This window comes from Epilithonimonas sp. KH_059 (assembly GCF_057838485.1).
In genome coordinates this window covers 288,358-346,028 of the sequence record NZ_CM174468.1, presented here as the reverse complement: position 1 = coordinate 346,028, position 57,671 = coordinate 288,358, and the positions used below count along the sequence as shown (strand labels likewise).

General features: G+C 35.4%; 47 protein-coding genes and 3 pseudogenes (2 of these 50 only partly in view). 24 read left to right on the top strand and 26 right to left on the bottom strand.

Translation table 11 applies throughout. The features are described from left to right. From AC3IRX_RS01585 to AC3IRX_RS01540, 10 genes are all read left to right on the top strand, one after another. Window positions 1-52, top strand: partial view of a nucleoside-diphosphate kinase gene (locus AC3IRX_RS01585; RefSeq protein ID WP_489210756.1) — the end only. Its footprint begins 365 nt before the window's first position; the window shows 52 of its 417 coding nt (coding positions 366-417); its start codon lies beyond the left edge, outside the window; the stop codon is at window positions 50-52. A gap of 287 nt (window positions 53-339) precedes the next feature. Next, a complete protein-coding gene (gene mnmE, locus AC3IRX_RS01580) occupies window positions 340-1,728 on the top strand; it encodes a tRNA uridine-5-carboxymethylaminomethyl(34) synthesis GTPase MnmE (protein WP_489210755.1) in 1,389 nt (462 codons plus the stop codon). A 286-nt stretch (window positions 1,729-2,014) separates the two neighbouring features. After that, window positions 2,015-2,413 (top strand): hypothetical protein, encoded by a 399-nt coding sequence (locus AC3IRX_RS01575; protein ID WP_489210754.1) that lies wholly within the window; start codon window positions 2,015-2,017, stop codon window positions 2,411-2,413. A gap of 51 nt (window positions 2,414-2,464) precedes the next feature. Then, a complete protein-coding gene (locus tag AC3IRX_RS01570; protein WP_489210753.1) occupies window positions 2,465-3,187 on the top strand; it encodes a hypothetical protein in 723 nt (240 codons plus the stop codon). 253 nt (window positions 3,188-3,440) lie between these two features. Further along, window positions 3,441-5,249, top strand: a complete 1,809-nt coding sequence (locus tag AC3IRX_RS01565; protein WP_489210752.1) for a type I restriction-modification system subunit M — start codon at window positions 3,441-3,443, stop codon at window positions 5,247-5,249. Beyond that, window positions 5,246-6,607 (top strand): restriction endonuclease subunit S, encoded by a 1,362-nt coding sequence (locus AC3IRX_RS01560; RefSeq protein ID WP_489210751.1) that lies wholly within the window; start codon window positions 5,246-5,248, stop codon window positions 6,605-6,607. The genes AC3IRX_RS01565 and AC3IRX_RS01560 overlap by 4 nt, the downstream gene beginning before the upstream one ends. A gap of 2 nt (window positions 6,608-6,609) precedes the next feature. Continuing rightward, window positions 6,610-6,963, top strand: coding sequence for a hypothetical protein (locus AC3IRX_RS01555; protein WP_489210750.1), 354 nt, complete (start codon window positions 6,610-6,612; stop codon window positions 6,961-6,963). Next, complete coding sequence (locus AC3IRX_RS01550) at window positions 6,963-9,962, top strand: type I restriction endonuclease subunit R (RefSeq protein WP_489210749.1); 3,000 nt, start codon at window positions 6,963-6,965, stop codon at window positions 9,960-9,962. The genes AC3IRX_RS01555 and AC3IRX_RS01550 overlap by 1 nt, the downstream gene beginning before the upstream one ends. Before the next feature lie 34 nt (window positions 9,963-9,996). After that, window positions 9,997-11,175, top strand: coding sequence for a hypothetical protein (locus AC3IRX_RS01545; RefSeq protein WP_489210748.1), 1,179 nt, complete (start codon window positions 9,997-9,999; stop codon window positions 11,173-11,175). Then, on the top strand, window positions 11,175-13,436 hold the full coding sequence (locus AC3IRX_RS01540) for a hypothetical protein (RefSeq protein WP_489210747.1): 2,262 nt from the start codon (window positions 11,175-11,177) through the stop codon (window positions 13,434-13,436). The genes AC3IRX_RS01545 and AC3IRX_RS01540 overlap by 1 nt, the downstream gene beginning before the upstream one ends. Window positions 13,437-13,449: 13 nt before the next feature. Here AC3IRX_RS01540 and AC3IRX_RS01535 read toward each other — a convergent pair. Then, a pseudogene (locus AC3IRX_RS01535) lies at window positions 13,450-13,650 on the bottom strand (DUF4134 family protein); the annotation flags it as partial. Window positions 13,651-13,937: 287 nt separating this feature from the next. Here AC3IRX_RS01535 and AC3IRX_RS01530 point away from each other — a divergent pair. Next, window positions 13,938-17,096, top strand: coding sequence for an SIR2 family protein (locus AC3IRX_RS01530; RefSeq protein ID WP_489210746.1), 3,159 nt, complete (start codon window positions 13,938-13,940; stop codon window positions 17,094-17,096). A gap of 35 nt (window positions 17,097-17,131) precedes the next feature. Here AC3IRX_RS01530 and AC3IRX_RS01525 read toward each other — a convergent pair whose 3' ends face one another. Both AC3IRX_RS01525 and AC3IRX_RS01520 read right to left on the bottom strand, forming a co-directional pair. After that, entirely contained in the window at window positions 17,132-17,257 is a 126-nt protein-coding gene (locus AC3IRX_RS01525) for a hypothetical protein (protein WP_489210745.1), read from the bottom strand. 190 nt (window positions 17,258-17,447) lie between these two features. After that, window positions 17,448-17,722, bottom strand: a pseudogene (locus AC3IRX_RS01520) (transposase domain-containing protein); the annotation flags it as partial. 582 nt (window positions 17,723-18,304) lie between these two features. Here AC3IRX_RS01520 and AC3IRX_RS01515 point away from each other — a divergent pair. The 6 genes from AC3IRX_RS01515 (at window position 18,305) to AC3IRX_RS01490 (ending at window position 25,463) form a co-directional block, all read left to right on the top strand. Continuing rightward, entirely contained in the window at window positions 18,305-18,808 is a 504-nt protein-coding gene (locus tag AC3IRX_RS01515; protein ID WP_489210744.1) for a hypothetical protein, read from the top strand. Between the two features lie 49 nt (window positions 18,809-18,857). Continuing rightward, window positions 18,858-20,087, top strand: a complete 1,230-nt coding sequence (locus tag AC3IRX_RS01510) for a DNA cytosine methyltransferase (protein ID WP_489210743.1) — start codon at window positions 18,858-18,860, stop codon at window positions 20,085-20,087. Further along, window positions 20,084-22,594, top strand: coding sequence for a sensor histidine kinase (locus AC3IRX_RS01505; protein ID WP_489210742.1), 2,511 nt, complete (start codon window positions 20,084-20,086; stop codon window positions 22,592-22,594). Before AC3IRX_RS01510 ends, AC3IRX_RS01505 begins: the two co-directional genes overlap by 4 nt. Then, a complete protein-coding gene (locus AC3IRX_RS01500) occupies window positions 22,594-23,292 on the top strand; it encodes a hypothetical protein (protein ID WP_489210741.1) in 699 nt (232 codons plus the stop codon). Before AC3IRX_RS01505 ends, AC3IRX_RS01500 begins: the two co-directional genes overlap by 1 nt. Window positions 23,293-23,529: 237 nt before the next feature. After that, window positions 23,530-24,732: an IS256 family transposase gene (locus tag AC3IRX_RS01495; protein WP_489208805.1), complete on the top strand. Its 1,203-nt coding sequence runs from the start codon at window positions 23,530-23,532 to the stop codon at window positions 24,730-24,732. Window positions 24,733-24,827: 95 nt separating this feature from the next. Further along, a complete protein-coding gene (locus tag AC3IRX_RS01490) occupies window positions 24,828-25,463 on the top strand; it encodes a hypothetical protein (RefSeq protein ID WP_489210740.1) in 636 nt (211 codons plus the stop codon). A 312-nt stretch (window positions 25,464-25,775) separates the two neighbouring features. On the opposite strand, the gene istB is transcribed toward AC3IRX_RS01490, so the two are convergent. The 6 genes from istB to AC3IRX_RS01460 form a co-directional block, all read right to left on the bottom strand. Beyond that, entirely contained in the window at window positions 25,776-26,522 is a 747-nt protein-coding gene (gene istB, locus AC3IRX_RS01485) for an IS21-like element helper ATPase IstB (RefSeq protein WP_489210739.1), read from the bottom strand. 18 nt (window positions 26,523-26,540) lie between these two features. Next, window positions 26,541-28,094: an IS21 family transposase gene (istA, locus tag AC3IRX_RS01480; protein ID WP_489210738.1), complete on the bottom strand. Its 1,554-nt coding sequence runs from the start codon at window positions 28,092-28,094 to the stop codon at window positions 26,541-26,543. A 192-nt stretch (window positions 28,095-28,286) separates the two neighbouring features. After that, complete coding sequence (locus tag AC3IRX_RS01475; protein ID WP_489211497.1) at window positions 28,287-28,604, bottom strand: restriction endonuclease subunit S; 318 nt, start codon at window positions 28,602-28,604, stop codon at window positions 28,287-28,289. A gap of 954 nt (window positions 28,605-29,558) precedes the next feature. Continuing rightward, window positions 29,559-30,008, bottom strand: a complete 450-nt coding sequence (locus tag AC3IRX_RS01470) for a hypothetical protein (protein ID WP_489210737.1) — start codon at window positions 30,006-30,008, stop codon at window positions 29,559-29,561. Between the two features lie 315 nt (window positions 30,009-30,323). Then, the gene (locus AC3IRX_RS01465; protein ID WP_489210736.1) at window positions 30,324-30,713 is read right to left on the bottom strand and encodes a hypothetical protein; all 390 of its coding nucleotides are present in this window, start codon (window positions 30,711-30,713) and stop codon (window positions 30,324-30,326) included. Window positions 30,714-30,892: 179 nt separating this feature from the next. Continuing rightward, entirely contained in the window at window positions 30,893-31,042 is a 150-nt protein-coding gene (locus AC3IRX_RS01460) for a hypothetical protein (protein WP_489210735.1), read from the bottom strand. Window positions 31,043-31,781: 739 nt separating this feature from the next. Here AC3IRX_RS01460 and AC3IRX_RS01455 point away from each other — a divergent pair. The 3 genes from AC3IRX_RS01455 to AC3IRX_RS01445 are packed head-to-tail and all read left to right on the top strand — an operon-like array spanning window position 31,782 to window position 37,609. Continuing rightward, a complete protein-coding gene (locus AC3IRX_RS01455) occupies window positions 31,782-33,050 on the top strand; it encodes a TlpA family protein disulfide reductase (RefSeq protein WP_489210734.1) in 1,269 nt (422 codons plus the stop codon). A 21-nt stretch (window positions 33,051-33,071) separates the two neighbouring features. Continuing rightward, on the top strand, window positions 33,072-36,269 hold the full coding sequence (locus AC3IRX_RS01450) for a SusC/RagA family TonB-linked outer membrane protein (RefSeq protein WP_489210733.1): 3,198 nt from the start codon (window positions 33,072-33,074) through the stop codon (window positions 36,267-36,269). 5 nt (window positions 36,270-36,274) lie between these two features. Then, window positions 36,275-37,609 (top strand): RagB/SusD family nutrient uptake outer membrane protein, encoded by a 1,335-nt coding sequence (locus AC3IRX_RS01445; RefSeq protein ID WP_489210732.1) that lies wholly within the window; start codon window positions 36,275-36,277, stop codon window positions 37,607-37,609. A 42-nt stretch (window positions 37,610-37,651) separates the two neighbouring features. Here the strand turns inward: AC3IRX_RS01445 and AC3IRX_RS01440 are convergent, their stop codons facing one another. From AC3IRX_RS01440 to AC3IRX_RS01430, 3 genes are all read right to left on the bottom strand, one after another. After that, the gene (locus AC3IRX_RS01440; RefSeq protein ID WP_489210731.1) at window positions 37,652-37,975 is read right to left on the bottom strand and encodes a hypothetical protein; all 324 of its coding nucleotides are present in this window, start codon (window positions 37,973-37,975) and stop codon (window positions 37,652-37,654) included. Window positions 37,976-38,369: 394 nt separating this feature from the next. After that, complete coding sequence (locus tag AC3IRX_RS01435) at window positions 38,370-38,582, bottom strand: hypothetical protein (RefSeq protein ID WP_489210730.1); 213 nt, start codon at window positions 38,580-38,582, stop codon at window positions 38,370-38,372. 16 nt (window positions 38,583-38,598) lie between these two features. Then, window positions 38,599-38,898 carry a hypothetical protein gene (locus AC3IRX_RS01430; protein WP_489210729.1) on the bottom strand — a complete coding sequence of 100 codons (300 nt, stop codon included), beginning with the start codon at window positions 38,896-38,898 and terminating at the stop codon, window positions 38,599-38,601. Between the two features lie 294 nt (window positions 38,899-39,192). Between AC3IRX_RS01430 and AC3IRX_RS01425 the strand changes: the two genes are divergently transcribed. Beyond that, window positions 39,193-40,860: a helix-turn-helix domain-containing protein gene (locus AC3IRX_RS01425; RefSeq protein ID WP_489210728.1), complete on the top strand. Its 1,668-nt coding sequence runs from the start codon at window positions 39,193-39,195 to the stop codon at window positions 40,858-40,860. A gap of 33 nt (window positions 40,861-40,893) precedes the next feature. Here the strand turns inward: AC3IRX_RS01425 and AC3IRX_RS01420 are convergent, their stop codons facing one another. From AC3IRX_RS01420 to AC3IRX_RS01385, 8 genes and pseudogenes are all read right to left on the bottom strand, one after another. Then, on the bottom strand, window positions 40,894-41,466 hold the full coding sequence (locus AC3IRX_RS01420) for a Crp/Fnr family transcriptional regulator (protein ID WP_489210727.1): 573 nt from the start codon (window positions 41,464-41,466) through the stop codon (window positions 40,894-40,896). Window positions 41,467-41,512: 46 nt separating this feature from the next. After that, the gene (locus AC3IRX_RS01415; RefSeq protein ID WP_489210726.1) at window positions 41,513-42,187 is read right to left on the bottom strand and encodes a type 1 glutamine amidotransferase domain-containing protein; all 675 of its coding nucleotides are present in this window, start codon (window positions 42,185-42,187) and stop codon (window positions 41,513-41,515) included. Between the two features lie 97 nt (window positions 42,188-42,284). Beyond that, window positions 42,285-42,908 carry an NAD(P)H-dependent oxidoreductase gene (locus AC3IRX_RS01410; protein ID WP_489210725.1) on the bottom strand — a complete coding sequence of 208 codons (624 nt, stop codon included), beginning with the start codon at window positions 42,906-42,908 and terminating at the stop codon, window positions 42,285-42,287. Between the two features lie 235 nt (window positions 42,909-43,143). Then, a complete protein-coding gene (locus tag AC3IRX_RS01405) occupies window positions 43,144-43,983 on the bottom strand; it encodes a retropepsin-like aspartic protease (protein ID WP_489210724.1) in 840 nt (279 codons plus the stop codon). Window positions 43,984-44,760: 777 nt separating this feature from the next. Next, a complete protein-coding gene (locus AC3IRX_RS01400) occupies window positions 44,761-45,300 on the bottom strand; it encodes a hypothetical protein (RefSeq protein WP_489210723.1) in 540 nt (179 codons plus the stop codon). Window positions 45,301-45,323: 23 nt separating this feature from the next. Continuing rightward, complete coding sequence (locus AC3IRX_RS01395) at window positions 45,324-45,947, bottom strand: DUF998 domain-containing protein (RefSeq protein WP_489210722.1); 624 nt, start codon at window positions 45,945-45,947, stop codon at window positions 45,324-45,326. A gap of 67 nt (window positions 45,948-46,014) precedes the next feature. Then, a complete protein-coding gene (locus tag AC3IRX_RS01390) occupies window positions 46,015-46,233 on the bottom strand; it encodes a hypothetical protein (protein ID WP_489210721.1) in 219 nt (72 codons plus the stop codon). Between the two features lie 24 nt (window positions 46,234-46,257). Beyond that, window positions 46,258-46,497: pseudogene (locus AC3IRX_RS01385) on the bottom strand (Crp/Fnr family transcriptional regulator); the annotation flags it as partial. Window positions 46,498-46,909: 412 nt separating this feature from the next. On the opposite strand from AC3IRX_RS01385, the gene AC3IRX_RS01380 reads away from it, so the two are divergent. After that, entirely contained in the window at window positions 46,910-47,881 is a 972-nt protein-coding gene (locus AC3IRX_RS01380) for an alpha/beta hydrolase (RefSeq protein WP_489210720.1), read from the top strand. A 38-nt stretch (window positions 47,882-47,919) separates the two neighbouring features. On the opposite strand, the gene AC3IRX_RS01375 is transcribed toward AC3IRX_RS01380, so the two are convergent. From AC3IRX_RS01375 to AC3IRX_RS01360, 4 genes are all read right to left on the bottom strand, one after another. Further along, window positions 47,920-48,987 (bottom strand): metallophosphoesterase, encoded by a 1,068-nt coding sequence (locus AC3IRX_RS01375; RefSeq protein WP_489210719.1) that lies wholly within the window; start codon window positions 48,985-48,987, stop codon window positions 47,920-47,922. 115 nt (window positions 48,988-49,102) lie between these two features. Then, complete coding sequence (locus tag AC3IRX_RS01370) at window positions 49,103-50,932, bottom strand: Xaa-Pro dipeptidyl-peptidase (RefSeq protein WP_489210718.1); 1,830 nt, start codon at window positions 50,930-50,932, stop codon at window positions 49,103-49,105. A gap of 284 nt (window positions 50,933-51,216) precedes the next feature. Then, window positions 51,217-53,256, bottom strand: coding sequence for a dipeptidyl-peptidase 3 family protein (locus AC3IRX_RS01365; protein ID WP_489210717.1), 2,040 nt, complete (start codon window positions 53,254-53,256; stop codon window positions 51,217-51,219). A 193-nt stretch (window positions 53,257-53,449) separates the two neighbouring features. After that, window positions 53,450-53,908, bottom strand: a complete 459-nt coding sequence (locus tag AC3IRX_RS01360; protein WP_489210716.1) for an Lrp/AsnC family transcriptional regulator — start codon at window positions 53,906-53,908, stop codon at window positions 53,450-53,452. A gap of 153 nt (window positions 53,909-54,061) precedes the next feature. Here AC3IRX_RS01360 and AC3IRX_RS01355 point away from each other — a divergent pair, with 153 nt between their 5' ends. Then, on the top strand, window positions 54,062-55,267 hold the full coding sequence (locus AC3IRX_RS01355) for an aminotransferase class I/II-fold pyridoxal phosphate-dependent enzyme (protein WP_489210715.1): 1,206 nt from the start codon (window positions 54,062-54,064) through the stop codon (window positions 55,265-55,267). A gap of 153 nt (window positions 55,268-55,420) precedes the next feature. Here AC3IRX_RS01355 and AC3IRX_RS01350 read toward each other — a convergent pair whose 3' ends face one another. Both AC3IRX_RS01350 and AC3IRX_RS01345 read right to left on the bottom strand, forming a co-directional pair. Further along, window positions 55,421-55,822 (bottom strand): helix-turn-helix domain-containing protein, encoded by a 402-nt coding sequence (locus tag AC3IRX_RS01350; protein WP_489210714.1) that lies wholly within the window; start codon window positions 55,820-55,822, stop codon window positions 55,421-55,423. 156 nt (window positions 55,823-55,978) lie between these two features. Further along, window positions 55,979-56,533, bottom strand: coding sequence for a hypothetical protein (locus tag AC3IRX_RS01345; RefSeq protein ID WP_489210713.1), 555 nt, complete (start codon window positions 56,531-56,533; stop codon window positions 55,979-55,981). 250 nt (window positions 56,534-56,783) lie between these two features. On the opposite strand from AC3IRX_RS01345, the gene cls reads away from it, so the two are divergent. Beyond that, on the top strand, window positions 56,784-57,671 hold the 5' portion of the coding sequence (gene cls, locus AC3IRX_RS01340; protein WP_489210712.1) for a cardiolipin synthase. The gene runs 570 nt beyond the window's last position; the window shows 888 of its 1,458 coding nt (coding positions 1-888); it begins with the start codon at window positions 56,784-56,786; its stop codon lies off the right edge, out of view.

Genomic DNA, 57,671 nt, shown 5'->3' with positions numbered 1-57,671 from the left:
GAATGCTTTAATCGAAGGACAATTCCATTTTTCTGGAAGAGAGATTTTCTAAGGAAGCTTGTATTTCAAAGTATAGAAAAGAATCAGAAGTTCACTTCTGGTTCTTTTTTTTTGGGGTGTATGAAACCGATTAAAATTAAAGTTTAGCATTTTATTACGACGCAGTGAAGGTTTCCCAACGAGAAGGCATGACAACTCGAACTGCAACCAGTGGCTAGGGCGATCTTTCCGATTTATCAATTGTGGCGCCACTGGCTACACAATTACCCTTTCTTGCTGCTAAAAATGGGATATAGTTGAATGGCTATAAATCCAACCTTTATTTCGTATTTTTGTTTTATGAATCAAGATACGATCTGTGCACTAGCCACGGCCAATGGAATTGGCGCTTTAGGAATTATAAGAATCTCAGGACCCCAGGCTTTCGAAAATGTTAATCGATGCTTTGAGGGGAAGGATTTAACAAAGGTGGATTCCCATACAGTGCATTATGGCTTTATTATGGAAAATACAGAATCAATTGACGAAGTAATGGTCTCTGTATTTAAAGCTCCTAAAACATTTACCACAGAAGATTCTGTGGAAATATCATTTCACGGATCTCCCTTTATCGCCAAACGAATTTTAGATGTTTTGATTAGCAGCGGATGTAGAATGGCTAAGGCAGGGGAGTTTACCATGCGCGCCTTTATGAACGGACGTATTGATTTATCGCAGGCTGAAGCCATCGCAGATGTAATCGCGAGTGAGAACGAAACCTCCAGAAAAGTAGCCCTTACTCAATTAAAAGGAGGCGTCTCAAATGAAATCTCCCTTCTTCGTGGAGATTTACTCAACTTTACCTCCCTTGTCGAATTAGAACTAGACTTTGCTGAAGAGGATGTAGAGTTTGCAGATCGTACTGCTTTAAATGGACTTCTTAATCGCATTGAAGATAAATTACGCACCCTTATAGAAAGTTTCCAGTACGGGAATGCCATCAAAAATGGAGTAGACGTAGCCATTGTAGGAAAACCTAACGCTGGGAAATCAACCCTTCTAAATGCACTCTTAAAAGAGGAGAGAGCGATTGTTAGTGATATTGCAGGGACTACCAGAGATACCATTGAAGAAGTCTTTCATATTAAAGGAACTGCCTTTCGGTTTATTGATACAGCGGGGCTAAGAGAAACCACCGATACAATAGAAAAAATTGGAGTTCAAAAAGCGAAAGAAAAAATATCAACAGCCAGTATCTTGCTTTATCTTTATGATGAATTTGATAACACGCCAGAGGAAATTATTCAGTCTGTTAAATCGTTTGCCAGACAAGACTTAATGATTTTATTGCTGCACAATAAAATTGACCTCGCTTCAGAAGAGAAACATGAATTTGATTCAAGGTTAACTGAGGCGTTAATTCCAGAACTAGTTAGCAAAATAATTCCAATTTCTGCTAAAGATCAAGTCGGGTTAGAAACTTTGAAAACAGAACTTTCTTCCTATGTGGAGTCTTTAAAATCAGACGAAAACAATGTTGTGATCACAAACCAGCGTCACTTTGAATCCCTCAATAAGTCCCTAGACTCTGTCTTACGAGTTAAAAAAGCTGTAAGTCAAAGTTTCCACACTGAACTACTTGCTTATGAGCTAAAGTATGCTCTAGAGTATCTAGGAGAGATTTCAGGAGAATTCACTAATGATGAGGTGCTAGGGAGTATTTTCTCAAAGTTTTGTATCGGGAAGTAAATCACTATTATTTCCAAAATTTCAGAATCGATAGATTCATATATGATTGAAAAGCAATACAATTAAAATTAAGTGAATTGAAAAGGACACTGAAGTTTCTAGGTTGATATTAGAAAAAGGCGATTGATTGTATGCGATTTAATTTACCTTTAGATAAAAAGATATTTCTACACATGCATGTGGAAAATCTACTTTCGCTGAGTGAACAAATGACCTACAATTAAAATAGTTTGAAACTAGAATTGTAAGTCCAAATATTTAGTAAATAACAGGAGACACTATACTCATGAAAAAATTAATTATTCTTACATTTCTGCTTCTTAACGTAGCATCATTTGCCCAATCGACTCTTCAAGCACCACTTCAAAATATATCTGTAGATAATAACGTGGTATATAGGCTTTTCTCGACTCAAAATATGTACAATTTTATCAAATTGAATACAAGAAATGGTCAAATGTGGCAAGTGCAATGGGATACAAAAACCAATCAATTAGAAACGCCTATTTCTCTTATCGGTCTCATTTCAATTGAAGATGAGCAAAATGGAAGATTTTTTCTATATCCTACGAAAAACATGTTTAATTTCATACTTGTTGACCAAATTGATGGACGAATCTGGCAAGTACAATGGTCTTTTAATATTGACGAAAGAATGGTACTACCCATAAAAAGCATTTATTAGTGCACTTGTAGTGCACCAGAAATACTGAATTTTGCATCACAATATAAGAATATGGATAATATTCAATTTGATTTACCAATTAGATACGAGAATTGGTTCGATTCTTTGGAAGAAGCTAGAAGTTTTATTTATGAAAAAACTATTGGTATGGATTCGGCTACAGTCGAATATATCTTTACTTACCTAAATGATTACAGTACTCAGGTTGACTCTATGGCCTTTATTGATTTAAATAGCCTGAAAAAATATGATTTCAATATACTTGTTAATAATGGGGTCTATGAAGTCCATGAACGTACTCGTGAAATAATACCCTTTTATGAGTATTGCAAATGGGGTGATTTTGAAAATTTTGTCAAGATTATTCGTCAATCCCATTCGCCGAAATTTTTTGCAAGTGGTTTTATTACTGCAATTAGTAATGATCAAATAGAAATTGTACAATATTTCGTTGAAAATAAATTGGTTCCAGTCGGCTCATTACACTATTCACCACTATATGCAGCGGTAAATAATAAATCGATGAAGTGTTTCAAATATTTATCCAATCATTTTGATCCAAAAGAAAATCTCTTGCCATACATTCTTGAAAAAGATGCGCTTGAGATATTAAAGTTCTACGAAGAAAATCCAGTTTTTAAAAGGAAGGTATGTTCCATTACATTAAAAGACTGGTTACGAATTAAGCGGGATTTGGAAAACCCACGTCTTAATAATGAAACGATAAAATTTTTCAAGATTAACTTAATTGATGAAATTAAAGTGGATAAATAATTACATTATTTTGAATTAACCTTTCTTTTTTGTGTTTCACTATTTCAGGACTAGACACTTCCAATCATTTCAAATCTCCAACCAAAGAAAAGAAGAGAAAGAAAGAAGCTGTTTAAGTCTGCTTTGTAGGAATTGATTGGCATTAAAACCTTTTAATTCATTAAATTTGGCAAATAGGGATTTGTTTTATAAAATCCAACCACAACCACAATAAATAAACGGCACTGGCCTAAAATAATAGAACATAAACAAAATGAGTTTAGATACGCAGAGCTTACAACCCATCATCAACTTCATCTGGACAGTAGCTGACGATGTATTAATAAATAAATTTCTTGAAAATCAGTATCAAGATGTTATCCTTCCAATGACCGTTTTAAGACGTTTGGATTTAGCACTTGAATCAACAAAAGATAAAGTACTGAAAACTCACAATGAGTTTAAAGATAAAATGCATAATTTGTCTGGATTACTTACCAGTGAACAGCACGGAACGGGTTTAGCCTTTTACAATACTTCACAATTTACGATGAAGAAATTGTTAGCTGACCCTAAAAATATTGATACCAACTTTTTAGATTATCTTAATGGTTTTTCTGAGAATGTTCAAGACATCATCAGCAAATTTAAGTTCAGGAATCAATTAGAAACTTTTGAAAGTACAGGTATTACATTCGCTTTGATCGAAAAGTTTTGTAACCCAAAAGTGGAATTGAGACCCGAGAAAATATCACCTATGGCAATGGGTTATATGTTTGAGGACTTGATACGCCGATTCAATGAAAAAACTAACGCCGCTGCTGGACGACATTTTACGCCAAGAGAAATCATTGAACTAATGACGCATTTGGTGTATTTGCCCGTAAAAGACAAAATTCAAAAAGGGACTTTCTTGGTTTACGATCCTTGTGCAGGTTCGGGTGCTATGTTAACGCAATCAAAGTTATTCGCTACCAATCCCGAAGGTGAAATAAAATCAAATGCTACGTTTCACTTATACGGACAGGAAAACACTGGCGAAATGTATGCTACTTGCAAATCGGATATGTTGCTTAAAAATGAAGACCCAGACAAAATCAAGTTTGGTTCTACATTGAGTGAATATGGTTTTGACCCCGATTTGAGATTCAATTTCATGCTGACCAATCCACCCTATGGTACCACTTGGAAACAAGACCAGGAAAACCTAAATGTAGGTACGGGCAAGAAAATAAGCATTGTAGACAAACGCTTTAACTTGCCTATTAAAAACTTTAAGGGTGAACCAGAAGTAACTTGTTTAACCAGTAGAAGCAACGACGGGCAATTGATGTTTATGTTACACATGCTTTCTAAAATGAAAGACCCTAAGGATGGTGGAAGCCGAATCGCTTCTGTACACAATGGTTCTGCTTTATTTACAGGTGATGCAGGAAGTGGCGAAAGTGGCATTCGTCAATATATTATTGAGAATGATTTGTTGGAATGTATTGTGCAATTGCCCAATGATATTTTTTATAATACAGGTATTGCTACCTACGTATGGTTTATTAGCAATGTAAAAGAAGAAAAGCGAAAAGGAAAAGTACAACTCATCAACGCTTCTTCTAATGCGTTTTTTCAAAAAATGCGCAAAAGTTTGGGTAGCAAACGCAACGAATTGACCACGGAACATATCGAAGCAATACAGAAAATGTATTTTGATTTTGAAGAAAACGAATACAGCAAAATATTTGATAACGAAGATTTTGGATTTTACCAGATTACGGTGCATCAACCCGAAAAAGGCGAAAATGGTAAAATTGTAACTGATAGTAAAGGCAAACCAAAAAGCGATAAGGACTTGAAAGACATTGAAAATGTGCCAATGAAAGATAGCATTGCCGAATATTTCAAAAAACAAGTATTGCCTTTTGCACCCGATGCTTGGTACGACAAAACCAAAATGAAAGTGGGCTATGAAATTGCGTTTAATAAATTCTTTTATCAATACGAAGGCTTGCGAAGCTTACAAGACATTGCTGCTGATATTTTATTGCTGGAACAAGAAACCGATGGTTTGTTAAAAGAAATTATTGAATGATGAACGGAATAAAACCATACGAAAAATACAAACCTTCGGACATTGCTTGGTTGGGTGATATTCCGGAGCATTGGGAGATTGTTAAACTTGGAACTTTTTTTGAAGAAAGAAGAGAAAAAGTAAGCGATAAAGATTTCAAGCCTTTATCCGTAACAAAAAATGGAATTGTTCCACAATTGGACAATGCTGCAAAAACAATTCACGGAGATAATAGAAAAAAAGTTTGTAAAGGAGATTTTGTAATAAATAGTCGTTCTGATAGAAAAGGATCTAGTGGTCTTGCAAAAGAAGATGGTTCTGTTTCAGTTATTAATATTGCATTAAAGCCAAGGGGTATTCAACCATATTTTTCCGAATATTTATTGAAAAGTTATTTTTTTAAGGAAGAGTATTACCGTTTTGGAAGAGGAATTGTTGCGGATTTATGGACTACAAGGTATTCAGAGATGAAGAATATGGAATTACCTAAAGCTTCCCTTCCTGAGCAACAAAAAATAGCTCAATTTTTAGATTACAAAATCGCCAAAATAGACCGATTCATCCGCAAGAAAAAGCAATTGATAAAACTGCTTAATGAACAAAAGGTAGGTATAATCAATAATGCAGTAACTAAAGGTTTAAACCCTAATGTAAATACTAAACCAAGCGGCGTAGAATGGTTGGGGAATATTCCGAAGCATTGGGAAGTGAGGAAGTTGAAGTATTCTGTTTTTTTGAATCAACATAGGACTTTTGATAACGGAGAAAGTGTTAATACTAAAATAGCATTAGAAAATATTGAAAGCAAAACAGGTAGGATTTTAAAACTAAACGAAAACTCTTTTGAAGGAGTTGGTTCGATTTTTAAAAAAGGAGATGTATTATTTGGTAAACTCCGACCTTATTTAGCAAAAGTAGTTGCACCACTTTTTGAAGGAAGTTGTGTTAATGAAATCCTAGTATTAACACCTAATAAGGTTGTTTGGGATTCTGAGTTTTTAAAGAACAGAATGCTGTCTCAAGAATTTATTAAAATAGTAGATGATTCTACATTCGGTTCAAAAATGCCTAGAGCTAGTTGGAATTTTATTGGAGGTTTAAAAATAAGTTGTCCCCCGCTTTCCGAACAAACAGCCATCGTTTCTTACATCGAAAAAGAAACTACTATCATCAATAAAGCGATTTCAACTATAGAAAAAGAAATTGCTTTGGTACAAGAATACCGTACGGCATTGATTACTGAAGCTGTAACAGGTAAAATAGATGTTAGAAGCTATGCAATACCCGATTATTCAGAAGATGAAACGTATGAGGAATTGGAAGAAAAGTTAAGTATGGTGGCTGAGGATGGAGAGGATTATGTAACAATAGAAGATTAATTATGAGTTTTTTAGTAGATATAAAAATTTTAAGTGGAATAGTTGATAGACTTTTACAATACAGCGATAAACACAAAGTAAGAATAAATGATGCAATTACGTCAATATCTAAGGCTTGGAACTATACATACGACTATCTAAGAAATGATAATGGTGAATATGTTGCTAATCAGCATTTATCGGATTTATGGAATGAAGCAGCTTCTAAAACTCGATTAATAGATAAAGAGTTAGCGCTGCAATTAAGTGATAAATCTAGATTTTGGATACATCCTAACTTGCCAAGACAAAATAGAATTTTGTTGTTAACAGATGTTACAGATGAATTAGAACGCCTAAATAAGAGATTTGAATAATGAGTAAACAAACAGATACCACTGAAAAAGGCTTAGAAGCTCATATTGCTCAATTTTTAGTTGAGCAGAATAACTATCTGCTTCGTAAAAATAAAGTGTATGACAATGTGAATTGCATAGACAGCGAATTGCTATTTCAGTTTTTAGAAGCGACTCAACCAAAAGCAGTAGCCAAACTTAAAACTTTTCATAAAGACCTTTATAAACAAAAAATAATAAAACGCTTAAACGATCAAATTCAAGCCAAAGGAATTATAGAAGTTCTTAGAAAAGGTATCACCGATGGTTTTACCGCTACCAAATTGAATTTGTTTTATGACAGGCCCGTTTCGGGCTATAACAATACAGCCGAAAGTTTGTACAGGGCTAATTGCTTTTCGGTGATGCGACAAGTTTATTTTTCGCACAACAACAAGAAATCTTTGGATATGATGGTTTTCATCAATGGAATTCCAGTGATTTCTTTTGAATTGAAAAACGAGCTTACAAAACAGAACGTTCAACATGCCATTAAACAATACAAAGAAGACCGTGATCCTAACGAAGAATTATTTCGCTTGGGTAGGTTGATGGTCAACTTTGCAGTAGATACAGAAGAAGTGTGGATGTGTACCCATTTGAAAAAGGAAAAAACATACTTCCTGCCGTTTAATAAAGGTTACAACAATGGAGCGGGTAATCCACCGAATGGATCAATCAAAACAGATTATTTGTGGAAAGAGATTTTGACCAAAAATAGTCTTACAGATATTATACAAAATTATTGTCAACTGATCACCGAAGACAAAGAGTATTTAGACGATAAGGGTAAAACACGAACACGGAAAGAGAAGAAGTTAATTTTTCCTCGCTTCCACCAATTAGATGCTGTGCGTATGCTTTTAGCCAACGCCAAAAACTTGGGTGCAGGACAAAAATATTTAATACAGCATTCTGCTGGTTCTGGAAAATCGAATTCCATTTCATGGCTGGCAAATCAATTGGTTGGTTTGCACGATAAATCAGGTACAAATAATATTTTTGATACGATTATTGTTGTCACTGACCGACGGGTTTTGGATGCCCAAATACGAAATAATATAAAACAGTTTCAACAAGTAGCTGGTGTTGTTGAAGCTATAACAGAAGGCAGCAAGCAGTTGAAAGAGGCACTGGAAGAAGGTAAAAAAATTATCATTACCACTATTCAAAAATTCCCTCATATTGTAGAGGAAATTGGTGACTTGCCTGGTGTTAATTTTGCCATCATTATTGACGAAGCACACAGTAGCTTGAGTGGTCAAATGGCAAGAAAATTAAATCAGGCAATTGCTAAGACAGACGATACTGAAACGGCACCAGAAACAGAGGATGGTGAAACTATAACAGTAGAAGACTTAATTGCCGATTTGATCAAGTCTAGAAAATTGTTGCCTAATGCCAGTTATTTTGCATTTACAGCTACACCAAAAAACAAAACACTGGAATTATTTGGCGTTTCCTATGTAGAGGGAGATAAAACGAAATTCAGAGCATTTCATCTATATTCAATGAAACAAGCTATTGAAGAAGGTTTTATTATGGATGTATTACAAAACTACACTACTTATCAAAGTTATTATGCACTTCTTAAACGAATAGAGGATGATCCGGAATACGACAAGAAAAAGGCGCAGAAAAAGCTCAAACACTATGTCGAAAGCCACGAGCATGCTGTAAAGAAAAAAACAATTTTAATAGTCGATCATTTTATTGATGAAGTCATCAAAAAAAGAAAAGTAGGTGGATTTGCAAAAGCAATGCTTGTTACCAGCTCTAGAGCAAATGCTGTTAAATTTAAAAAAGCGTTTGATGATTATTTATTAAAAATCAACAGCCCATATAAAGCGATTGTTGCCTTTTCGGGAGAAATTGACGGAGAAACGGAAAGTAGTTTAAACGGATTTTCAAGTGCTAATATTCCAAATGAGTTTGAAAAAAGTGAATATCGATTTTTACTGGTGGCTAATAAATTCCAAACAGGTTTTGACCAACCTTTACTTCATACGATGTATGTGGACAAAAAGTTAGGTGGCGTAAATGCCGTACAGACACTATCAAGATTAAATCGAAGCCATCCTTTAAAGAAAGATACATTCGTTTTAGATTTTGCAAATAAATCTGAAGATATAGAAAAAGCATTTACACCCTATTTCGAAAGTACAATTTTAGGTGAAGCTACGAATCCTAACAAGCTTTTTGACCTACGCGATGCATTAGACAATTTCCAAGTTTATAGTCAGGATCAAATCTATGAGTTTTCAGAAAGTATATTGGCGAATGTGCCAGTAGATCAGCTTCATGCAATTTTGGATTCGAGTACAGAAATTTTTCGCAATATATTGGCAGAGGAAGAACAAACTGATTTTAGATCAAAAGTAAAAACGTATGTTCGTCTTTATATTTTTCTATCCCAGATTGTTCCTTTTGAGAATCCGTATTTAGAACGCTTATATATCTTTCTGAATCATTTACAGAATAAATTAGGAGGAGAAACGCCTATTGATTTAGCCCAAGGGATTTTAGACAATATTGATATGGATAGTTACCGATTACAGTTAGAGGCTACTATAAATATTGCTAAGGAGCAAGGTGATGATTTAAAACCCATTCCAACGGATATGCGAGGCGGAAATTCTGAACCAGAGATTGATCGCTTGTCTAATATTTTACAATCATTTAATGACCGATATGGGACGCAATTTGAAGATGCTGATAAAGTAAGACAAATGGCTGAAAATATTGCCAATGATGTAGCTAAAAATCAAGAATTGATTACCTCCATCAAATACTCAGACGAACAGAATGCCCGGATAACAAGTGATAAAATTGTTGGTGAAGAGCTGTTAAAGCACATCACGACAAATTTCGACTTATACAAGCTTTATTCGGATAGAAAAGAATTCAAAGAAGATTTTTCTGCGATGATGTTTGGAGTTGTGAAAGAACTGATTAATAAAGGAATCAATGCGCAAAAATAGAAAGTGAAGTTAAGTATCATTTAATTGGCAATCAATGACAGAGATATCAATACCTAAAAACATCACACCCAGCAAACTGGAGAATTTATATAGGAAATATATAAACAATGAGGACGTGAGAGTTATAAATCTTAAAATTCCAGGGTCATTCAACAAGTATACCTTTGGGGTATTAGGCGAATTATTGAAGTTTATTATCACATTAAATAGTAAATCAAAAATTCAAACATTAGTACTAGATGTAGATAGTGAAAATTTAAACAGCTTTTATGATCAAGAGTACGCTTATCCTATCATTGCATTATTGTGGAATACAACAAATTTTACTGATAAAAACAATGTTAATATTAAAGATAGGTTAAGAGAACAACAAAACGAGTTTTTTATAAAAATGAATTCGTTAGATAAATTAAAAGGTAATAAATATATCCTGACGAATACGGATCATCTCTCAAAAAACAAAGGTTTAATCAGATTACTCGAAAGTCCAGAAGGATTTAACGATGATGAAGATCAAATCAAATACAGCGTAAAAAAGATTTTCAATGATTATGTCTTAACCTTTAATAAAAACAACATAGTTGAACTTGAAAACCTTATAGAGGATATTGGTGCAATAGTTTACGAGTTAACAAAAAATACTTATGAATGGGGTAAAACCGATCAAAATTTAATTGATATCCCAGCGAGCATACGAGGTGTTTATTTTAGATTTCATATCAATAATAGTAATAAGATATTAGAAGAGTTCGAGGAAACGCCTATTCAATCTTTTTTCCAACACCCGTTCATTTTAGAAAATTGCATCAATGAAAGCAATCAAATTTATTATTTAGAAATACTAGTATTTGATTCAGGTGTAGGTTTTATTGATAAATTTATCAATAGAGAAAAGTTAACAGATTTAGAAGTTATCAAGAAATGTCTAATAAAAAACCAAACATCTTCAACTTCTAACCTAAAGTCAAAAAAAGGTATAGGGTTAGACCGTATTTTAAACATCTTGAATAAAAAGGGATTTGTGAAAATTTCAACTGATAAGTATTGCGTTTACAGAGATTTGATAAAAGATAATTACCAACCTATTGACGTAGAAAAACTAAAAGACCTAAAGCTTGAGGATTGGTATAATGATGATTTTAAGACGAACAATATCCTTAAATTACAAGGCTCATATATCAGTATTCTATATCCATTCAAAAGTAATCGATAATGGGGAAATTTTACATTTATAACTCAAATATAGAAGATAAGAAATATAAGAGTGCTACAATAATCTTTAATCCTAATATCGATTTTGATTTTGGAGTTTTGAAAAATGAATTAACAGAGCATTTTAGATATTTTCATCAAACAAACGCTCTAATTTTTCTTCATTGCTCTACTGTTGCTTCGATAGACACCCTCTTGACGGATAATTTGGATAAGATTTTTAAAAGTATTCCAAAAGCAGAAGAGAAATCACTTGTTGAGAGTGTTTTTTGTGTTGGCTACAATAAAACAGAATTTGTCTTTTCAAAAAAAGATAAATTCTTGAAGGATAACTTTAAGGAAATTATTAATCAAGGCTTAGCAAACATTTTTATATCAAATGGAGGGTTAGTAGAGAGTAATGGTATTTCTCATCATTATGTTTTTCCGTCAGGAAAACATTCAGCTAAATTTTTAAGGACAGCAAACGTATTAGTACAAAAAAGTGAAATTGATTTTATTGGATTAAATCTTATACATTTATTTAAAAACACCCAGATTCGTAATATTTATTGTGATACATTATCCATAAATGTAATTGGTTATTCAATCAGCCAATATCTGAAAAGATATGATGCCAGAGAAGATATTAATGTTGAGTCTTTTAAATCCTACGACGGTATATATAGTAAAAACGCCAAATTCTATAAAGATTCAATTTTTTTAATTTCCGCATCAACGTCAGGTGGACTAATTCATTATTTAAAGGGGAATCATCCTGAAATAGACTCACAAAATGTTTGCGTTATTTACTATCTTCCTATAGAAAAGTCTTCAAATCTTTCACTTGAGCGGGTGCTTTGCAATTTAGCGCGAAATGAAAAATTTAATTATGGAATAGAAATTTTTACACAATTCAGAGCTGACGAAAAATGTCTTTTTTGTGAAAATCAATCGACTGCAATAAAGATAATTGGTGACTCCTTCAGTTTGGATGAACCTATTATAAATACTAGAAATATAGTTGCTAATAAATACATATCTAAATCCTTAAAAGATTTTGTGGAGGTATTCAAGTATAACAAGGAAACAGGCACTTCCTTAAAAGTTTCTTTTAGTGAAGACACTATTAATAGAAAAAAATGCAACTTGTACATTGATTACGAGAATGTTATTAAAAATATTGAAAATAAGCAATATGAAAGCCATAAGAATAAAATAGATGCATTTATTAATCAATATGTACCGGCATCGTTAAAATATATAATTCATTTAAACGATAAGGGATCAGAGTTATTAGCAAAGTATATTTTAGAAAAGACAGAACTCTGTTCTAAAAACTCTATTGAATTGATAAATCAATCGGAACTAACTGATAAAAAAAATAATGAAGAAGAGCTTGGATCCATTTTGATTGTAGCTTCTTGTATAACAAATGGGAAAAACTTACTTTATTTAAGTAGATATTTTAGAAACTACAATAATATTCGACTAATCTATTTTGTTGGGATCAATAGAATTAGTGATTCTGACAAGCATAAAGAGCTTAAAAGTAATATTAAGTACGGATTGTATGGTGCCGAAAATAGTTCTTTCGTAGAAATAGAAACTATTAATTGTGATAACTCTAATACACAAACACCATGGGAAGTAGAGTTAGATCATTTACGAGAAATACAAGAGGAGTTGGATGAACCATCAAATTTTATACATAATAGAATAGAAACTATTACTAATTTTTCAAATAAGGAACTTAAGGGTGGGGCGCAAAAAATATTTTATCCTGATATTTTAGGTAATGAGTTAGAAATTCGGAAAAATTCAGCCTTCTTTAACAGTAATGATTATTTCGGACAAGTAACTCAATCGGATGTTTATTTCACTATTTCTTGTGTTTTAAACAGTATGAGAAATAATAGAATAGATGGGCTATATCAGACTAATTTTGTAAAAAATTTGCTTGATCCATTTGTATTTAATCGTTTCAATGATGGTGTTATTCAGGCAGCAATTCTTAGAGCAGCAAAATCTGAGGAATTAAATTATTCATTTAGTCGCAAGAATTCTGAGGACATGTTGATGCTTTTAAAGACATTTGCAAAACATCGTGATGAGTATCAAGGAGAAGCATTGCTTGAGTTTTTATATGCAATCTGTATTGGCAAATTGCGACTGTTTAAAGAACATTATCCTCCATTAGTAGATGAGCTTGATCAAATTGGTAATGAACATATTCAAAGATTGAGTAGGATAATTTTAAAAGTTTACGAAAAGAGTTTATAAAAAACATCAGTAGCCGTCTCAATACCTTAACACCCTCGATGAGTCCAACCACCGCACCGATTGCGTAGATAAGTTGAGTTACGGGATCGAAATAGCTTGTTACCATTTGGGTAGCTTCGGTAATACCAGCTGTACCATTTCCTTGTGCGAACACCCCCATTGCCGAAAGCATAACCATAGCGGTCAGCATCATTTTGTTTCTTTGTTTTTCCATAATTGAGATACATTTATTTGTCATCCTAAACCCACACCTTGCAGGCTTTCGGGACAAATATCTAATGGAAATGAAAGTGATATTGGAAAGTGGTAGTTAGAGGAAGTGTTTGGCGGTGGGTGGCAGTCAGAATTTTAAAAAATCTTATATTAGCATGTTTATGCTTTCAGTTAATTCATCCGGCTACTTCAATGTTTAATTGAAGTATGCTTTGCATTAACTGAGAATTAATTTTTATTATCTTAACCATCTTTCCGATTCTTAAAAAAAACTTGGATTAACAAATTATGACAGAAAATATACAACTTGAATACGATGCTTTTTTAAGGTCTTTTAAAAGAAATATAGACGTACCTCATTCTTTTTTATTAGGTGCAGGAGCTTCAATTAGTTCTGGAATACAATCTGCTTACGATTGTATTTGGGAATGGAAAAAAGATATTTATTTATCAAAAAATATAAATTCTGCTGAATTTTATAAAAATCACAAAAATGAATCTGTCCGGAAAAGCATTCAAAATTGGTTGGATAGTCAAGGGCAATATCCAGCGCTTGATTCTATTGATGAATATTCTTTTTATGCTGAAAAAGCATATCCAATTCCCGAGGACAGACGTAAATATTTTTTTAGTCTTATTGAAAATAAAGAACCGTATATAGGATATAGATTGCTTTGCCTATTAGCGGAATATAATGTTGTAAAGTCTGTTTGGACTACTAATTTTGATGGGCTAACTGTCCTTTGTGCCCATCAGAACAAGTTGACACCAATAGAAATAACATTGGACAACTCAGACAAGATATATAGAAATCAGAGTAGTAAAGAGTTATTAACTATTGCTTTGCACGGAGATTACAAATTCTCAAAATTAAAAAACACTGAAAAAGAATTAGATAACCAGGATGAAACTTTTAAAGAACATTTTTCCACTTATCATACGGACAAAAATTTAGTTATTATCGGATACAGTGGAAGAGATAAATCGCTAATGGATACAATTTTAACAGCGTTTGTAAAGAAGGGGTCTGGTAGATTATATTGGTGTGGATTTGGAGACAATATTAATCAGGAGGTTTTCGATTTGATTACAAAAATCAGAGAATCAGGGAGAGAAGCCTATTATATATCAACAGATGGTTTTGATAAAACTTTAATACACTTATCTAAATCTGCATTTGAGGGAAATTCTACTGTAGGAAAACAAATTCAAGAGGCTTTAGAAAGCTCAACAGATGAGGATTATGCGAAAACAGAGTTTAGTTTAAATTTTGCAAAGGCTGATAAATACATTAAAAGCAACTTACACCCAGTTATTTTTCCAAAAGAAATCTTTCGATTTGAGATTGATTATAAAAATGAAAGGCCTTGGGCATTTTTAAAAGAATTAACTAAAAACACAAACATTTGCGCTGTTCCTTTTAAAGGAAAAGTATTTGCAATTGGCACACTAGCTGATATTGATAAAGCTTTCAAAACTCATCTTAAGTCTGAAATAAAAAGAGAGCCTATTTCAAAGTTTGATATTGAGAACGTTTCTGTATTTAGATCTTTAATGCTAAACGCAATCCTTAAATATTTTGCTAGTAAGTATGAAATAGATACAAATTTTAAAGATAAAATATGGCTTAAAAATAGTGACAGTAAATATGGAAATATTAACATTCACAAAGCCTTAATACTTTCATTTTATTTTGATAAGAATAGACAGTTTGCATATTTAGCATTTGTACCAACAGTATATCTATCTTCTATTGATGAAATTTCAAAACAGCAGAAACAGTTACTAAGTAAAGGAAAGCTTGAAAAGCTTTTCAATGATAAATATGATGAAATACTGAGTTTTTGGAATAGAATATTATTTCCAAATCAGAAAATAAAATTTGAATTTCCAGAAAACTCTGGGACAGGATTTGAATTTCAAATATCATCAAATACTGCTTATGGGGAAATTAATGTTTTAGACCCTAATTTCAGAAAGTACACCCCGAATAATTATAATAGAAATCAAACTCAGTTTAGAGGTGTTCAATTTTTAGAACCTCAGCTTATATTTAAGAATATAGCATCAGATGTTGAGTTTAAGGATTATCATCCGATGAGAGGGCTTGTAAATAACAGACCCTTTGATGTAAATCTTAATGGAGTTATTTATACTAATGAAGTTAACCTTTCTGTTATTTGTGGCAATTTATACGCGGAAAGGTTGTATGATTTTATTTCAAAAATTCAGATCAAACACTCAACTGAAAATATTAATCCTGACTACTTAATTGATTATCCCGGTTTTAACTCAGCATTTAATTTACCAATTAATATACCTACTTATGAAAATAGCGATAAGTGGATAGATGTTGATTTTAAAGCAAATAATGATTTACAATATCACGAAAATGCTATAAAACTAGCAAGATTAGTTACTTCTAAAATCGAACAGATTGCTAATACACTAAGCCAAAGCACTGTTGTAATTTTTATTCCTAAGGAATGGCAACCCTTTGAAAGTTATATCTATGAAGGCGAGAGTTTTGATTTACATGATTACATAAAAGCGTTTTCAGCTTCAAAAGGGATTGCAACACAATTGATAAGAGAAGATACATTAGAAGATAAATTAAAATGTCAGATTTATTGGTGGTTATCTCTTTCCTTTTACGTAAAATCTCTAAGAACTCCTTGGATTTTAAATAGTCAGGAAAAGAATACTGCTTACGCTGGAATTGGTTACAGTATATCTCGTATTCAAAATAGATCTGAAGTAGTAATCGGTTGTAGTCACATTTATGATTCAAACGGCCAAGGACTAAAGTATAGGCTTTCAAAAATTGATAACTACTATTTGGATAACCGTAAGAATCCTTATCTTTCTTTTAAAGATGCGTTTCAGTTCGGTGTCTCAATTAGAGAATTGTTCTACCAATCACTTGATAAATTACCAGAACGTGTAGTTATTCATAAAAGAACTCGATTTACCGAAGATGAAATCAATGGTATAAAAGCTAGCTTAAATAAAGCAGGAATAAAGAAAATTGACCTTATAGAAATTAACTACGAAGTAGATGCACGATTTGTAGCAATGAGTGTTTATCAAAACAATCTACAGGTTGATAGATTTCCAATATCAAGAGGGACTTGTATTGTCACAAATAAACACACCGCTCTTTTATGGACACATGGGATAGTTCCTTCTGTCAGACAGAATAATTATAAATTTTATTTAGGAGGTAGAAGTATTCCTGCTCCAATTAAAATTGTGAAACATTATGGGGAATCAAGTATAAACACCATAGCAACAGAAATTTTAGGACTAACAAAAATGAACTGGAACTCACTTGATTTATATTCTAAATTACCTTCAACAATTGATTCTTCGAATCAAATCGCCAGGATAGGAAAATTGCTATCAAGATTTGAAGGTAAGTCTTATGATTACAGACTTTTTATATAATTAATTTTATTTTTTATCTGATGATATTGAGGAGTTCACACAAACTCCTCAATATCAAAATCCATTAAATCATCATTCCGCAAGGTGGAAGAACTGGCATCGCTTTCAGTCATAAGAGTGCTGTCCAAAAGTTCTGCAATCTTTCGGGAGGTATCGTCCATAGAACTTTCCAGCAAAGCAAATAATTCGGTTCCCTGTAATCGCTGAACTTTATCAATAGCTGTTTCCTTTTGGGTGGCTCTAATTTTTCCTTTTTGAGCAAGACCCCCTCGTTGTTTAGTTCTTCAAAAGTAACCCCTTGGGCAAAACCGTTATCGTTGCCGGATGTTCCGTACTTGTTCCGTATCCGCCCTACGAACTACATATTTCAGACTCTAGTAGGAGTTTGTAATTTTGAGGAAGTAGATCAGCTAGATTCTTTTGATTGACATCCATGATATTCTCAAGAGTGTACTTGAGCCATTCATATGGGTTTACGTCGTTCTTTTTGCAGGTGAAAATAAGGAGAAGATCATAGCAGCCCTTTGGGCTGCCTCATGATTATCTGCAAAAAGGTAGTTCTTTCTACCTAGTGCAATAGGGCGTAGGGCATTTTCAATTGGATTATCCAAACTTTCGGATAATCCAATTGAACGGTTTTGGATAACATTTAAGTGTCAGTACATCTTTTTAAATCCTGCAAAATCAGGTATCGAATTATTTGCAGGAATCAAGAAATGGATTGAAAAATATCATTACAAAGCACACCAAGGAATTACGAGAACTAAGCCAATTGCCAGATACAAATAGGCGGCCTAATTCAACGAAGAAATCTAGTGATGTCGAGGTATTATAATAGATAGAAAATAAATGGATGACTGGATTCAGGATAAGAAAGTGATAACGGAGACGTATTTAGAAATTAAAATGCTATAAATTACCATTTCTTATTTATCGCAAAAGAAAATTTTGACCAATTAAAAATGGTTTTCCCATTAGCAGAATTTATAATGGAACGTTTTGAGACTGTTATTATATTGTGTATTAATGGTCTTTTATGGGATTGCGAAATTATTATAAGATCTTCGCAGGAGACGTTTGTTAAATACCTTTATATGTTAAATGGTGAACAACCTGATGTCAACATCAAAATAGACGAGTATTGGAATAGCTTAGCCGAGATTCAATCTCTTAAAATGTCATCCCAAGCAAAATAAAATTTAGATCTTTTGGAAGATAATAATTTTTCGAAGGTTGCCTTTTTACCGTTAGTTCTTTCCGAAGAAGAGGAGAAAAGGTTAATGTTAAAATGGCCAAAAAAAGAAAGAAGTAAACTAGAACAAAAATGGTCATTTAGTCAAATGGTTTTAGAGCTATCCGCTACTAAAAATAACATCATGAGAGATTATATGATGCTACTTACTTTCAACTATAGAATGGGAAGCCATATCATCCATGGTGATGAAACAGGAATTGGAATTATTAATGAAAGAAGAAACAGGGAAGCAGAAGAAAAATTAAAGGCTGAGCAGGGACATTATTTAAGAACCTTAAGTGATGTGTTAAGCTATAATACTCTACTTTCTGTGCAAACAATGGCATTTTTAAAGCTTGATAAGGAATCAGACTATATTATTGAATATCAACGTAAAATATACGAAATCGACAGTCTAATCTTGAAATATAAAGGTCGAGTTTTCGATGATTCAGATTACGACAGATACAGAAAGTAGGATGAAAATTAGTTTCTTATTATAATTATTATGTATATTGGTAGTTTTTATGACAATGCAATCCAATAATCAATACATTGATCTCTTTGCCGGCTGTGGTGGACTTTCCTTAGGACTACATAATGCAGGCTGGAAAGGAGTTTTTGCTATAGAAAAGAGTCCAGATGCTTTCAAAACCTTAGAGCATAACCTTATAAATAACAAAAAACATTTTGATTGGCCAGCATGGTTACCCAAGCAAAATCACGATATAAATTCTGTTCTTGAAACTTATCAAGAAGACTTAAAATCTTTGAGAGGTACAATTTCCTTAGTTGCTGGGGGACCACCGTGCCAAGGATTTTCTATGGCAGGAAGGCGTAATGAATCTGATCAGCGTAATGACCTCATTAATTCTTACATCAAATTCGTAGAGTATGTACAGCCTAAAATGATTTTTTTTGAAAATGTCAAAGGCTTTACAATGGAATTCAAAAAAAACAAAGAAAAAGGCATTGCATATTCTGCCGTTGTAACTAATAAATTGAAAGATCTAGGATACTTTGTTAAAGGAATGCTAGTAAATTTAGGAGATTATGGAATACCCCAGAAACGAACTAGGTTTATACTAATTGGTATAAAAAGTAATGTAGCTGATTCGTCTCAACAATTAGTGGATGATTTTTTCAATTCACTAGAACAGAATTCTTTTACTTTTTTAAAAAACAAAGGCTTATCTAAAGATATAAACTTGCAAGATGCTATCTCAGATCTATTGAAAAGCAACGGAACAAAGGAATCGCCTGACACACCAAGTTTTCAAGCAGGAATTTATGGAAAGAGCGTAACACAGTATCAAGCTTATATGAGGAGATGGGTTAGAAAGGAAATTGCTGATAGCCATCGATTTCCAAACCATCAACAATCTACATCTGATAGATTTAAAATTATACTTGAATTATCTAATAATAGAAGAAATTTTGACCTTAGTAAAGATATACGTGAAAGATATAACTTAAAAAAACACACTATCATACCTTTATGTGGTAAAAGCAAAAGTCCAACAATTACAACCTTGCCTGACGACTACATACATTACTCTGAGGCTCGTATATTGACTGTAAGAGAATATGCAAGAATACAATCTTTTCCTGATTGGTATGAATTTCAAGGTAAATATACAACCGGTGGTAAAAGGAGAAAGCAAGAAGTTCCGAGGTATTCACAGATAGGGAATGCCATTCCGCCACTTTTTGGAGAGCAAAGCGGACTAATTTTAAAAAAATTGATAAATAGATGAGCAAGGTAAGATTTAGGACAAATGCTTTGCTCAAAAGTATCATTGGTAAAGATTTGATTACCGATGATAATATTGCAGTATTAGAGTTGGTCAAAAATTCCTTTGATGCTGGCTCTATAACAGTAGATATAATTTTTGAAAACATCTTAAAAAATGACGATTCAAGTAACCTAAAAGAACCTACCGATAAATCTTCTAAGTTAATTATTCAAGACAAAGGTATAGGAATGGCAGAATCTGATTTAGAGGATAAATGGTTAAACATTGCCTATTCTGAGAAAAAAGAAAAGCGAGAGGAATTTGGACGAGTACTTGCAGGGAATAAAGGAGTTGGCCGTTTTTCTTGTGATAGGCTTGGACGTTTTTTAACTATCTACACTCGAAAAAAAGGGCAATCATATAAGAAGCTATTTATTGACTGGAGTGTATTTGAGGTAGATGCACAAATTGATTTTAACATTCAAGATGTTGAATTTGAGATAGAGACGTTAACCGAAAGTGATTTTATAGACCAAACACATTATGAGGTATTCCAAAATGGAACTATCCTTGAAATATCTTGCCTAAGAGAGCATTGGCGTTCTGACAAAATCGTTAGTTTAAAAAGACAGCTAGAACGATTAATAAATCCCAATCAAGCATTCAAAGTAAATCAATTCGGTGTAAAAATAAAAGCGGAAGATTTTCTACAACATGATGAAGACCAAGAAGAGTATAATAAAATCAATGGAGAAGTAAAAAATAGAATTTTTGAAAATCTGGATTTTAGAACAACTTCCATCCATTCCTCTATTGATGAAAAGGGAGAGTATATTACAACCACTTTACAGGACAGAGGAAATGAAATTTTTGTCTTAAGGGAAAACAATCCATTCAGCCAACTAGCAAATATAGAAGTAACGATATTTTATTTGAATACTTACGCAAAGGCATATTTTACAAAACAAACTGGAATTAAATCGGTAGATTTTGGTTCTATTTATTTATTTATAAACGGTTTTAGAATACCTCCCTACGGAGACGTTGGTGATGATTGGTTAGGAATCGAAATGCGTAAAGGACAAGGGCACAGTAGATTTTTGGGAACCCGTGAAATTGTAGGACGTATAGAAATATTTGACGATAAAGAGAAATTTAAAATCATTTCCAACAGATCGGGGATTGTAAATAATGTTCCTTTTGAGCAATTAACCAAGTCAAATAGTCCATATGGTTATTATTACAAAACTTTTAGAAGATTAGAAAGATTTGTTGTGGAGGGTATCAAATGGGATAGTACCCCTGTTGATTCTAATATTATAGAAAGAGATGTATATGATAAGAAATGGGATGAGTCAAAGGAAAAATACAGTGAAGATAATCTCACACGGAACAAACGAATTTTATCAGTAATTAACAATATTATTGATGTAAGAAAAGGTGATATAACTGATTTAAAAATTAATGATGAATTTATAAAAAAGATTATTGCCGAACAAAGAGAACAGGCAAAAGCTGAACTTGAAATTGCATTAAATTCATTAAAAGAAAAATCGGATAAAATCGATCCTAAAACTTTAGAAGAAGTACTTTTCAAAATTTCTTCCAGCTCTAAAGAGATTGAAGCTTTTTCCGGAGTTCTAAATAACTATTCCGATACAGTGAAAAATGAAGCGAAAGACCTTGATGATATTCACGAATCATTGCAAAGAAAGTATGAAGAAATCTTAAAAGACAAGGAAGAATTAGAATTAAAACTTAGAGAAGAAAAAGAAGCACTAGAAAAAACTCAAAAAGAAAAAGAAAATTATGAACGAGAGCTTAATTTAGAACGAGAAAAAAACACCTATTTACGCAGCTCTTCCCGTAGTTTAAGTGAGGATGCTAAAGGATTAGTTCATAATATCAAAATTACTTCGAAGAAAATAAGTACCAGTGTAGATAATCTTTATGATAAAATATTGAATGGTGGTGCTAAGGATAGTGAAGTATTGAAGTCGCTTGGAAATATAAAATTTCAAGCTGAAAAAGCATTAAAAGTTAGTAAGTTAATAACAAGAGCTAATTTCAACACCGATAAGAACGAGCAGGTTATTGATGTTGTAAAATATATTAACCAGTACATTAAAATCTATTCGGATATTTATGACAAGAGCGATTTGGATTTTGAATTAAGTGTTAATGAAGCTACCTTGGTGAAAAAAGTAAGCGTTTTGGATATTTCTTTAGTCTTGGACGACTTAATATCTAATGCTGAAAAGGCTGGCGCATCAAAAGTTAGTATTGAAATGAGTAATCCTACATTGACACAATTAAAAATACTTTTTTCTGATAATGGTAAAGGAGTTCCTAAAAACTTTTTGGAAAAACCAGATAAAATATTTGAGTTAGGGGTAACAACCACCGACGGTTCTGGTATTGGATTAAATTCCGTTAGATCAGCATTGAAATCTCTTAAAGGAACTATTGAATTTATTGGAAATAATATTGGGTTAAGAGGAGCCTGTTTTGAAATTCTAATTAGCTGATGATGGTGAAAAGATGTATTATAATTGATAATGAAGATCAGTCTGAAGAAATTGTAAAACTGGAACGCGATGCTCAAAAGAAGGGTATTACTGTTGAGTGTGCTCAGTTTAATGTGGGTAGTACTTTTGAAACAGAACTATTAACTGGTGGTAAGATTGATCTTGATAAGGTTGTTGCAGAATATAAAAAGAGATTTTCAGGCACAACGTTTCATCTTGCAGCTTTTGACTGGGATTTAAGCGACGATACTATTGACGGTATTGAGTTAATGAGGCTACTTACCCATAATAAGATATTTAAGAACACTCCAAAGCTATTATATTCGGGTTTGCTCGAAGAAAAATTATCATCGAAGATCGATGACTTCAAAAATGATACTTTAAGTAAAAAAGAGCTTCTTGATAGAATTAAAACATTAATCAATGCTGATATAAAAGGCTTTGTAGGTAGAGAAAATTATGATGCAGATATTATTCGAATTTTAGAAGGCACTGACGAAACATTAGATTTAATTATAGAAGAAGAATTAGCAAAATTCCCTGAGTTAATATTTGCTAACAAATTTGTTAATGATAATTTTAAAGGGAAGACTTTTCAAGAGATAGCAACCATTTTGGAAGAACACGACCACTTGCGGACTGAATTTAAAAAAGAAATCATTCAGCAGGTAATCACTCATTTAACAGAAAGCATTTAAGATGGTACAAAAAGAAATTTTAATTGTTCACCCTAACGATAAAACTACCTCATTTCTTGATAAGATTAAAAGCTATTTAATTCAAAAATTTGAAGATAAAATTCATCATTTTAATGTTTATTGGTAGTGTTTCACTAACTGTGTAAGTTGAAAAGTTATTCTGAAAAATTTTGAGTCCTTAAAAACTCAAAACTTTTTCGGAAATAACTTTTTACTATTTTTAAACTTTATACAGTTATGATTGACAAAGAAGAATTATTAAACAACAAGGATTTTTACAAATCCTTCAAGAACAGCGAAGATCTTACCTCGTTCTTCAAAACAATGCACAAACGAGCCGTAGAACATATGCTCGAAGCAGAACTAGATGACCATCTAGATACTAATAAACATCAGAAAACGAAAGACGGCAACTATCGCAATGGTCATCAGAGTAAGAAGATAAAAACCTCTTTTGGCGAAGATGAAATTAAAGTTCCGCGTGATCGACAAAGTACTTTTGAGCCGATGATAGTTCCCAAAAGGCACAATATTATTGATGGTTTAGAAAATATTATAATATCATTTTACGCCAAAGGAATGAGTGTGAGTGATATTGAAGAACAAATCAAGGACATGTATGATTTTGATGTCTCAACCTCAACAATCTCCAGGATCACCAATGCTGTTTCCAGTGAAATTGTCGCTTGGCAAAATCGACCTTTAGAGGATTTATACCTTATTGTTTGGATGGATGGAATCGTTTTTAAAGTTCGTGAGAACTCTAAAGTCATCAATAAAACCATCTATCTTGCTGTGGGTCTGCGACGTGACGGAAAGAAAGAAGTTCTAGGAATGTGGCTAGGGAAGAGTGAAAGCTCCAGTTTTTGGATGAGCGTGTTAACCGATATGAAAGCACGTGGCGTGGAAGACATACTTATCACTGCAACGGATAACCTTAATGGATTCACCCAGACTATTCGCAGTGTGTTCCCCCAATCGCAAACTCAAATTTGCGTAGTTCATCAAATTAGAAATGCTTGCAAATATGTGGTTTGGAAGGACAGGAAAGCCTTTACTTCCGATATGAAACATATCTACAACGCACCCACAAAACAAGCCGCAGAAGCCGCTTTAAATGATTTTGCAGAAAAATGGGAATCTAAATATTCCTATGCAATTAAGTCCTGGAGAGATAATTGGGATGAATTAACCGTGTTTTTTGAATTCCCTGTTGAAATCCGAAAAATCATTTACACCACAAATTTAATCGAAAATCTCAATGGAAAAATAAGAAAATACACCAAAAATAAAATGTCCTTTCCTACGGATGATGCAGTTTTAAAGTCAGTTTTCCTCGCCTTAAGAGAAGCAACAAAAAAATGGACAATGCCTATTAGAGATTGGGGTATCGTACTCAATCAATTTATGCTTATATTTGAAGATAGGCTTAAATTATAAATCTCAAGCCAATACTTTTCAACTTACACACTTTTTGGGATAGTGTCTTATAAATCTCAAGCCAATACTTTTCAACTTACACACTTTTTGGGATAGTGTCTGTTTATTCTAACGATGAGTCTCATAGCCAATGTATTGATAGGATTAGATCCAATCCTAATAATGGACTTATTATTTTCTTTGGTCATGGTAGAACTACAAAGCTTTATGGTGCTAAAGGAGATTTATATGACAATTTAGATTTCGTAAGCAAGGATGCAGTAGCTGAGCAGCCTGATAAGTATTACTACAATGATGATTTCATTAATAAAGATAATGTTAATATCTTTACTGGAAAGAAGGTGTTTTGTTTGGCTTGTAACTCAAATAATAAAATTGCTTCTTACGCTGTTGAAAAGGGAGCAACAACCTTTCTTGGATTTGGTAATATTCCTACATCAATGTCTGAATTCAAGGAGGATGGATTGGAAAACATCAGTATTGACATTGTAATCTTAATGAAGACAGAGCTTAACTACATCATTAAGCGAAGCCTTGAAATCGGAATTGAAAAAAATTATACATTTTCACAATTAAAAGATATTATTCATTTTATCACAAATCAAAGAATAACTCATTATCTTAGAAATGACAAAAGTGCCAGAATAAGACATACTCTAACTGATTATTTATACAAACTTAAATCAAATATCCAAATATTAGGAAATCCTAATGCTACTCTACTAGAGTGACACTATCCCTCCGTTAGGTCCCCACATTGAAGAAAATCCATTCAGCTTACCCGCCTACCCCTTCAATAAAAATCTAGACAGATTCTTGAACCTTTTGTATGATTCGCTTTCCGATATTGTCAAGATATTCTAAGTCAAACTATAGATCACATTGTAAATGATAAATCTATTGAAGTAAATTTTTAGTACTTGGGACACTATCCCTACCTTTTCCAGTAACTATTTTTCCAAATTCATGAGTATTTCGGAGTGATGGTGCCAGGTGTTTCGGTCAAACAGTGCCACTAGGAAGATCATGCAATATTAAGTTTTTTATTGATTATAATTAGTATTGATTTTGTTTTTTCGCAAAGATTCACCCTGTAAATTAATACGATGTGCAGAGTTTACAATACGATCTAAGATTGCGTCAGCTAAAGTTCCTTCTCCAATTAGTCCATGCCAAGCCGATACCGGTACTTGAGAGGTAATAATTGTTGTCCCTGAGGAATATCGTTCATCAATTATATCTAATAGTATTTCTCTAGTCGTTGCATCTAAAGCTTGCAAGCCAAAGTCATCAATAATAAGTAAATCTACTTTTATTATTTTCTTGAGTGACGCAAGGTAGGTTCCATCCATCTTACTGAGTCTCAACTCATTTAAAAGCTTCGCTGTCACACGATATAAAGTTTTGTATTCCATAATACAAGCCTGATGGCCGAGAGCTTGTGCAAGATAGCTTTTACCGGTTCCTGCGGCTCCAGTAATGATTAGGTTCTCATTCCTTTTTATAAGGTCCAGAGTGGAGAGCCTCATAAACATGTTCTTGTCCAAGTGACGCTCGGGTGAGAAGTCCACATCCATTATACTCGCTCGTTGTCGAAAGCCTGCTTGCTTTATTAGGTTTTGCATTTTACGATTTACACGATCCTCCCATTGGTGGTCCGTTAATAAAGTAAGATACTCATCTGGAGTAAGTTCAAGAGACTTGGAACTTTGAGTAAACTGTTGATGCATAAGTGCCATTGCACTTAAACGCATTTTTCGTAGTCGTTCTACGGTTTGGATTTGATTCATAATAAATAGATTAATTTTTTAGTTGTAAGCTGAGGCACCACGGATATTCTCATGTTCCGGGATATGGGATTCCTCCCTTTCTAGATCTGTATAATAAAATGATGTTTTATCCACATTGTTCTTTAGGATATTTCTAATACGATTAAAGGATACCATGTCGTATTTAATTGCCCAATAGCAAGCCCGATTTAAACGTTCCGAACCATAAGACTTACTTAGCAATAGAAGCCCCATGATTCGCTTGTATCCAACCTCAGGGTACTCAGAGTCCTGGAGGATTTGTTCTACGCATGCAACAACGTGTTCTCCGTAGGGCAATGCTTTGTTTAGGAAGTATTGGGGACTCCAATCCCTGTACGCTTTATGAGTACTAGATAAATGATCCGGATTTGTATTATAGACCCCTTTAGAACAGAGGCGCTTATGGTGAGCAATACGCTCATGATTATAATACACTTCCACATGATTTGCTGTATATTGAATAATGGTATTCTTGCCTATAAAACGATAGGGCACACTGTAATAAGACTTGTCTGCGGAGAAGTACACATATCCAATCTTCTGAACTTTTGCCCTGCAGTATTCTGTCATTTCAAAACCTTCGGTAGGAAGTTCTTTTAGGTATTCTTTTTCTACGGTTCTAAACAACTCGAGTCGACTTGCGTCCTTTCTTTGGAAGAGTAACTTGTTATAAGCCGTGAGTAACGTTTTAATTTCCTTGTTTAGATCCTCTAATGTAAAAAAGTTCATTTCTCGCATTGGATAATAGATCCGTTGATAGACTAGATTGACTGCATTCTCCACCAACGCTTTATCTTGTGGGGCATAGGTGCGCGTAGGATTCACAACACAGCCGTAATGGTGCGCAAAATCTTTAAAGGATCGATTAATTCTCGGCTCGTATTTACTTGCTCGACTTACCGCTGATTTAAGGTTATCACAAACAATAGCTTTAGGTACCCCTTGATAAAAATGCAGTGCATTCTCACAACATTTGATGAAGTCTTCTTTTTTCTGACTCACGCACGCCTCTACATAGGTATAATGGCTATTAGGGAGTATACACACAAAAACTTCCACAGCCATTTCTTCACCTGTTGCTTTATCAACTATCTTAAGCTTTTTACCAGCATAATCCACAAACATTTCTTTTCCTGGCTCATGCTCAAGTTTCATTGACCCTTTAATCTTGCTATGTTTTCGGTGGTAATGCTCAAGGAATTGAGTGTAGCTGTAGGGTGTATCCACTAGAGAGACATACTGTTGATAATGATACTGGAAAGTAAATCCAGGGTGATTACGAGCCAAATTAATTTGGTCAAAATACTGCAGGAGTTTATCTTGACGATTTGAGTCCACCGTGCTTGTATGCGGGAACATTTCACTAAGCTGCGCAGGGGTTTGTTGCACAAGTTCCTTTACGCAGTAATTACCGGCCCTAACGCGGTTAATGTAGGAGTTGATTGTGTTACGTGATATTCCAAGCGTAACTGCAATTTGACGATTACTATAACCGTCTAAATGAAGTGTAAGAATTTGTTTAAAGTCCATAGGATCAAGTATATTCGCCATAGCTTATCTTTTTTACAAGATAAGATACTTGATCTTCCTAGTGGCACAATTTGAACCGAATTAGGTGGCACAATTTGAACCGAAATTTCGAATCGTGATCAGTGGCACAATTTGAACCGTTTTGGGTGGCACAATTTGAACCGAAAATTCAGATCGTAATCAGTGGCACAATTTGAACCGAATTAGGTGGCACTAATAGACCGAATTGGGTGGCACAATTTGATCCGTAATATCCAATTCACTTAAATACTGTCTTTCACAATCTATAAAATCCTTTCCATTCTTGTTTTTAAATCTAAATTTCTTAGAAAAAATATTTTTTAGATAAGCCCTGATTGAGGTTTCTAAATGAAAAATTATTTTCATTGATAATTCTATTCTATTATCAACAAATGAAAGTAAAGATGAATTTTTTTTTTGCTCATCCACAGAAGAAAAAGGAATTTTAAATTTCTTTAAATCACTTCCATTAATAGAATTTATTGTTGCTGCTAAATTTTTATTGACAATTTCTTTATATTGTTTTGTATCAAACCACTGTCGGGCGACTTGTTATTCTAAATCAACTTCAGTGTAGTGCTTTCCTTATTTCCAAATATTCTGCAAATAGTCAAATGGTTTTGGTAAGAATGATAAAATCCATTTAACTGTTTCTTCACCAGTTACTTTACCAATTTCTATTAAGCTAATTTTTTGGATTGAATCAGTTTTTTCTAGAATATTGAATTAATGCTTCAATTATCTCATTTACGCTACCAATAATATTATCTTTTATCATCTCATCATTTTTCAAAACAATGCAAATCTTGAAATTTTCTTGATTTTCAAGAATTATTATTTCAGTATTTCCTGAATAAGTCCAATTACCTTCTTTTTCAAAATCAGCGATAAAGTCAGCAAATTGTTTTTAGCTAAATGACCAAGGGATACCATCTGGGTTAGATGTAAAATTGGTATTTAATTTTTTTGCATCACCAATACCAGGTTGATATGCACAATAACCAGCACAATAGAAATGAAGTGTTTTTCCTGTTCTATTATTCAAATATTCTATTCATTGAAAGACATCATCAAAACTTCTTTTGTTAAATTTTGGTGCAAGTAAAATTGCTTTTAGACCATTTGGATTTCCATTTCGGTGTTGTGTTACATTAGTCAGATTTGGTGCTTCAATCATAATTTGAGGTGTTTGTTTTTTTTAAAGTTGCCCAACGTTGTAGCACGTGGCTAGGTTGGGGAAAAAAGATGTGAGATTTTCGAATAATCACCAATTTTCCAAATACAAAACTATCTTTAAACTCAGCCTAAAAATCTCTCCAAACTGCTGTTAGCGGTTCGGGCTTTATTTTTAATGTCTGTCTTACTTGCTTTAACTCCGTCTAATGTTGTATGTTTATCTTCGTTAAAAATTGCTTGCGCAATTGAAATAATTGTTTCTCTACAAAGTAAACCAACAGTATGAAATTATTCTTCGTTTGACGCTTGTTTAAGTCGCATCTTAATTTCTTTAGTCGTTCTATAAATACGTTCCCAACCTGTTAAATTAACTGAAATGTTTAATAGTGCAGGTTGTTCTGTTTCTTGTAAAGCCTTTAATAAGTTTCCATACATTTCTCCGATAAATGCACGTCTAGCTTTGTATTGTGGCATTTCTCCTGAATTCCATCTTGCATACCAAGTCCATAAGTCGTTAAAAATATTTGGATTTTCAAAGGGAAGTCGTTTGAGTGCTTTATCAACCAAAGAAAATCGTTTTTGGTACTCATCATTTACATTTTGAATTCTCTGACCACCCGTTGAAACAGAAATCATAGAGTCCTTGAGATAATTCACTTCAATTATTAGTTGATCTTTCGTGAAAATGTCAGCAATTCTATCCCACTCAATTTTAGGGATTGATTTCAGAATTTTCAATGCTGCTAAAGATTTAGAAGTTGCAGACTTGTGAAAACTTCTGAAATAACATTCGTAATTCGTTTTTGAAAATTGACAAAAAAAGTGCTTGACGTTATAGTTGCTCTTAACTTTAAAGCTTACTTGTTAATATGTATAACAATCCTCTTATTTTATTATTAAATCAAATATATAAAAAGTATTTGCACTTTCTTGGAGTCTAAAATACTAACAACTTTTCATTTCCCATTACGGTTTTCCGTAAACTCAAAAAAAAAAGTCTTTTCAACCCTTATAGACAGTAGAAATACAATCGCCAGTTAAGGTTTGTGGATTTTATATTTTTGTATATTTTCTTGCAAATTCCTTCAATGCATGGATAAGCTTTGGATTATTAACCATATTGGCTTTTCCAGTCGTTTCATTTATTTGCTCAATCTCGTAGGGTATTTTTTCGATATTATGTAATCTTACGAGTTCTTTTTGTAATGCCTTAGCCAAACCTGTATCAATTCTATTTTGTGGTTCAAACAAGTCCATATTATCTACTTGAAGTAATTCGCCTATTTTATTAAGCTTATCACTATTGGGTTGATACTTATTAGAATTCCACTGACTAACTGTTGTATAATCAACATCTACCCACAACGATAGCAAACGAGAAGATGCGCCTTTATCGATAGTTATAGTTTTTATTCTATTTACAATATTTTTCCTTTCTGACATATTAATTTTATTTTTAAAAGTTTGTGTAGTACGCAAACTTTTGTTATATTTGCTTTACTTAATTAAAATAGCGACTAAAAGTAAGTGCTTTATGCAATTACGAATGATGTCACTCAGGAAAGGAAACCGCAAAAATCCGAATGAGTTGACATGGGTTCGCCACATTCTATTAGATTTCATTACTTTTGTATATCTAATAGGGCGAACTTCATGTAAGACTTTTCGGAACCATAGCTTAGGTTATGGCGGGCTCTTTGCGGTGCCCCTTTCAAAGCTTTGGAGTTCGCCTCTATTTTTTCTCCATTACTTTTCAGAGTACATCGTTCCATAAACCCACAATTTTACCATGAGAACGACATTAAATCATTTACCTCCTTAAGAACAAAAGACTTTAAAAGTCTAATTGTCTAGATTTATAAAAGGTCACCAAAGCTTCCTTCTAATAGTATACGGTATGGTGATGGCTGCCCAAAATCTGCAAATTTCAATTGCCTTATACACTCCCAATCCAAACAAAAGGTAGGAGAAGTACTATTTAAGAACACACAAATTGCCAACATTGCCCACTTTTGAAAGTGGGGTAGAGACATAATTGCCTATTTAGGTAACTGATCCTACATTTCCAATTCAAAAAGCAACCCAGCCCTTCAATTTGAGGTTGACGGAATTTACTATCTGCTAATCTAACTCGCACGTTAAAAGTAAGATGTTTTTTCCACTTACCCAAATCGATTAAAGATTGATTTGCGGGTAGTGTTGGTTTTTTCTTTCAAACTTTTTAGTCAGGTGTTTAAAACCCCTGATAACGAGCATCAGATGGCTTCAGATACCATCTTTCAACCCATCTTTACATTCATATCTTCATTATATTTTTTTGGGAAGGATTTTCCTTCGCAATGCAGAAGCTATATGCCGACGAGAAGGGAAATCTAACTCCCAAAAAAGACTTAGGTCAATTGCGAAAAACTTACGTATAAAAATAAAAATGCCCTTTCCCTTGAGTAGAAGCAATACGGGAAAGAGCGTGGTCTTAATAATTGTTTAACCAAAAAAACCAAGAACAAAACTATGGAAAATAAGTTTTGCAGGGATATCATTGCCCTATTATTTTTAGTACTACTATGCCTCAAAATTCCTGCCCAGCAGAGAGCTTTCAAAGTAGGAGATGTACTTCCTGAAGATTTCTGGACAACAACTCATCTCATGGTGAATAGTCCGCAAAAGACAACAACTTTAGGGGAGAATCGAGACAAATTGATTCTGTTAGATTTCTGGGCAACATGGTGTGGCTCATGTTTGCAAAGTTTTCTAAAACTCCACCCGATTGAAAAAGAATTAGAAGGTCAACTAAAAGTGATTCCAGTAGCCTATGAAAGCACAGAAACACTTGAAAAATTCTTTCAGACAAAAATTGGTAAGAAATACCACTTTATAGAATCGATATCAGATGATAAGATTTTAACTACTCAGTTTTTGCCAAGGGCATTCCCCTATGTTGTCTGGATTAAGGATGGAAAGGTGCTTAATTTGACCGATGCACAACAGGTGACATCAGAGAATATTAAAAAAGTAATACAAGGTGAAAATTCAGTGCTTCAAACAGTCTTGCAATTAGATCACAAACGCCCCATGATGTTGGCAGAACAATTTGACTTGGAACGAGATGCATCCCTTGTGAGTTATCAGTTTCTAGCAAAAGGTCTGATTCGCGCAATAAATTACGGCAATAAGTTTCATCGGAGTGGAACAATAACCTATGGACGCCAATTTAAGAATAGGCCTCTCATAGATATTTACAGAGGAATTGTACGAGAGATTTTCGAAGCAAAGGGAGCTGATTTCAGAAGTAATAGGATACTTATACTAAGTCAGAACCCTGATAAATTGAAACCTGGAGAAATAGACGATCCTCAAAGACATGAAAATTATTACAGTTTTGAATTTATTACTCCGATATCTCGTGCTAAGTCGCTTTACCCCGATATGCTTAGCTATCTAAATCAGAGTACGGAATATTTGGCAGAAATAAAGGAAGTTCGACGTAAATGTTTTGTTCTTACGAAGAAAACAAACTTTAATAAAAGTTCCTTGGTAGAAAATAAAGAAGGTGCTAAAGAAAAGAAATCAAATTCGAAATATGTTGTCAACGAACTTAATGAGCTGCCAATTGTGAAGTTTCCTTTAATTATTGAATCGGGTCTCGATCTTGAAATTTCAAGGGATATTCTAAAATTAGGCCGTTTTGAAGAGGTCAAACTTGCACTAAACCAGGCTGGATTCAATGTGAAAGAGAGTGAACGACAACTCTTGATGCTGGTCATCAAAGATCACCAATAATTAATTTAATAAACTATTTCTATGAAAAATATATTATCAGCTTCCTTTATAGTGCTGTTTGCAAGTGCATATGGCCAGTATACAGTGACAGGGACAATTATAGATCAAGCAGACCAGAAGCCATTGGCTGGAATTTTAGTTACGTCGCGACATTCAAAAACGGTTTCTCTTACGGATAAAAACGGTGAATTCAATTTGAATACAAATGTACCAAAGGTGACCATATCAGTTTCAGGTCCGGGTTATTCAGCACAGCAACTAGAACTTGAATTGCCACTAGCAAAACCTTTAAAAATAATATTAATCCCTAAGACAGAGTCGATTGAAGAAGTAATCCTATCGACAGGATACGAACAGATTTCAAAAGAGCGCGCCACAGGTTCGTATTCCGTTGTCGGAGATAAATTGTTGAGAAAGCAAGTTTCAACCAATATTATTGACCGGCTACCTGCTATTGTAAATGGGCTTACATTGAATAGTGGCGTTGGAGGAACTCATTTAATGGTACGAGGCCTCAGTACCATTAGGGGACCCAAAAGTCCACTTATTGTGGTTGATGATTTTCCTTACGAGGGAGACATAAACAACATTTCCCCAGACATGGTTGAGTCTGTCACCGTCCTAAAAGACGCAGCGGCTTCTAGTATTTGGGGAGCGAGGGCAGCGAACGGGGTCATTGTTATTACTACGAAAAAGGGAAAGTATTCCCAGCCATTGACTGTCGAGTTGACCGTTAACACTACTTTAAGCGATAAGCCTGATCTTAGGTATAATACGAGAATGTCAAGTTCTGACTATATTGATTTTGAGCGCGAATTATTTAGTCGGGGTGCATACAAGAGTAGAATAAATTCATCTTCACGTCCCGTTTTATCACCGGTTGTGGATTTACTTAACCAAGCTGAAAAAGGGTTCATGTCCTCTGAAGAAGCCGATCGTCAAATCGATGCGCTTCGTCAAATTGACATTAGAGATCAGTACTATAGATATATGTATACGCCACTACACAATCAACAATACGCATTGAATCTTTCTGGAGGTAGTTCCAAATTCAATTGGATTTCTTCTTTAGGTTACGATCAGAACTCAGGAAATCTTGAAGAGGAATTCAAGAGGCTAAACTTCAGTTTGCAGAATACCTGGAAGCCAACTGATCGACTTAGAATTCAACTTGGTGCTCTTATAGCAAATACGAAGAATAAATCGGGGCGTTTTGGATTTGATGATGTAAAGATCGACGGGAATTTGCAATTTCCGTATTTACGATTCGCGGAAGAGAATGGGAAGCCTGCTGTATTTTGGTCTAGATATAATCAACGTGCAAAAGATATGCTAGTGGGTAGCGGTCTCTACGATTGGAATTACTACCCTTTGACAGATTGGGAGCATTCTGTGAGGACACAAACTAGCACAGAAGTTACCCTTAATTCGACCCTACAGTATAAGATTGTAAAAGGATTGGATCTTAATCTCAAGTATCAATATCAAACAACAAATGAAAATAGCAGAACTCTACATGATGAACAAAGCTATTATGCAAGGAACTATATTAATAGTTTTGCCTATTTTGATTCGTCCAATTCGCTTAATTGGAATGTACCTAAAGGTGCGATCTTAGACAAGTCCGTTGGAACCATTGGAGTAAATAATGTCCGAGGTCAGTTAAATTATAATTATTCATCTACTCGACATGATGTAACTGCACTTGCAGGTGTAGAAACAAGATCTTGGAAATCTACAAATGATCAAGATCGGTTATACGGGTATGATTCCAAAAGGCAGACTGCATCCTATGTTGATTATGTAACGCCATATCTTGATTTCTTTACCGGTAGTAAAACGAACATTGCGAATCTACAAGGAATGCAGGAATATAATAATCGATTCATTTCGATGTATGCGAACGCGGCATATGTTTTTGATAAAAAGTACATTATTTCTGCTAGTGCACGACGTGATGCAAGTAATCTGTTTGGTCTGAAAACAAATGATCAATGGAATCCATTTTGGTCTGCTGGTTTTTCGTGGAACCTATCGAATGAAGATTTCTATTCTATAGCTTGGCTTCCTAATTTTAAATTCCGAAGTTCTTATGGCTTTAGTGGGAATATTGATCCTGCGATGGTGGCGGTCACAACTTTAATTTACGATTCAAGTAACTATATCTATACAGGAGAGAAAACCGCACGAATAGCTAACTTTTTAAATCCAAATTTACGTTGGGAAACTTCTAAAGTGGTAAATCTCGCAATTGATTTTGCATCAAGGAACAATCGTATTGCAGGATCTATCGATTATTTTATGAAGAACGGGAGTAATCTGTTTGGTGAAGCTCCGCTTGATTCGACCACGGGAATTCGCAGTATGCTATGGAATGTTGCCGGTATGAAAAGTAGAGGAGTAGATATCGAACTTAATACTCAAAATATTGTCAGTCGACAATTTTTATGGAATACCATTTTGAACTTTAGTACTGCACATGACCAAATTACAGAGTATTATCTTAACGATGTACCGGCATCGTATTATGTTTCAAAAGCAGGTAGTTCCTCAGTATCCGGTAAAGTTGGACTCCCTGTATATTCTGTCTTTGCCTATAAATGGGCTGGCCTTGACCCAGTCACTGGGGATCCCCAAGGATTTCTCGATGGCGAGGTTAGTAAGAATTATTCTGCAATTACAGGTTCGGATAAAGGGATTGAGGATCTAGAATATTTTGGGTCAGCCATACCCACCACGTATGGATCGTTTATTAATACATTTTCGTTGGGTCACTTTTCGCTTGACATTGCAATGAGCTACAAACTGGGGTATTGGTTTAGACGTAGTTCTATTGCGTACAATCCCTTAATATCGGGCTCGGTTGGACATAGTGATTTTGGTCTTCGTTGGCAGAATCCAGGAGATGAGAATTTCACAGAGGTACCTTCACTCATTTACAGTTCAAATGCAGCACGTGATAATTTTTATGCAGGTTCAAGCACTTTGGTTGAAAAAGGAGACCATGTAAGGTTGCAATACCTCAATTTCGGTTATGATTTTGGTAAAAATGAACTTAATAATTTATCTCTTAAATCGCTTCGAGTTTATTGTGCGATAAATAATCTTGGCCTACTATGGAGTGCAAATAAACACAATATTGATCCACAATATTTCCTAGGAACAAATTCGATAAAGCCAAGTACAACTTATTCACTTGGTCTTCACTTAAAATTTTAAAAATTATGAAAAACATCATTTGCCTTTTGAGCAGTTTAATATTTATACTTAGCAGTTGTGATCGGTTTTTGGACGTAAAATCGAACTCAAAATTAACGATTGCGGAAACCATAGAAGATAATCAGGCTCTACTAGATCGTTCCATATTACGTGCAGGGTATACCGCAAGTGGAGAAATTTCAGCAGATGACTATTATGTCTCAGATGCTGACTACGATGTAAACAGATTTGATTTTGAAAAAATGCTTTATATTTGGAAACCAGATCATGTATCAACGCCCGGTGATAATGATTGGGTTAATCTATTTGCTAAGATTGTTGTTCATAATACAGTCCTTGACAATATAAAACATTATAAATTTGAAAATGCTGATAATTTACGAGGTCAAGCTTTAGTTTATCGCGCGGCTGCTTATCTTGAGGCTGCTCAAACATGGTGCCTCGCCTATGATCCATCGACGGCCTCGAATGAACTAGGACTTCCTTTGCGATTAACTGCAGACATGAATACCCCTTCTGCAAGATCGACATTAGATAAAACATTTGAACAAATTCTAGAAGATTTGCACACGGCAGTGGATTTACTTCCCCCTAGCCAAGTTTCAATTGTACGCCCATCTAAAGTAACTGCATTTGGTTATCTCTCAAGAGCCTATTTGTACATGGGAAATTATGAGAAATCGCTGTTGTATGGCAATCAAGCCCTTTCATTGTATTCCAAATTACTTGACTATAATGAACTTAATGCAGATGCCCCTTATCCATTTCAAATCATGCATGAGGAATTGATTTTCCCTAGTACTAAGGTTTCCGCGTACTTTCTTCATAAGAATCGAATTAATATTCACGAAAACTTCTATAATAGTTATGAAGACAATGACCTTCGTAAAGCACTTCAATTTACAGAAAAAGCTGGCGGTGGAATAGGGTTCAGGGGGAATTATACGGGTTCTACCTTGATGAGCAATGCGCTTGCAACCGATGAACTCTATTTAAATATTGCCGAATCGTATGCGCAGTTAGGTCAGACTTCAAAAGCGATGGAACAACTCAATCAATTACTAATTACACGTTGGAAGCGCGGTACCTTTGTTAGTTTTACTGCCGATTCGAAAGAAGATGCCATTGAGCTAATTCGTGTAGAACGCAGAAAGGAGCTACTTATGCGCGGGCTTCGATGGGCAGATATTAAAAGATACAATAGAGATGGCGCAAATATCACCTTAAGCAGAACCATTAAAGGGGAAACTTTCACGTTGCCCCCAAATGATCTTCGTTATGCAATAGCTATTCCTGAAGAAGTTATTGAAATTTCAGGGATGCCACAGAATAGAAGATAAAAGGTGGGGTACAGACCCCACCCATTAATTGACCTTTGGTTTTTATAGTTCAGATTTGAAACCATCTGAAAGATCAAGTATTTCTTGTCTGCTTTTTGTTTCCAAAAAAACATCAAGATCGACGTTGTCAGGAAGCGTGATATTGCAGGGTAGCATTTCTTCCGATCCACATGGATTAGAATTATTCTGGGTACTCCAATTGTTCTCATCACTGAAATCATCAGACATACTTGTGCCTATGTAGTGATAAACAATATCGTCAGCATTCTGACTTTTCTCTGCCATTTGAAATGACATTGTAATTCCTGCTGTTAGCAGGGCGACTACCAACATTGCGTTGGTTCTTAAAAATGAAATGGTTTTCATTGTAAAAAAATTTAATAATTAAAATAAATATTGATAAAATTGGTACTTGACTATTCCTAGTCAATCGGTTGCTATGTATTCGGGAGAACAATAGGTTCTCCCTTGTACATTGTAGCCAACTGAAATTCACAGTTGACAAGTGTCATGCATGCTGCAGCATGCAATTAAGAAGTTCGCGAACCTTCTTAATATCTCTTTTGTCGGTCTATGTTTATATTCATAGACACCGCACATTGCTATAAGTTGTAGCCTCATTATAACTCTCAAGTTTAAGTTTCAAGATCGTTTGAGATTGGTTTCAATTCAGTACTATTGAATCTAAACTTTAGGGTATGTTATTTCAAAAGGAATCTGAACTGCACTTAGCCAAGTTGACTTGATCTTCGTTGAATTCCTATCCACTCTTTCGAAGTTTCCAATAGACGTTCTTTCTCAGATAGGTGGGAGTGAGTTGGTCTTTGGCTAAGACAATTCGAGTCTTAGGAGTTCCAATCGTTTCCCAAGTTCCGTCACATGGACATTTCTGTCCAGAGTAGGTTAAGATTACAACAGGATCTTTTTCAAAAAAGAAATCCCTGTAAGAAATCCCATGTTTATGAGTACTCATAGATTTGGGATTTTTTTTAGCCCTCAGTTTCTAACCAATGTTGTCTGTCCTTTTTCGGGGGTAGTTTGGTCGTGTCCTTATTGCTATCTTCGGTTTCTATCCAATGTTGTCTATCTTTTTTAGGAGGCAATTTGGTCGTGTCTTTATTGCCATCTTCAAGAAATAAATCTTGAGGTTTTAAAATGGTGCCTGTAGGATTTTCCACTTTAAAAGAAGCGGGCATAGAATCGCGATCTTGACACGATAATAAAACAGTTGATAGTAGAATAACAGCGAAGCCACTGTAGGCTGCAAATTGAAATGTTTGGTTTTTCATAATGGGTTAATGTTTTAAGATTAGCCCGGCCGGTTGATTTTTTGTTTGATAGAATTCTTGGGGTAAATGTATGTAATTCAGGCATATGAAAATTTTCGGGTAGGGAACGGATCGTGATCCGTTCCCTCACATGCAGAATCCGTTCCCTCCTTTTTGAGGCGAAATTTCATCAGAAATAGTGAAAAGTGGGCTCCTATCAATTCGGGTGCGGTATTTTAATGATATTATGCAAAGCATACTAAAAGTTGAAAAATAATTGAAAAAAAGTTTTATTTTTATCAAATACGTGCGAGTATGCGTAATCCGTTCCCTTCTTTAGTCCTAATTTTAGCCTCAAACTATGCAATTTCGCAAGGTTTTACCCAAAACTATGACTATTATGATAAGCTGTATGGTCATTTTTCTGAAAATGACGTTAGGGCGCTAGTGCCTTTAAATCAGAGTATAAAAGCTGCAAAATTCCAGAAAGATTATCAGCATTTAACCTACGTTTATGAGGACGCAGTCTATTTTATGGGAGACAGAGACGTAAAATTGCACTACGCGGACAGCAGTTTGGTGGCAGCGAAGCTTTCAAAAGACCATAGTTTAATTGCAAAAGCTTTTTTAGGCAAGGGAATCGTTTACTATTATAATTTCCGAGATTACAGAAAAGCACTTGACGAATACCGAAGAGCCCACAGAGCGGTTCAAAAATCAAAAGATTCCTACTTAAATTACAAAATACAGTTTCACATTGGCTTAGTTAAGAAATACCTTGGTTTTTACGGGGAAGCTGATTCTCATTTTGCGCAGTGCGTGGATTATTTCAAAAGGGGTTTAGAGAATGTCAAAAACAATAAATTGCATTTGAACGAGCGCCACAATTTGACCAAAGGCTATCTGAATTCTCTCTATCAACAAAGCCTTGTTAAACGTCAATTAAAGGAATATTCAGCAGCTCGTGATCTTATTTCAGAAGGACTTGAAGAGTTGAATGCATTAGAGGACTATTCTGAAGAAAGAGGGAAGTTTATGTTAGGCCGTGGAATGGATCTCCTATTCACAGAGGATTTCAACAGCTCCTATTCCGTTCTTTCTGATGCCTTATTCCTTCTTAAATATGAAGAAGATTTTACGGCGCTTGCCTTGACTCACTATTATTTGGGGAAAACAAGTCTAGATCTGAAGGAAAAGACAAAAGCCAAGCGGCATTTCTTGGCTGTAGATTCCCTGTTTTCGAAGTATGGTTTCTTTGAGCCGGAACTACGTTTGAATTATCGATATTTAATCCAAGGCATGGAATCGAAGACTGACCATGAGCAGAAGGTTTATTATCTAAATCAACTAATAAAATTAGATAGTATCGAAAATAGGGAGGAGGCTTATATGGCAGTAGCAGTCCTACGAGAATTTGACCCCGCTACTGACAAGGCTAAATCCGAAACGATTGGTGTATCGTTGACCAGCCGTTTAATGCAACTTTTGATAATTCTCTTCATTGGAGGAGGCCTCTTTTTACTTAAATATTTTAAACCGAAAAGATCCTTAATAAAAAGGAAGGCAAAAATTCTCTTTTTAAGAGCGATGCGAAAAGTAAAAGGTCCCCCAGAACCATTTACAGAAAATCAAATAAAAACCGCAATCCATGCACTAAATCAATTCAAGAAGGATCAGGGTTTTGTACAGAAAGGGATTAAAGTAGAGAATGTCGCTGCAATGCTAGAATTGTCACCGAGGCTCATTAGCTATGTGGTTAATACCTCAGAGAAAGAAAATTTCAGTTTTTATATCAATCGACTCCGATTGGAGTTTGCGGCAAGACAAATAAATAAATCCTCAAAACTCAAGAGTTTTTCAGTTCAAGATATCGCCGAGCAAGCCGGCTTTACAAGCCGCCAAACCTTCACTCGATTATTTCATGATTTTTTTGGAGTCACTCCAACAGAATATTATGAACGAATGAAAAAGAACCGAGGATAAGGGAGATCGATACGACCTTGATCTCATAAAGCATCAGTCTCTTTCTAAACGGCTAAGTGTTTCTCTAGATACACCAAGATAATGAGCAATCATTGTTTTAGAAACCCGCTGGAAAAGTTCCGGATATTGGCGGAGTAGCAATTCGTATTTTTCTTTGGCAGAATTTTTCATCATCGAAAGAACCCTTTTTTGCAGGGCCACATATCCACTAAAGGACTTTGCGTTGTGAAACTGATACATTTTAGGCACTTTGCTACACATATTTTGTTTGTCTTCTAAACTCAATTCTAAGACTATGCAAGGCTCTAAAGCTTGCACGCACATTTCACCTCTATCGGTATTTGCGTAGGCTACATAATCTGAAATCCACCAGTTTTCCATCGCAAATTGCACAATGTGTTCTTTCATTAAATGATCATGGCTAAAGGCTTTGAGAAGTCCTTTTTGAACCAAAAATTCGGATTCAACGATTTGACCGCTTTCTATCAAGTATTCTTTTTTCACTACCTCTCGAGGTTTAAAATAAGAAGAAACCAAGTCGAAATCTTCGTCGGTCAACGAAACAATTTCCTCGATATGATTGCGTAAAAAAGCAGAAAATTCCATTTCGCAAAAATACGAAATGGAATTTTCTAAATTTTAAAAAGCAATTTTATTTTGCTAATTCCTTTACCACCGCTTCTCCAACGGCTTTTGCGGATTGAGGATTTTGTCCCGTGATTAAACGTTGATCGGTTGTCACATGAACTTCCCACGGTGCTGATTTTTCAAAAATACCACCCCGTTCTTTCAGTTGATCCTCTAGTAAGAAAGGAACTACATTCGTTAATTTCACGAGTTCTTCTTCTTCATTAGTAAAGCCATTCACTTTTTTGCCTGAAACTAAGTAAGACCCATCATTCAATTTAATATTGATTATACCTGCCGGTCCATGACATACGGCGGCAACCACACCTTTTTTCTCGTAAATCTGAGCTGCTATTTTGGCAATTTCTTCGTTTAGAGGTAGATCCCACATTGCGCCGTGTCCACCTGCAAAATAGATAGCCTCATACGTTTCTGGTTTCACATCGCTTGGTTTCATACTGTTGCTTATTTTGTCTTGGTAATAGGCATCTTCCCAAAACAATCGATTGGTTTCATCTGTCAAATCAAAACCATCTACGGGAGGAGTACCTCCTTTTGGACTTACAAAATCGATTTCAAAACCGGCTTTGGTGAGTACTTCCCAAGGATGGGATACTTCACCCAAAAAATATCCGGTTTTTTGGCCAGAACTACCTTTGGTGTCGTGGCTGGTTACTACAAATAATATTTTCTTTTTCATGTTAGGAGTATTTGTTGATTGTGCATTAAAATTTGTTGCTAGTAGGATAGCCATTAAAAGGGTTGCAAAGTTTATAATTTTCATCTTTAATCATTTTTTAGGATACCATCTCGTTATTTAGAACTTTACCGAAAACCTGAGTTAGGTGTTTGGCATACTCTTTCTTATAATTCTCAATGCGCTGTTGAGTTGCATTCTTTTCTAGATCATGGAAATGAAATCCCTGAATTTTTTCCATACCTGCAAAGGCATTCATTCGATGGAATCCATAGAGAACACCGTCGTCAACAGAAGTTTGATCAAAAAACTCGCCAGGAAGAGTAAATGCTGTATCCGGTGCGTTCCATGTAGAATTAACCATATACTTTTTGTCCTGCATTAAACCACCCGTTCCGTAATTGATAGCGGGATTTTTCCTTGAACGACCGTCACTTTGATAGATGCCATTCTGATGCCCTGCAGTGAACACTTCATCAATGTATTTTTTCATTTTAAAGGGCAACTGAAACCACCAAATGGGTGTGTTGTAAATAATTAAATCTGCCCACTTAAAATTTTCAACTTCATCCATGGGAACAAAATCATCATTGATGTCTATCACTCGAATTTGAAGTTCATTTTCAAGTAAAAAATCTGCGGTCCATTGCGTTAATGTTTTATTAAACGCTCCTCCGGAATGTGCAAAATGCTGTCCGCCATTGATTACAAATATCTTTTTCATTGTACTAAATTTGATAGTGCAAAATTGAGGCTTAATGGCGGATTTCACTTGTGATATAGGTCACAGTTTAAGCGATGACTTTGTACTGCGTAGACAATCTCTTTGTGAATTAGGAGCGCAGAATTCTCTGCGCTCCCTTGAAAATACGATATAAATCTCACGATTTCCCTTAGAATGTTTTTGCTAGAATTAGATAAACAATTGAGTTTCCTGATGATCCCATTACAGACTTCCTTTAATCAAGAATGTATATTTTTTTATTTTTGAGGCTAATCCCAATTCGATTACCAAACCAATCAAGGCTTGTTTTGCCTTCATAGATTAAGCCTTCTACAAAAGTCACTTTCGGATTTTTCAATTCAACGTATTCATTTGAGATCGAGTCGATGGATCCTCTATAGAAGTTCGTCACAATTTTCTCATCAAATTCACTTTTCTTTTCACTCCTCACTAGTTTAGTCTTATCCACACCTAATGTTGAAATTAGTTTATCACTTAGCCAATAGGAATTCTTTCCTGCGCCAGAATCTAATAGGACTTGAATTTTGTACTTTCCATTGAGCACTACATAGGTGGAAATATCAATTGATTTATCCCCACTTTTATGCAATTGGATATCAAAAGATTTTGCATTTTTCAAAGTGGAAAGATCCGTCAATTCAATTACTTTCTTGTCGATATCAATAATAAAATCGGTGTCATTAAACATTTGAAGTGAAAGGATTCCGTCGATACCCTCCAGCCTCATATCAAACGTAGAGTAGGGAACCTCTTTGAACTTTCTGCCTGCAAAATCAACTTCTTCGTTTATGAAAATTGGGGCATCAATTCTTTCGCCAGTTGCACGGTAAGCCGTCAAAAAATTATAAGTTGATTTTTGCTTTAAGTCTTTCGCAAAACTATCGAAGAATAGATTAATCCCTCCTCCCGTATCAAAAATGAAATTTCCTTCTTTTCCTTCAATTTTTGCTTTGGTAAGGATGTGACCAGAGGGCAAAACTTGAATGGTTACAATTTGGCTAAATAACGGCATAGAAAGCAGCGCTAGCAAGAAAGTTATCGATATTTTTTTCATTTACTTCTTTGTTGATAAATTCAAATATAAGGCTATAATTTAAGAACTTGGATTCTAAAATGCATATAATTTCTGAATTTTCAGAAGTCTAAAACTACGAGTTACTTACAAATTCAGTTGTCCGGAATTTCCGGATAGCTGCTGCGTACTTGACTCTAATAGATATCGATGAGAGAGCTAATTAAGAACGATTGTTCTTCTCCGTCGTTCGGGATACACTATTCTACGTAATGTTTACGCAATTTTCACGAATGTAGACACCTTGATGAATCTTGACTAAATTATTATCGAATCCAATATTGTGCATTTAAAGACAGATCACCGTCTGGGAAGAAATTTTAATAAAGGAAGTTTGGGCGACAATGTCCACAATATCAATATTTTTATTTGCAGCAGCATGCTTTTCTAACTTAATGCGTTATTTATTTGCATTAACTGCTCTGTCTACTTTTCGTAAATAAATGTCCAGTTTTTTGTATAGTAAACTGGACATTTTGCTGACGTTTGATTTTAAATTATTCAAATTAACGGACTGATTATAAAGAAGATGAATAATTAAAGCCTTTAAAAAATTATTTTTACCTATAATGTGACGGGACAGATTATATACAATGATTTTTTGAAGTCAAAAATATAAAGTGTTGATAAAAGATATTGTTTCTGAAATTGGAAGTTACTGGGTTCTCAATACATTTTGTTCAAAAAGCACGATATGCATTTGCTTAAAAACCTGTGCACTTCAACTAGCAATTCTTTTTATATGTCGGCCACTAGCCTTTACCATTTAATAGTTAGGTAGTATTCCACTATTCGTAGTGCAACAAATAGTGCAAAAGCTATTATTAGTTTGACTAAAAATTTTCCTTTGGATTGCTCAATTTTATTTGATTCTAATAAGGTTTTAATACTTCGAATAAGTTTACCTCTATTTAGCCACAAGATAATTAATATCAATAATTGATACAGAATCGCTGCTCTTAAAGCTCCGAGATGAACTCCGAAATAAATATCTTGAAAGATAACATTAACGAGTATTGTGGAAGTAAATAAGCAGCCGATCACTCTTGTTTTCTTTATCAAAATAAGAATTCCTCCCACTATTTCAAAAAGACCGAGAGTTATTGCGAATGACTTAGAGTAACCATAAAAAGCCCACATTAATTCCATACCAGTTAATTCCGAAACATTTTTGTCTATTTCTAAGGCTCCATTAAATTGAACAATTTTTGCACCGCCATAAATAAACATTGCAAAAACGATTATCCAACTTATTGCGTTTTCAAATATTTCGATTTTATCTCCTTTGGTCAAATTCATTTTGGTTCAAATATTTATTTTTCTTATTCCATCTTTGTTTCTGGGCCTTCTTGTGGAAGCTTATAAAGCTTAATTGCTGTATAGGCGATCCAAAGAAAAACAAAGAAGAAAGTAATCCGTTGGCCTACAGAAGGGATATTAGGAAAGATGTAATACCAAAACCCAAAAACAATGGTTATCCATACAAAAATCAATAGAGGTAAATTGCTGCTTTTCCAATAATTGGAACTTTTCATCAATTTCGGATAGCAAAAAGTACCAAGTAGGAAAAACAGATAACTACCATAGCTACCCACCTTATGTAAAACCGTTATCGTGGAAGTGCGGTTGTCCATATCGGCTGGAAAAACACCCGAAAACATCAGAAAGAAACCGGTTAAAAATATGCCGATTAAAGGGAGTTTAGATGATTCTTTTGAGGCCATGGATTGATACAATCCTATGGAATAGATAGAAATAAGAATTCCTGGAATGATGTATCCGAATATATTCCAAAACCATTTGTTTGGTGCATCAAGAGATCCCAGCTCACTAACTTGTTTATACAAAAAACTGTATTCCGGCCTTTGATTTGCCATGATGAAATAGGTCGTGCACAGTAGAATAGGGGCTAAAAGTCCAGCAATTGCGTAATGTTTGTTGTTCATAGATTGTGATTGTGCAGTATTTTGGTTCAAAGATAATGTCTTATCTAATCGCAAAATTTGACCTAAATCAAAAAACACTCTTTATGGCTCGAACCCTGCTTAATGTTTCTTGTGTCATTCCTAAATGAGAGGCGAGCATTCCTAGGGGTACTCTTTGTAGTTTGTTTTTTTCAGTTCGGTCAAAGAGCTGGTATCGCTCGATAGCAGAGTTAAATTGAAGGGAAATGATCCGTTCTGACTGCTCCAAAAAATACTGGGAAATAAGCATTCGTCCAAATCTTTCCATCTCGGGGAAATCTTTGAAACACTCTTCAAGGTCGGTTAAGGAAATTTTTACTAGTTCAGTTTGTTCCAAGGTTTGAATATGGAAATGGTCAGGTATATTCTGAAGAAAGCTATAAATTGAAGTGATCCATTCATTTTCTGCAGAGAAATTGTCCGTGATTTCTTTCTCTCCTTTATGGTAGTACGTTCTTATTAGACCACTGGTGATGAAATAAGTGTGTCTACACGTTCTATTTGGTTTGTGAAGAAAATGATTCTTTGGCAGTTCTATTTGTTCACCAATGGATTCAATTCGATTTTTGAGTTCGCTAGAAACTGGAATGAAATGGGTAATATGATTTATTAAATTTTCAATAACGATCGTTGCTTATTTTAGGCTTGCCATGAGCTTACTTATCGATTCTACAAAGTAGCACATTTACTTCTTACTTGCTAGAGATTGTCGATATGTGAAAGCGAGATACTCAAAGATATACTTTTATTTCCGGAAAATCCGGACAAGTGCTAAGTTTACACCTGAATTGATTTCGATGTGAGTACTTAAGGAAACTCACGTTCGTTTCCAACTTTCAGGGGTAAACTGCGATAAGTAATTTCAACGCAACTTTCAGGAGTGTAGCAAGTTTCAAAAATCTTGACTAAATTGCAATGTGATTCCCTATTAAAAAAACAAAGCTATGATAAAGAAAATTCTCATAAGTGTGGCCTTACTTCTTGCCTTAGGGTTTCTGGCCTTTCAAGTTTCACCATGGCCTGGGGCTTTAGCAATTCGATCATTTTTTAATTATTACGGAGAAAAGGCTAACAGTGCACTTGAAAAAGACGTGCCCAGTGGAATCATTTCAATCAAAAATCAACAATTTGATCCTTCGAATCCTTCCTTGACCTTTGATGTGTTTCATCCCAAAACAGAGAATCCCCTGCGTACAATCATATGGACACACGGCGGTGGTTTTATTTCAGGTTCTAAAGGACAGGTAGAAAATTATGCTAAGATTTTGGCCTCTAAAGGATACGTGGTGATTACACTGGATTATACAATCGCCCCTGAAAAGAAATACCCTACACCCTTATTTGAAGTAAGCAAAGCACTGCAGTATATTTCAACGAATCATGAAAAATATTTTGTAGATAAGGACTTTATAATTTTGGGCGGGGATTCGGCTGGTTCTATGATTACGGCTCAAACCGCAATCAGCATCACGAATCCGGCGTATGCCAAAGAGCTCAATCTTCAGCCAGGCCTAAAACCTCAGCAGGTGAAAGGACTGATCCTTTATTGTGGCTTTTATGACCTAAAAGTGTTATTGGATAGTGAAGCGCCCAACTTCTTTACTAAGACGGTTTCTTGGTCTTACTTGGGAACCAAAGATCTGAAAGAAGATAAATCCTTAAAAACGACTTCCATCGCAAATTACGTAACCAAAGACTTCCCAACGTCTTTTATCTCTGCGGGAAATGACGATCCACTTCTTCATCAATCCCTTTTCTTTGCCAAGAAATTAAAAAGTATCGGCATTAAAACAGACGAACTTTTTTACGACCAGAATTTAACCCCCGGTCTTGGTCACGAATATCAGTTCACGATGGACCAGCATGGAAAGGAGGCATTGGATCGCTCCTTACAATTTCTAAAAAATTTGCAGTAAGTTCCCAGTCAATTCAGCAGAAATAATAGCTCGATAAATTACTGAAATTTCAAAGTTCTTGTTTGTCCTTTGTCATCTACAGCATGCCATTTTCCATTTTCGAAAACAGCGGCTTGATGGTCTCCTTTATGTCTATTCACATCCACGCCTAGAACTTTTCCGTCGTAGTAGAAGGCTACGTTACCCTCCATAATCGTATGACCCGCAATAATGCGTTTTACGTCAAACAATTCTAGAGTTCTTTTGACTTCCGCTTCTGTGGCTTTGGGTTCAATGAAATATCCTCGATACCAAAACAGGGAACTTTTACCAAGGAAGAAGGGATCAACTTTGGGATCTCCTACGCCTTTTAAAACCTTTACTTGGTCATAAAAGGGACGGCAAAGTTCATTGATTTTCTCAATAGAATATCCCAGTTCGTTAATGACCGGAGATACCCCTGCGTGCATAGCCAAGTTATCCCCAATTTTCTCGATGGTATTCTTAGTTCTTAACCAGCGGCCTAGTTCGGTGTTTGTGGTGAATAGGGACATGTAATCAACGCCCATTAGCTTAGCAGTTTCTAAGTATTTGGGATGAAGGTAACGTAAATCGCCAGAAAGGTTCATGATGTCGTGGTTTCCTAAAATGGTATGGACATAGCCTCCTGCTTTTTTAGCTTCTATTTCTAATTTGTAGAGTAACCACATGATTTCTGTTACGGTGCTCCCACGGTCAAATAAATCACCACAAATAACAAGATGCCCTTTGCCGTAGGTCCACTTGTAGTTCTTATCCATTATATGGTTTGCAATAAGAAGGGTTCGAAACCCTTCGAACTGTCCTTCTAAATCCGACACCACAAACATCTTCTTCGGCTGACTAAAAACGGAAGGCTCATTTTTAAGTGCCTTTTTTAAAGGCACTGTGAAATCTAGATCTGAGTTCTCAAATTTAACTTGAACCTTCTTATCTTTTAATTCAATTTTTGAGGCGATGCCTTTTTCAACACTTGAAGCCCAAGGTTCTCCTTGGACATAAGTGACGTGCGGGCCGTCGTAAATTGTCTGTGAAAATGCTGAAAAACCAAATAATACCATTAGGAACTGTAGTAAGTTTATTTTCATTGTTGATACGTTTTAATTGAGTTAGTGAAAGGTAGTAAAAAAAAAGAAGTAGAGTAGGTTCCCGTTTGGCTCTCAACTGGGACTAACTCTACTTCTTTTCTTATGCTACCTTCTTTTACTTAAGACTTGCCTGGCCGCCTACTATAGGTAAGGTAAGGGTGGTTCCATCTAAATCCACTGTGAGTTCTGTACCTGGCTTTGGATGAATGGTGAATTCTTTGTCGCTGGAAAAAATCAAAAGACCCAATTGCTGTCCTTTCTTGATGATTTGATCGTCTGGTTGTAGATCAAAGGTGACTTCGTAGAATTTACCTGGAACCAAAGGTTCTCCTTTTCTTAGGGAAGCATGGTTCTGTGGATCTGCCCATCCGCGAGTAATGATATTGTCTGTTATTTTAGCTCTTCTAGAATCACTCCATGGTAAGGAGACTAACCATACGGATAAATTAGCAGCAGGTTTATTGCTTGCCAATTTCACAGTGATTTTAGGTACTCCAGAGATATGAATATCTGATTCTAGTACTGGACTCACATAAAGTAAACGGTGATTCGTATAGTCGGCTCTGGCTAAACTCTCTCCTGAAAAAGAGTAGTTGTCCACGAGCGTTTCTTTGGCATTTGTGGTAGTTTTCGTGGTGGATAAGCCTCCTTTCTCAGGCGCACCTTTTGTCAAATGAAATTGTACGTCCTTGGCCTGTGGATTTGGAAAATCAGCATAAGGCGTAGGCTTATCCATTTCATCCGCTTCTCGTACAATCCAAGCTTTGTTCTTTTCATTCTCAATGCCGTTTTCCACTCCAAACAAATAGTGGGTAAACCATTTGTTCATCATCTCCATTGGGGGTGGACCTCCATGCCCATTTTGATGGTAATAAATGGCGGTTTCTAGACCCATTTCTTTGGCTTTCTTGTAGATTCGGTAGCTATGTTCTGGCATTACGTTCCAATCGTTAAAGCCATGGGACATAAGTAGAGCTGCCTTCATTTTAGGCATATGATTTAAATAATCACGTCCTTCCCAGAAATCGTTATAATCTCCGGTAATACGGTCCATACCATTTTTCATTTTGGTATCCCGAACTTTCGCATTGCTATAGGCACGTTTCGATTCATCCCCACTGTGAATGAAATCATAAAGTACATCTACGTCTTCCCCTAAATAGCCTCCTGGAGAACGTACCAGCCCATTAGAGCGGTAGTAATGATAATAAGAGGTGTTAGGAGCTACGGGTATGATCACTTCTAACCCTTTGACTCCGGTAGTGGCCGCAGCAAGGGGTAGGGTTCCGTTGTAGGAAGTACCTGTCATTCCAACTTTTCCGGTAGTCCAATAAGCTTTTACTTTTTCGTTTCCTTCTGCAGAAGTATATCCGTTCGCTCTGCCGTTAAGCCAATCAATAACCGCTTTAGGCGCTAAGGATTCGTTTTCTCCCCCCACAGTAGGGGAACCTTGTGATAGTCCCGTTCCTGGAGAAGCCGAATGCACTACAACAAATCCTCTAGGAACCCAAGTAGAAATAAGGGAATTCGATAGGATGGGACGGGTTCCGGTCCTTGTCACTTCAGCGTGAACGCGTGGCTTAGAAGCAGGCTGCCCTAATTCGTGGTTTACATCCCAAAATCCACCTTGTACATCAGGAGCAACGCCAGAATAATATGGGCTTGTTTCGTATATTACAGGAAGCTTTAATCCCTCGCTCTCGGTTTGATAAGGTCTAGTCACATCGACATACATTCGGTCTTTTTTACCATCCCCATCGGTATCGAAACTTGTTTCTACCCATAGATCCGTGCGGATCCATTTCTCGGCATCTTTGAATTCAGGGACAATCTGCGCTTGTCCGTTTTCAAAAATAGGAGCTGCTTTTTTGACGGTTTGAGCCCCTAAGCAAAGGGAGCCCGTGAGCAAAGCGAGATAAACGCTTTTACGAAATACTTTATTCATGATGGATTTTTATGTCAGTAGTGGAACTCCTTTCGATGGGGGAAAACCCCATGGACAGTAGCTAATAGAGTATAAAGATATAATTTCTTTGCGAATTGGGGCGGTCTTATCCTTTTTTTATGCCTTCTAGTCCCTTAGATTTGATCCTTAGACCTAGTAGCCTACTTTGGCGCGGTATCCTTTAAGTCCTTTCACGAATATCTCCATTGTACTTGCAAACTTTTGAACATAAAAAAGCCACTCTAAAAAAAGTGGCTTTCGTTGGATATAGAATTGAGTTCTATTTAGTTGGTCTCGGGTAAAAAACCGTATTCTTTTGAGTACTGCAGCATTTGCTCCGCAAAAGAGTTAGGGTAAGAAATTTTATAATCGGTTACCTGACCGCTGCTGTTTGTAACCGGCTTAATGTAAGGGTTTACAAAACCGCTATAAGGCGCGTTTTCGTACTCCGCACTACGGGCGAGTACTTCCTTATGAATGGCCTGATCTACTTTCACCCCATAATTCTCAACTAGGTTCTTAGCCGCCTCATAATCCCCTTCGGATTTGATTCTTTGCGTTTCTCTAAGAAGTTGTCCGAATAGGTCGTGAAGCTTATCGTAGTCCGTAATGTTGAAATAGGTTTTCCCATCCCTCACTACTTTTTCAATTACATGGTCCTTTTGTCCTTTTTCAAAGACCCAAGCGCTAACCCATTGGCGGTTTCTCATATGAGATTCTTCAATGTCCGCTCCCGGTTCTAGTCGCACAAGTTGCATCATGAGTCCATTACGGATATAGTTGTCATAAGCTGACATACCAACTGCTTTCCAATCGTCTACCAAGTTTAATTCTTGCAATTTCGGATCGTATAAGAAATACAGTCCCACTAAGTCCGCGCGGCCTTCTTCCATTGTAGAGGCGTAGCTTTTTAGGGTTTCCTTCGGAGTACCAATGCCCGGGTTAATTTGACCTGAGGCATGCCCAATTACTTCGTGAAGGGCCGTGTGGAGTTTGCTTGCAAGCTCTCCATATTTTGTAGCTAGTTCAAGTTCTTTTTCATCGTTTACAAATTCTTGTAGGCGGCTAGTTCCTCCCGCAGAATTATAGGCATCAATGATATTTCCAAGTGAAATGGATTTTGAACCGTGCTCGGCACGGATCCAATCCGCATTCGGAAGATTTACTCCAATAGGAGTACTTGGCGAAGAATCGCCCGCTTCTGAAGCCACAACCACGGTTTTGTAGCTAATACCCACTACATTCTTTTTCTTATGTTCTGGCATTAAAGGAGTGTGGTCCTCGAACCACTGCGCCTGATTGGAGAGTACATCCATTTTTTTCGACATATCAAAGTCTTTGATTTGCACGATGCTCTCAAAGGTTCCTTTGTGACCTAACGGATCGTTATACACTTCAATAAACCCATTGATGTAATCGATGTTCCCATCGGTCGCTGAGACCCAGGCGGTGTTGTAATCGTCCCAGGTTTTTAAATCGCCCGTTTTATAGTATTTGATTAAATACGCAAGCGCATCTGCCTGCTTTTGATTCTCAGCTACGTTTTTAGCTTTTTCAAGCCAAGAGACAATCTGATCAATAGCAGCTCCATACATGCCGCCGCTCTTCCAAACTTTCTCTTTAAGCACTCCGTTTTCTTTCACAAGTTTTGAATTTAAACCTGTGGAAAGGGGACGCTTTGGATCTGGACTTTTCATCCCTGCGTAAAATGCAGAAGCTTCTTCTGAGCTAATGCCTTCGCCGTAGAAGTTCACTGCTGAACCGGTTAAAAGACCTTTACTTAAGTCCAAGTTTACTTTTTTAGTGTCCTTGTCATTGAAGAGTAAATCGGCTAGGGCCGCATCCATTGGAGTACTCGTCTTTTCTAAAAGCTCTTGAAAGTAAGCCTTAGTAAAGGCAGGTTTAATCTTTTCGTTAGAGTAATGGTGGTGGATTCCATTGGAGAACCACACCCGTTTTAAGTAGTCTTGGAAATTACTCCAATCTGCAGTAGACTTGTCTCCCTTGTAATTTTGGTAAATATGTTCGAGTGCATGACGAATCTTTAAATTATGCTTATAGTTCTGATCCCAAATAATATCGCGACCGGAATATCCCGCCTCACTTAGGTAGTATACATATTCTTTTTCCTTTAGGGTTAAGTTGTCCCATCCTGGGACTTTATACTTAAGAACTTCAATATCGGCAAAACGATCCACACTGTTGGACTTCGTTTGCGAGCTTTGTTCTTGAGAAGGGTTTTGCGCTGTAGGGGCCTGCTGCGTCGTACAAGAAAAGAGGAGTACGGAGGCTAGGGCTAGAAGAGTTAATTTTGTTTTTTTCATATCGTAGATTTACACAAAGGTATTTATTTCAAAAATAAGAGTCTAGTTTAGACTAGCAAAAAAGCCTAATTTATAGAATCTACATCGTTAAATTTTGGTCTAATGAGGGGTGAGTGGCGATTGCAAATACCTCCTTCACTAGGTTGTACGGAGCTATTTCTTATATCTGGCGTTTTTAAAGTTAGATAAGTCTTTAGGGTTGAATCACCGTGGAGTTTTTCACTTCTTTAATCATAAAGGAACTTTGCGTGCTCGCAATATGCTGAAGGTTGGTAAGCTTACTTACCATAAACTCTCTGTATTCTTGGATGTCTCGTACGCAAATCTTTAGGATATAGTCGTAATCCCCTGCGACATGAAAACATTCCAATACTTCTGGGAACTGAGTGATTTCGTTTTCAAATTGAGTGATGTACTCTTTCTTGTGTTGGACAAGTTTAACATGGCAAATGACGATAAAGCTTTTCTGAACTTTTTCCGCGTCAAGAAGTGCTACATACTTTTTGATAATTTGCTTTTTTTCAAGTTTCTTTATTCGTTCAAAAACAGCGGTCACAGACAAATCAAGCTCGGTCGCGAGTTGTTTTGTCGTTTTCTTGGAGTCATTTTGAAGTATGATTAGCAATCTTTTGTCTTTTTCGTCTAGCATCAAATGAATTATTTTCGGTTAATTTTTTATCTCTGGTCAAATTTAAAATTATTTTCATCAATTATTTAATTTTATAGATTCAAAATCTATAGTAAGGATATTCAATTGTTTTTTAGTTGCACTATTTGCACATTTATAAAATTGAAAATTTATATTATGGAAAACTTTGAGCCCGCAAACAAAATTCAGGATTTGCAATACTTTGGAGAATTCGGAGGCGTAAACCCTTCGATCTCGGACAGTTCAACCTACACGTTTCTTTCTGCAAAAACCATGTTTGATACTTTTGAAGGAAATACGGACGGATGTTATTTGTATTCTAGACACTCCACACCGAGCAATCTCTATTTAAGTGAAGCTCTTGCCCAAATGGAAGGAACAGAAAGTGCAAATGTAACGGCCTCAGGAATGGGCGCGATCACATCTACTTTGCTTCAATTGTGCAAGGGAGGAGATCACATTGTATCAAGTCGAACCATTTATGGAGGAACCTACGCCTTTATGAAGAACTTCCTTCCAAGCTATAACATAAACACTGCGTTTGTTGACATTACAGACTTAGAAAGTGTAGAAGCGGCCATCACAGAGAATACAAAAGTTCTCTTTTGTGAAACCGTAAGCAATCCGCTTTTAGAAGTGGCCGATTTGAAGAAATTAGGAGCATTAGCTCAAAAGCATAATTTAAAGCTAGTTGTAGACAACACGTTTTCTCCGCTTTCCATTTCTCCACAGAAATTAGGTACGGACATTACAATTCATAGTTTGACTAAATTCATTAATGGAAGTAGCGATGCAGTTGCCGGCGTCGTATGCGCACCTAGCAGTTTCGTGAACGATTTGAAAGACGTGAATACAGGCGCTTGCATGCTCCTTGGACCCACGCTCGATAGTTTACGAGCCGCGAGTATCTTAAAGAACTTACGAACGCTTCACATCCGCATTAAAAAGCATAGTGAAAATGCCCTGTATTTAGCAGAGCACTTTGAAAAGGACGGATTAATCGTAAAATACCCAGGTCTTAAAAGTCACAAGCAGCATGAGTTATTCAAAAGCATGATGAATAAAGAATATGGCTTTGGTGGACTTTTAACCCTTGATGTTCAAACCACGGAGAAAGCCAATGAACTCATGGAACTAATGCAAAAGGAAAACTTAGGCTATTTAGCTGTTAGCCTTGGTTTTTATAAAACGTTATTTTCTTGTTCTGGAAGTTCAACTTCTTCCGAAATTCCAGAATCGGAACGTAAAGAAATGGGATTATCCGATGGGCTTATTCGAATGTCAATTGGACTTGATCACGACATTCAAAGAACGTATGAAAAAATGAAGGAGTGTATGCAGCAGGTAGGGTTACTGAAGTAAGCGCCCGTACTTGCATTAAAATTTGCAAAATAGAAACTGCAGTGATATCTATTTAGCTGAAAATGGAGAGAAGAAGAACTTTTCTCAAAAATTCTCGCTCAAGTAATTGATAACAAAAACCTAAACTGGATTCGGTTTAGGTTTTTACTTTTTCTATTTATTAAGTAATTGTTCAAGCGCTTTTATTTGAGCATTTTTCGATTCAATGACCTCGGTGTATAATTTTTTGATTTCGTCGAGAGCCTCAAAGAGTATATCCACCGGATTGTGCTTATCTAAATTAATGCCGTTCCAAGGGTCCTCATGGAGGGTGCTCGTCATTAAACTTACAGCCTTTTTCTCGTCAAAATTCTGAATGGCTGCGACAGGGATTTTTAAGGCTTTTGCAATGGCTTCCAAAAGGGGGCTGTCAATTTCTGCTTTCTGTTCCAAAATGGATATTTTCTGCTGATTCCACTCTTCCCCCAAATCAAGAGCGAGGGACTCCTGCTTGATTCCTAACATTTCTCTAAAACGCTTTACATTTCTTCCGTGGTGAATTTTTGGTGGCTCCATTGTGTGATTCTCAGTGATTAAAAAGCTTGAACACAGAAGGCGTTCTGAATGAATGCCTTAGAGTTGTAAAGATAAAAAATATTCACTGAAAAATCTGTAATTTCTGCTAGAAAAACGAAGTTTTTATGCGAATTTTCATTTACTACATCTTTGGTCTTATTTGGTTTTTTCAAGCATAATTAATTGTTTGCCTGCAAAAGAATCGCCTAAGTTTAAAGTTCCTTCAAGAACCATGGTTTTATTTGAAACATCAACGACCGAAATGTAGGTTCTTGAGTTGTACTCAATGTAATTTTCTTTCTCGCTGGATTGGGGATTCTTCCCATATTTGTACTTGTAAGAAATCCACTCCTCGTCCTCAGATTTGCAATGGGCAGGTTTAACCTTGCTTCTTTTGGTTTTAAATTCAAATATCTCTTCGCTTCCAACGCAAGAACTCTGATACTTGTTGTCAGGGTTTTCATCGTTCGCAAAAGCATCATAGCTTCCGTTATAAAGACCTACAATTTTCCATTTTCCGTCCAGTCGGTCCTCGTCAATTTTTCCTTGTGCTTTTTTAACGGCCCAACTAACGCCGTTCACGGTTCCTTTGACCACTTTATACCCTACCTTGGCTGCGGTTTTCACGACTCCAACCGCCGTACTTACTATGCAGGACGTAAGGGTGAAACAAAGTACAAGGACAAAAGCGGTTTTTAGAATTGATTTCATAAAAATACATTTAGTTTAATTTCAAAAGTGACCTGGTGAAACCAAGTAAACTCTGTTTTGAAATTAAAGTTTAATTAGGACAAAGGATACAAAAATGGCTCCATAGTAATTTTAGTGGGTTCTATTTACTCGAGTTCAAGGGGTCCTCAACTGTGAAGCCACGGATTTTTTTGATCTATGCCTTTAGAATTTTTGTAGATTTACATAGTCTATAGGCTATTTCCCTACTTATCCCTAGAATTTAAATTTAATGAGTCTACTTTTAATTCTTGAAATCCTTTACATTGTCCTTGTGATTTTGGTGTGCTTTCGCATTATCCTTGACACAAAGAATGCAACCAAATCCCTTGCTTACGTTTTATTTACAATCTTTGTTCCTGTGGTCGGGATAGGGTTTTATTTCCTGTTTGGAATCAACTACCGCCATCGCCATATGTACAAGAAGAAACTCTTTAAGGATGAAAAACTTGCTTTAGAGCTTCGAACCAAGCTTTTTGAATATTCAAAAGAAACCTACTTAGGACGGGATACTAGCTTGTCACAAACAAGAGAACTTTCCTATATGCTCATGCATGATCTCTTAAGTCCTCTAACTTCAGGGAACAATGTAAAGATTCTTCGCAATGGGGAAGAGAAGTTCCCAGAAGTAATTGAAGCTTTAAAGAGTGCAAAAGACCATATCCACTTAGAGTACTATATCTATAACGACGATGAGATTGGAAATCAAATTGGTGAGATCCTACTTCAAAAAGCAAAAGAAGGAGTAACGGTTCGTGTGATCTACGATGATTTTGGAAGCGGGCGTGGATGCAAAAAACTCATGGAAAAATTAAGTAAGGGCGGAGTAGAGGCGCATCCCTTTCTAAAAATTTACTTTATTGCCCTTGCCAACCGAATCAACTACCGAAACCACAGAAAAATTATATTGATAGACGGGAAAGTGGGGTTTGTCGGGGGAATTAACATCAGTGACAATTACATTAACACAAAAGAAACTCCTGAAAACCTTTACTGGCGCGACACTCATCTGAAAATCGAAGGACCGGGCGTGTTTTATCTGCAGTTTCTTTTTTTATGCGATTGGAATTTTTGTGCAGAGCAGTCGCTTGAACCCACAAATGAATTTTTTCCAAAACCA

What these genes read in the sequence shown, in the direction of transcription:
- AC3IRX_RS01550 (WP_489210749.1), top strand. Translation starts at nt 6,963, where the DNA reads ATGAGTAAACAAACAGATACCACTGAAAAAGGCTTAGAAGCTCATATT.
- AC3IRX_RS01495 (WP_489208805.1), top strand. Translation starts at nt 23,530, where the DNA reads ATGATTGACAAAGAAGAATTATTAAACAACAAGGATTTTTACAAATCC.
- AC3IRX_RS01425 (WP_489210728.1), top strand. Translation starts at nt 39,193, where the DNA reads ATGCGTAATCCGTTCCCTTCTTTAGTCCTAATTTTAGCCTCAAACTAT.
- AC3IRX_RS01380 (WP_489210720.1), top strand. Translation starts at nt 46,910, where the DNA reads ATGATAAAGAAAATTCTCATAAGTGTGGCCTTACTTCTTGCCTTAGGG.
- AC3IRX_RS01525 (WP_489210745.1), bottom strand. Translation starts at nt 17,257, where the DNA reads ATGGACGATACCTCCCGAAAGATTGCAGAACTTTTGGACAGCACTCTT.
- AC3IRX_RS01395 (WP_489210722.1), bottom strand. Translation starts at nt 45,947, where the DNA reads ATGAACAACAAACATTACGCAATTGCTGGACTTTTAGCCCCTATTCTA.
- mnmE (WP_489210755.1), top strand. Translation starts at nt 340, where the DNA reads ATGAATCAAGATACGATCTGTGCACTAGCCACGGCCAATGGAATTGGC.
- AC3IRX_RS01575 (WP_489210754.1), top strand. Translation starts at nt 2,015, where the DNA reads ATGAAAAAATTAATTATTCTTACATTTCTGCTTCTTAACGTAGCATCA.
- AC3IRX_RS01500 (WP_489210741.1), top strand. Translation starts at nt 22,594, where the DNA reads ATGATGGTGAAAAGATGTATTATAATTGATAATGAAGATCAGTCTGAA.
- AC3IRX_RS01560 (WP_489210751.1), top strand. Translation starts at nt 5,246, where the DNA reads ATGATGAACGGAATAAAACCATACGAAAAATACAAACCTTCGGACATT.
- AC3IRX_RS01455 (WP_489210734.1), top strand. Translation starts at nt 31,782, where the DNA reads ATGGAAAATAAGTTTTGCAGGGATATCATTGCCCTATTATTTTTAGTA.
- AC3IRX_RS01555 (WP_489210750.1), top strand. Translation starts at nt 6,610, where the DNA reads ATGAGTTTTTTAGTAGATATAAAAATTTTAAGTGGAATAGTTGATAGA.
- AC3IRX_RS01405 (WP_489210724.1), bottom strand. Translation starts at nt 43,983, where the DNA reads ATGAAAAAAATATCGATAACTTTCTTGCTAGCGCTGCTTTCTATGCCG.
- AC3IRX_RS01510 (WP_489210743.1), top strand. Translation starts at nt 18,858, where the DNA reads ATGACAATGCAATCCAATAATCAATACATTGATCTCTTTGCCGGCTGT.
- AC3IRX_RS01355 (WP_489210715.1), top strand. Translation starts at nt 54,062, where the DNA reads ATGGAAAACTTTGAGCCCGCAAACAAAATTCAGGATTTGCAATACTTT.
- AC3IRX_RS01365 (WP_489210717.1), bottom strand. Translation starts at nt 53,256, where the DNA reads ATGAAAAAAACAAAATTAACTCTTCTAGCCCTAGCCTCCGTACTCCTC.
- AC3IRX_RS01460 (WP_489210735.1), bottom strand. Translation starts at nt 31,042, where the DNA reads ATGGAACGATGTACTCTGAAAAGTAATGGAGAAAAAATAGAGGCGAAC.
- AC3IRX_RS01540 (WP_489210747.1), top strand. Translation starts at nt 11,175, where the DNA reads ATGGGGAAATTTTACATTTATAACTCAAATATAGAAGATAAGAAATAT.
- AC3IRX_RS01410 (WP_489210725.1), bottom strand. Translation starts at nt 42,908, where the DNA reads ATGAAAAAGATATTTGTAATCAATGGCGGACAGCATTTTGCACATTCC.
- istA (WP_489210738.1), bottom strand. Translation starts at nt 28,094, where the DNA reads ATGGCGAATATACTTGATCCTATGGACTTTAAACAAATTCTTACACTT.
- AC3IRX_RS01565 (WP_489210752.1), top strand. Translation starts at nt 3,441, where the DNA reads ATGAGTTTAGATACGCAGAGCTTACAACCCATCATCAACTTCATCTGG.
- AC3IRX_RS01375 (WP_489210719.1), bottom strand. Translation starts at nt 48,987, where the DNA reads ATGAAAATAAACTTACTACAGTTCCTAATGGTATTATTTGGTTTTTCA.
- AC3IRX_RS01445 (WP_489210732.1), top strand. Translation starts at nt 36,275, where the DNA reads ATGAAAAACATCATTTGCCTTTTGAGCAGTTTAATATTTATACTTAGC.
- AC3IRX_RS01400 (WP_489210723.1), bottom strand. Translation starts at nt 45,300, where the DNA reads ATGAATTTGACCAAAGGAGATAAAATCGAAATATTTGAAAACGCAATA.
- AC3IRX_RS01350 (WP_489210714.1), bottom strand. Translation starts at nt 55,822, where the DNA reads ATGGAGCCACCAAAAATTCACCACGGAAGAAATGTAAAGCGTTTTAGA.
- AC3IRX_RS01390 (WP_489210721.1), bottom strand. Translation starts at nt 46,233, where the DNA reads ATGGAAAGATTTGGACGAATGCTTATTTCCCAGTATTTTTTGGAGCAG.
- AC3IRX_RS01465 (WP_489210736.1), bottom strand. Translation starts at nt 30,713, where the DNA reads ATGTCAGAAAGGAAAAATATTGTAAATAGAATAAAAACTATAACTATC.
- AC3IRX_RS01440 (WP_489210731.1), bottom strand. Translation starts at nt 37,975, where the DNA reads ATGAAAACCATTTCATTTTTAAGAACCAACGCAATGTTGGTAGTCGCC.
- AC3IRX_RS01505 (WP_489210742.1), top strand. Translation starts at nt 20,084, where the DNA reads ATGAGCAAGGTAAGATTTAGGACAAATGCTTTGCTCAAAAGTATCATT.
- AC3IRX_RS01370 (WP_489210718.1), bottom strand. Translation starts at nt 50,932, where the DNA reads ATGAATAAAGTATTTCGTAAAAGCGTTTATCTCGCTTTGCTCACGGGC.
- AC3IRX_RS01435 (WP_489210730.1), bottom strand. Translation starts at nt 38,582, where the DNA reads ATGAGTACTCATAAACATGGGATTTCTTACAGGGATTTCTTTTTTGAA.
- AC3IRX_RS01570 (WP_489210753.1), top strand. Translation starts at nt 2,465, where the DNA reads ATGGATAATATTCAATTTGATTTACCAATTAGATACGAGAATTGGTTC.
- AC3IRX_RS01345 (WP_489210713.1), bottom strand. Translation starts at nt 56,533, where the DNA reads ATGAAATCAATTCTAAAAACCGCTTTTGTCCTTGTACTTTGTTTCACC.
- istB (WP_489210739.1), bottom strand. Translation starts at nt 26,522, where the DNA reads ATGAATCAAATCCAAACCGTAGAACGACTACGAAAAATGCGTTTAAGT.
- AC3IRX_RS01415 (WP_489210726.1), bottom strand. Translation starts at nt 42,187, where the DNA reads ATGAAAAAGAAAATATTATTTGTAGTAACCAGCCACGACACCAAAGGT.
- AC3IRX_RS01545 (WP_489210748.1), top strand. Translation starts at nt 9,997, where the DNA reads ATGACAGAGATATCAATACCTAAAAACATCACACCCAGCAAACTGGAG.
- AC3IRX_RS01420 (WP_489210727.1), bottom strand. Translation starts at nt 41,466, where the DNA reads ATGGAATTTTCTGCTTTTTTACGCAATCATATCGAGGAAATTGTTTCG.
- AC3IRX_RS01450 (WP_489210733.1), top strand. Translation starts at nt 33,072, where the DNA reads ATGAAAAATATATTATCAGCTTCCTTTATAGTGCTGTTTGCAAGTGCA.
- AC3IRX_RS01530 (WP_489210746.1), top strand. Translation starts at nt 13,938, where the DNA reads ATGACAGAAAATATACAACTTGAATACGATGCTTTTTTAAGGTCTTTT.
- AC3IRX_RS01430 (WP_489210729.1), bottom strand. Translation starts at nt 38,898, where the DNA reads ATGAAAAACCAAACATTTCAATTTGCAGCCTACAGTGGCTTCGCTGTT.